The 54,695-nt window shown below is 68.2% G+C and carries 54 protein-coding genes and 2 pseudogenes (1 of these 56 cut by a window edge); 22 read left to right on the forward strand and 34 right to left on the reverse strand.

Annotation, left to right across the window (positions count from 1 at the left end; all coding sequences use genetic code 11):
* The first annotated feature begins 81 nt into the window (after positions 1-81).
* The 4 genes from fumC to AC1RR5_RS18735 are packed head-to-tail and all read left to right on the forward strand — an operon-like array spanning position 82 to position 3,025.
* Positions 82-1,473, forward strand: coding sequence for a class II fumarate hydratase (fumC, locus tag AC1RR5_RS18720; RefSeq protein ID WP_492923801.1), 1,392 nt, complete (start codon positions 82-84; stop codon positions 1,471-1,473).
* Positions 1,473-1,910, forward strand: a complete 438-nt coding sequence (locus AC1RR5_RS18725; RefSeq protein WP_492923803.1) for a GNAT family N-acetyltransferase — start codon at positions 1,473-1,475, stop codon at positions 1,908-1,910. The genes fumC and AC1RR5_RS18725 overlap by 1 nt, the downstream gene beginning before the upstream one ends.
* A 2-nt stretch (positions 1,911-1,912) precedes the next feature.
* The gene (locus AC1RR5_RS18730; protein ID WP_492923805.1) at positions 1,913-2,590 is read left to right on the forward strand and encodes a phytanoyl-CoA dioxygenase family protein; all 678 of its coding nucleotides are present in this window, start codon (positions 1,913-1,915) and stop codon (positions 2,588-2,590) included.
* Positions 2,591-2,614: 24 nt separating this feature from the next.
* Complete coding sequence (locus AC1RR5_RS18735; protein ID WP_492923807.1) at positions 2,615-3,025, forward strand: DoxX family protein; 411 nt, start codon at positions 2,615-2,617, stop codon at positions 3,023-3,025.
* Between the two features lie 143 nt (positions 3,026-3,168).
* On the opposite strand, the gene AC1RR5_RS18740 is transcribed toward AC1RR5_RS18735, so the two are convergent.
* From AC1RR5_RS18740 to AC1RR5_RS18750, 3 genes are all read right to left on the reverse strand, one after another.
* On the reverse strand, positions 3,169-3,555 hold the full coding sequence (locus tag AC1RR5_RS18740; protein ID WP_492923809.1) for a YccF domain-containing protein: 387 nt from the start codon (positions 3,553-3,555) through the stop codon (positions 3,169-3,171).
* Between the two features lie 129 nt (positions 3,556-3,684).
* The gene (locus tag AC1RR5_RS18745; protein ID WP_492923811.1) at positions 3,685-4,275 is read right to left on the reverse strand and encodes a hypothetical protein; all 591 of its coding nucleotides are present in this window, start codon (positions 4,273-4,275) and stop codon (positions 3,685-3,687) included.
* Positions 4,276-4,277: 2 nt separating this feature from the next.
* Complete coding sequence (locus AC1RR5_RS18750) at positions 4,278-5,288, reverse strand: polyprenyl synthetase family protein (protein WP_492923813.1); 1,011 nt, start codon at positions 5,286-5,288, stop codon at positions 4,278-4,280.
* Positions 5,289-5,386: 98 nt separating this feature from the next.
* Here AC1RR5_RS18750 and AC1RR5_RS18755 point away from each other — a divergent pair, with 98 nt between their 5' ends.
* The 3 genes from AC1RR5_RS18755 to AC1RR5_RS18765 all read left to right on the forward strand — a co-directional run bounded on the left by AC1RR5_RS18755 (position 5,387) and on the right by AC1RR5_RS18765 (position 9,108).
* Positions 5,387-6,130, forward strand: coding sequence for a tRNA1(Val) (adenine(37)-N6)-methyltransferase (locus AC1RR5_RS18755; RefSeq protein WP_492923815.1), 744 nt, complete (start codon positions 5,387-5,389; stop codon positions 6,128-6,130).
* Between the two features lie 123 nt (positions 6,131-6,253).
* On the forward strand, positions 6,254-7,153 hold the full coding sequence (locus tag AC1RR5_RS18760) for a hypothetical protein (RefSeq protein ID WP_492923817.1): 900 nt from the start codon (positions 6,254-6,256) through the stop codon (positions 7,151-7,153).
* Positions 7,150-9,108, forward strand: coding sequence for an ATP-binding protein (locus tag AC1RR5_RS18765; protein ID WP_492923819.1), 1,959 nt, complete (start codon positions 7,150-7,152; stop codon positions 9,106-9,108). The genes AC1RR5_RS18760 and AC1RR5_RS18765 overlap by 4 nt, the downstream gene beginning before the upstream one ends.
* On the opposite strand, the gene AC1RR5_RS18770 is transcribed toward AC1RR5_RS18765, so the two are convergent.
* Positions 9,096-9,656: a nucleoside 2-deoxyribosyltransferase gene (locus AC1RR5_RS18770; protein WP_492923821.1), complete on the reverse strand. Its 561-nt coding sequence runs from the start codon at positions 9,654-9,656 to the stop codon at positions 9,096-9,098. The two genes, AC1RR5_RS18765 and AC1RR5_RS18770, sit on opposite strands and share 13 nt — an antisense overlap.
* Before the next feature lie 53 nt (positions 9,657-9,709).
* Here AC1RR5_RS18770 and AC1RR5_RS18775 point away from each other — a divergent pair, with 53 nt between their 5' ends.
* Complete coding sequence (locus tag AC1RR5_RS18775) at positions 9,710-10,507, forward strand: CAP domain-containing protein (protein WP_492923823.1); 798 nt, start codon at positions 9,710-9,712, stop codon at positions 10,505-10,507.
* On the opposite strand, the gene AC1RR5_RS18780 is transcribed toward AC1RR5_RS18775, so the two are convergent.
* The 3 genes from AC1RR5_RS18780 to ilvC all read right to left on the reverse strand — a co-directional run bounded on the left by AC1RR5_RS18780 (position 10,504) and on the right by ilvC (position 12,890).
* Positions 10,504-11,091: a hypothetical protein gene (locus AC1RR5_RS18780; RefSeq protein ID WP_492923825.1), complete on the reverse strand. Its 588-nt coding sequence runs from the start codon at positions 11,089-11,091 to the stop codon at positions 10,504-10,506. The two genes, AC1RR5_RS18775 and AC1RR5_RS18780, sit on opposite strands and share 4 nt — an antisense overlap.
* Positions 11,092-11,146: 55 nt before the next feature.
* Positions 11,147-11,728 (reverse strand): YceI family protein, encoded by a 582-nt coding sequence (locus AC1RR5_RS18785; protein ID WP_492923827.1) that lies wholly within the window; start codon positions 11,726-11,728, stop codon positions 11,147-11,149.
* 142 nt (positions 11,729-11,870) lie between these two features.
* The gene (ilvC, locus tag AC1RR5_RS18790; RefSeq protein ID WP_492923829.1) at positions 11,871-12,890 is read right to left on the reverse strand and encodes a ketol-acid reductoisomerase; all 1,020 of its coding nucleotides are present in this window, start codon (positions 12,888-12,890) and stop codon (positions 11,871-11,873) included.
* A gap of 167 nt (positions 12,891-13,057) precedes the next feature.
* Here ilvC and AC1RR5_RS18795 point away from each other — a divergent pair, with 167 nt between their 5' ends.
* On the forward strand, positions 13,058-13,993 hold the full coding sequence (locus AC1RR5_RS18795; RefSeq protein ID WP_492923831.1) for a flavodoxin family protein: 936 nt from the start codon (positions 13,058-13,060) through the stop codon (positions 13,991-13,993).
* Here the strand turns inward: AC1RR5_RS18795 and AC1RR5_RS18800 are convergent.
* The 3 genes from AC1RR5_RS18800 to AC1RR5_RS18810 all read right to left on the reverse strand — a co-directional run bounded on the left by AC1RR5_RS18800 (position 13,990) and on the right by AC1RR5_RS18810 (position 15,912).
* The gene (locus AC1RR5_RS18800; protein WP_492923833.1) at positions 13,990-14,382 is read right to left on the reverse strand and encodes a VOC family protein; all 393 of its coding nucleotides are present in this window, start codon (positions 14,380-14,382) and stop codon (positions 13,990-13,992) included. The two genes, AC1RR5_RS18795 and AC1RR5_RS18800, sit on opposite strands and share 4 nt — an antisense overlap.
* Positions 14,383-14,418: 36 nt before the next feature.
* Complete coding sequence (locus AC1RR5_RS18805; protein ID WP_492923835.1) at positions 14,419-14,808, reverse strand: DoxX family protein; 390 nt, start codon at positions 14,806-14,808, stop codon at positions 14,419-14,421.
* A gap of 156 nt (positions 14,809-14,964) precedes the next feature.
* Positions 14,965-15,912, reverse strand: coding sequence for an RcnB family protein (locus AC1RR5_RS18810; protein ID WP_492923837.1), 948 nt, complete (start codon positions 15,910-15,912; stop codon positions 14,965-14,967).
* Between the two features lie 105 nt (positions 15,913-16,017).
* On the opposite strand from AC1RR5_RS18810, the gene AC1RR5_RS18815 reads away from it, so the two are divergent.
* The 4 genes from AC1RR5_RS18815 (at position 16,018) to AC1RR5_RS18830 (ending at position 19,052) form a co-directional block, all read left to right on the forward strand.
* The gene (locus AC1RR5_RS18815) at positions 16,018-16,578 is read left to right on the forward strand and encodes a DUF924 family protein (protein WP_492923839.1); all 561 of its coding nucleotides are present in this window, start codon (positions 16,018-16,020) and stop codon (positions 16,576-16,578) included.
* A gap of 79 nt (positions 16,579-16,657) precedes the next feature.
* Positions 16,658-17,608: a CsgG/HfaB family protein gene (locus AC1RR5_RS18820; RefSeq protein ID WP_492923841.1), complete on the forward strand. Its 951-nt coding sequence runs from the start codon at positions 16,658-16,660 to the stop codon at positions 17,606-17,608.
* A 101-nt stretch (positions 17,609-17,709) separates the two neighbouring features.
* Positions 17,710-18,546 carry a thymidylate synthase gene (locus AC1RR5_RS18825; RefSeq protein WP_492923843.1) on the forward strand — a complete coding sequence of 279 codons (837 nt, stop codon included), beginning with the start codon at positions 17,710-17,712 and terminating at the stop codon, positions 18,544-18,546.
* Complete coding sequence (locus tag AC1RR5_RS18830) at positions 18,543-19,052, forward strand: dihydrofolate reductase (protein ID WP_492923845.1); 510 nt, start codon at positions 18,543-18,545, stop codon at positions 19,050-19,052. Before AC1RR5_RS18825 ends, AC1RR5_RS18830 begins: the two co-directional genes overlap by 4 nt.
* A 25-nt stretch (positions 19,053-19,077) precedes the next feature.
* On the opposite strand, the gene AC1RR5_RS18835 is transcribed toward AC1RR5_RS18830, so the two are convergent.
* Positions 19,078-19,572 (reverse strand): hypothetical protein, encoded by a 495-nt coding sequence (locus AC1RR5_RS18835; RefSeq protein ID WP_492923847.1) that lies wholly within the window; start codon positions 19,570-19,572, stop codon positions 19,078-19,080.
* A 154-nt stretch (positions 19,573-19,726) separates the two neighbouring features.
* Here AC1RR5_RS18835 and AC1RR5_RS18840 point away from each other — a divergent pair, with 154 nt between their 5' ends.
* Positions 19,727-21,808 carry a hybrid sensor histidine kinase/response regulator gene (locus tag AC1RR5_RS18840; protein ID WP_492923849.1) on the forward strand — a complete coding sequence of 694 codons (2,082 nt, stop codon included), beginning with the start codon at positions 19,727-19,729 and terminating at the stop codon, positions 21,806-21,808.
* On the opposite strand, the gene AC1RR5_RS18845 is transcribed toward AC1RR5_RS18840, so the two are convergent.
* A complete protein-coding gene (locus AC1RR5_RS18845) occupies positions 21,790-22,809 on the reverse strand; it encodes a hypothetical protein (protein ID WP_492923851.1) in 1,020 nt (339 codons plus the stop codon). The genes AC1RR5_RS18840 and AC1RR5_RS18845 overlap by 19 nt on opposite strands.
* Before the next feature lie 351 nt (positions 22,810-23,160).
* Here AC1RR5_RS18845 and AC1RR5_RS18850 point away from each other — a divergent pair, with 351 nt between their 5' ends.
* Together AC1RR5_RS18850 and AC1RR5_RS18855 are read left to right on the forward strand one after the other, a co-directional pair.
* Entirely contained in the window at positions 23,161-24,072 is a 912-nt protein-coding gene (locus AC1RR5_RS18850; protein WP_492923853.1) for an SMP-30/gluconolactonase/LRE family protein, read from the forward strand.
* Positions 24,073-24,170: 98 nt separating this feature from the next.
* Entirely contained in the window at positions 24,171-24,962 is a 792-nt protein-coding gene (locus AC1RR5_RS18855; RefSeq protein ID WP_492923855.1) for an SDR family NAD(P)-dependent oxidoreductase, read from the forward strand.
* Positions 24,963-25,142: 180 nt separating this feature from the next.
* Here AC1RR5_RS18855 and AC1RR5_RS18860 read toward each other — a convergent pair whose 3' ends face one another.
* From AC1RR5_RS18860 to AC1RR5_RS18880, 5 genes are all read right to left on the reverse strand, one after another.
* Positions 25,143-26,234, reverse strand: a complete 1,092-nt coding sequence (locus tag AC1RR5_RS18860; RefSeq protein ID WP_492923857.1) for an NADH:flavin oxidoreductase — start codon at positions 26,232-26,234, stop codon at positions 25,143-25,145.
* A 79-nt stretch (positions 26,235-26,313) separates the two neighbouring features.
* The gene (locus tag AC1RR5_RS18865; RefSeq protein WP_492923859.1) at positions 26,314-27,525 is read right to left on the reverse strand and encodes an acyl-CoA dehydrogenase family protein; all 1,212 of its coding nucleotides are present in this window, start codon (positions 27,523-27,525) and stop codon (positions 26,314-26,316) included.
* A gap of 6 nt (positions 27,526-27,531) precedes the next feature.
* A complete protein-coding gene (locus tag AC1RR5_RS18870; RefSeq protein ID WP_492923861.1) occupies positions 27,532-27,822 on the reverse strand; it encodes a putative quinol monooxygenase in 291 nt (96 codons plus the stop codon).
* A gap of 248 nt (positions 27,823-28,070) precedes the next feature.
* Positions 28,071-28,343, reverse strand: a complete 273-nt coding sequence (locus tag AC1RR5_RS18875; RefSeq protein WP_492923863.1) for a hypothetical protein — start codon at positions 28,341-28,343, stop codon at positions 28,071-28,073.
* Between the two features lie 138 nt (positions 28,344-28,481).
* Positions 28,482-29,177, reverse strand: a complete 696-nt coding sequence (locus AC1RR5_RS18880) for a TerB family tellurite resistance protein (protein WP_492923865.1) — start codon at positions 29,175-29,177, stop codon at positions 28,482-28,484.
* A gap of 268 nt (positions 29,178-29,445) precedes the next feature.
* On the opposite strand from AC1RR5_RS18880, the gene AC1RR5_RS18885 reads away from it, so the two are divergent.
* On the forward strand, positions 29,446-30,270 hold the full coding sequence (locus AC1RR5_RS18885) for a hypothetical protein (RefSeq protein WP_492923867.1): 825 nt from the start codon (positions 29,446-29,448) through the stop codon (positions 30,268-30,270).
* 2 nt (positions 30,271-30,272) lie between these two features.
* On the opposite strand, the gene AC1RR5_RS18890 is transcribed toward AC1RR5_RS18885, so the two are convergent.
* From AC1RR5_RS18890 to AC1RR5_RS18940, 11 genes are all read right to left on the reverse strand, one after another.
* Positions 30,273-31,718 (reverse strand): GH1 family beta-glucosidase, encoded by a 1,446-nt coding sequence (locus AC1RR5_RS18890; protein WP_492923869.1) that lies wholly within the window; start codon positions 31,716-31,718, stop codon positions 30,273-30,275.
* A gap of 72 nt (positions 31,719-31,790) precedes the next feature.
* On the reverse strand, positions 31,791-33,950 hold the full coding sequence (locus AC1RR5_RS18895) for a bifunctional diguanylate cyclase/phosphodiesterase (RefSeq protein ID WP_492923871.1): 2,160 nt from the start codon (positions 33,948-33,950) through the stop codon (positions 31,791-31,793).
* A 77-nt stretch (positions 33,951-34,027) separates the two neighbouring features.
* Positions 34,028-35,128 (reverse strand): M48 family metallopeptidase, encoded by a 1,101-nt coding sequence (locus tag AC1RR5_RS18900; RefSeq protein ID WP_492923873.1) that lies wholly within the window; start codon positions 35,126-35,128, stop codon positions 34,028-34,030.
* Positions 35,129-35,135: 7 nt separating this feature from the next.
* Positions 35,136-36,218: a YjgN family protein gene (locus AC1RR5_RS18905; protein ID WP_492923875.1), complete on the reverse strand. Its 1,083-nt coding sequence runs from the start codon at positions 36,216-36,218 to the stop codon at positions 35,136-35,138.
* A 95-nt stretch (positions 36,219-36,313) separates the two neighbouring features.
* A complete protein-coding gene (gene metH, locus AC1RR5_RS18910) occupies positions 36,314-38,983 on the reverse strand; it encodes a methionine synthase (protein WP_492923877.1) in 2,670 nt (889 codons plus the stop codon).
* 6 nt (positions 38,984-38,989) lie between these two features.
* A complete protein-coding gene (locus AC1RR5_RS18915; RefSeq protein ID WP_492923879.1) occupies positions 38,990-40,066 on the reverse strand; it encodes a homocysteine S-methyltransferase family protein in 1,077 nt (358 codons plus the stop codon).
* Positions 40,063-40,941, reverse strand: coding sequence for a CAU/MBL1b family subclass B3 metallo-beta-lactamase (gene blaCAU / locus AC1RR5_RS18920; RefSeq protein ID WP_492923881.1), 879 nt, complete (start codon positions 40,939-40,941; stop codon positions 40,063-40,065). The genes AC1RR5_RS18915 and blaCAU overlap by 4 nt, the downstream gene beginning before the upstream one ends.
* Positions 40,938-41,882, reverse strand: coding sequence for a methylenetetrahydrofolate reductase [NAD(P)H] (gene metF / locus AC1RR5_RS18925; protein ID WP_492923883.1), 945 nt, complete (start codon positions 41,880-41,882; stop codon positions 40,938-40,940). Before metF ends, blaCAU begins: the two co-directional genes overlap by 4 nt.
* Entirely contained in the window at positions 41,879-42,856 is a 978-nt protein-coding gene (locus AC1RR5_RS18930) for an ArsR/SmtB family transcription factor (protein ID WP_492923885.1), read from the reverse strand. The genes metF and AC1RR5_RS18930 overlap by 4 nt, the downstream gene beginning before the upstream one ends.
* Positions 42,857-42,899: 43 nt before the next feature.
* The gene (locus AC1RR5_RS18935; RefSeq protein ID WP_492923887.1) at positions 42,900-43,274 is read right to left on the reverse strand and encodes a VOC family protein; all 375 of its coding nucleotides are present in this window, start codon (positions 43,272-43,274) and stop codon (positions 42,900-42,902) included.
* A 32-nt stretch (positions 43,275-43,306) separates the two neighbouring features.
* Positions 43,307-44,179 (reverse strand): LysR family transcriptional regulator, encoded by an 873-nt coding sequence (locus AC1RR5_RS18940; RefSeq protein WP_492923889.1) that lies wholly within the window; start codon positions 44,177-44,179, stop codon positions 43,307-43,309.
* Positions 44,180-44,251: 72 nt separating this feature from the next.
* Here AC1RR5_RS18940 and AC1RR5_RS18945 point away from each other — a divergent pair, with 72 nt between their 5' ends.
* Complete coding sequence (locus AC1RR5_RS18945) at positions 44,252-44,686, forward strand: nuclear transport factor 2 family protein (RefSeq protein WP_492923891.1); 435 nt, start codon at positions 44,252-44,254, stop codon at positions 44,684-44,686.
* On the opposite strand, the gene AC1RR5_RS18950 is transcribed toward AC1RR5_RS18945, so the two are convergent.
* Entirely contained in the window at positions 44,668-44,991 is a 324-nt protein-coding gene (locus AC1RR5_RS18950) for a winged helix-turn-helix transcriptional regulator (RefSeq protein WP_492923893.1), read from the reverse strand. The two genes, AC1RR5_RS18945 and AC1RR5_RS18950, sit on opposite strands and share 19 nt — an antisense overlap.
* Before the next feature lie 73 nt (positions 44,992-45,064).
* Between AC1RR5_RS18950 and AC1RR5_RS18955 the strand changes: the two are divergent.
* Positions 45,065-45,349 (forward strand): annotated as a pseudogene (locus AC1RR5_RS18955) (carboxymuconolactone decarboxylase family protein); the annotation flags it as partial.
* A gap of 31 nt (positions 45,350-45,380) precedes the next feature.
* A pseudogene (locus tag AC1RR5_RS18960) lies at positions 45,381-45,607 on the forward strand (carboxymuconolactone decarboxylase family protein).
* Here AC1RR5_RS18960 and AC1RR5_RS18965 read toward each other — a convergent pair.
* Genes AC1RR5_RS18965 through AC1RR5_RS18975 form a run of 3 tightly spaced genes read right to left on the reverse strand, consistent with a single transcriptional unit; the run spans position 45,604 to position 47,226 of the window.
* On the reverse strand, positions 45,604-46,122 hold the full coding sequence (locus tag AC1RR5_RS18965; protein WP_492923895.1) for a hypothetical protein: 519 nt from the start codon (positions 46,120-46,122) through the stop codon (positions 45,604-45,606). The pseudogene AC1RR5_RS18960 and the gene AC1RR5_RS18965 sit on opposite strands and share 4 nt — an antisense overlap.
* On the reverse strand, positions 46,119-46,262 hold the full coding sequence (locus AC1RR5_RS18970) for a hypothetical protein (protein WP_492923897.1): 144 nt from the start codon (positions 46,260-46,262) through the stop codon (positions 46,119-46,121). The genes AC1RR5_RS18965 and AC1RR5_RS18970 overlap by 4 nt, the downstream gene beginning before the upstream one ends.
* A gap of 4 nt (positions 46,263-46,266) precedes the next feature.
* Positions 46,267-47,226, reverse strand: a complete 960-nt coding sequence (locus AC1RR5_RS18975) for a 2-hydroxyacid dehydrogenase (protein ID WP_492923899.1) — start codon at positions 47,224-47,226, stop codon at positions 46,267-46,269.
* Between the two features lie 239 nt (positions 47,227-47,465).
* Between AC1RR5_RS18975 and AC1RR5_RS18980 the strand changes: the two genes are divergently transcribed.
* Positions 47,466-47,885 (forward strand): hypothetical protein, encoded by a 420-nt coding sequence (locus tag AC1RR5_RS18980; protein ID WP_492923901.1) that lies wholly within the window; start codon positions 47,466-47,468, stop codon positions 47,883-47,885.
* Between the two features lie 48 nt (positions 47,886-47,933).
* On the opposite strand, the gene AC1RR5_RS18985 is transcribed toward AC1RR5_RS18980, so the two are convergent.
* Together AC1RR5_RS18985 and ettA are read right to left on the reverse strand one after the other, a co-directional pair.
* Entirely contained in the window at positions 47,934-52,418 is a 4,485-nt protein-coding gene (locus AC1RR5_RS18985) for a hypothetical protein (RefSeq protein WP_492923903.1), read from the reverse strand.
* 151 nt (positions 52,419-52,569) lie between these two features.
* The gene (ettA, locus tag AC1RR5_RS18990) at positions 52,570-54,237 is read right to left on the reverse strand and encodes an energy-dependent translational throttle protein EttA (protein WP_492923905.1); all 1,668 of its coding nucleotides are present in this window, start codon (positions 54,235-54,237) and stop codon (positions 52,570-52,572) included.
* A gap of 241 nt (positions 54,238-54,478) precedes the next feature.
* Between ettA and AC1RR5_RS18995 the strand changes: the two genes are divergently transcribed.
* Positions 54,479-54,695, forward strand: the start of a protein-coding gene (locus AC1RR5_RS18995; RefSeq protein ID WP_492923907.1) for a TonB-dependent receptor. It continues 2,090 nt past the right edge of the window; the window shows 217 of its 2,307 coding nt (coding positions 1-217); its start codon is at positions 54,479-54,481; its stop codon lies off the right edge, out of view.

Genomic DNA, 54,695 nt, shown 5'->3' on the forward strand with positions numbered 1-54,695 from the left:
GTCTCCTTCGCGCTTGCGAACATTGCCCTTCGCGCCCTCAAGGTCTAGACCGCGCTCGACCGTTTTTCCGGAGATCTCCGCATGACCGCCACGCGCATCGAGACCGACACCTTTGGCCCGATCGAAGTCGCCGCCGACCGCTACTGGGGCGCGCAAGCTCAGCGCAGCCTGGGCAACTTCAAGATCGGCTGGGAGAAGCAGCCCTTGCCGGTCGTCCGCGCCCTGGGCATCGTCAAGCGCGCCGCCGCCGAGACCAACTTCAAGCTGGGCAAGCTGGACGCGGGCCTGAAGGACGCCATCGTCCAGGCCGCCAACGAAGTCATCGACGGCAAGCTGAACGACCACTTCCCGCTGGTCGTCTGGCAGACCGGCTCGGGCACCCAGTCGAACATGAACGCCAACGAGGTGATCTCGAACCGCGCGATCGAGATCCTGGGCGGCGAGATGGGCACCAAGAAGCCTGTCCACCCCAACGACCACGTCAATATGAGCCAGTCGTCGAACGACACCTATCCGACGGCCATGCACGTGGCCTGCGCCGAACAGATCGTCCACGACCTGCTGCCGGCCCTGAAGCACCTGCACGCCGCGCTCGAAGCCAAGACGGCGGCCTGGGCCGACATCATCAAGATCGGCCGCACCCACACCCAGGACGCCACGCCCCTGACCTTGGGCCAGGAGTTCGGCGGCTACACCCAGCAGGTCGCCAACGGCATCGAGCGTATCGAGAGCACCCTGCCCAAGCTGATGCAGCTGGCCCAGGGCGGCACCGCCGTCGGCACCGGCCTGAACGCTCCGATCGGCTTTGCCGAGGGCGTGGCCGAGGCCATCGCCGCGATCACCGGCCTGGACTTCACCACCGCCCCGAACAAGTTCGAGGCCCTGGCCGCCCACGACGCCATGGTCTTCAGCCACGGCGCCATCAACACGGTCGCCGCCAGCCTGTTCAAGATCGCCAACGACATCCGCTTCCTGGGCTCTGGTCCGCGCGCGGGTCTGGGCGAACTGTCACTGCCGGAAAACGAGCCGGGCTCGTCGATCATGCCGGGCAAGGTCAACCCGACCCAGTGCGAGGCCCTCACCCAGGTCTGCGTGCAGGTGTTCGGCAACCACGCCGCCCTGACCTTCGCCGGCAGCCAAGGTCACTTCGAGCTGAACGTCTTCAACCCGGTGATGGCCTACAACTTCCTGCAGTCGGTTCGCCTGCTGGCCGACGCGGCGATCAGCTTCACCGACAACTGCGTGGTCGGCATCGAGCCGCGGATCGACAACATCCGCAAGGGCGTCGAAAATAGCCTGATGCTGGTCACGGCCCTGAACGGCCGCCTCGGCTACGACATCTGCGCCAAGATCGCCAAGACGGCCCACAAGAACGGCACCACCCTGCGCGAAGAAGCCGTCGGCGGCGGCTACCTGTCGAACGAAGAGTTCGACCAGTACGTCCGCCCGGAAAAGATGGTCTCGCCGGGCTGATGCTCCAACTGGTTCGTCTGTTCGACGAACTGCCGGACGGCTTCGACGACTTGCTCGCCGAGGCCTCCGGCGAAGGCGTGCGCAACATGGCCCTGCTGGCTGAGGGCTGGGCGACTGGCGCACGCTTCCAGGACGACGGCGAGGCGATCCTCGCCGCGTACCTGGTCGGACAACTGGCGGGGATCGGCGCGCTCAGCGTCGAACCCGCTGCTTCCGAGCCCGCGCGCCGCCTGCGCCGCTTCTACATCCGCCCGACGATGCGCCGCCGAGGCGTGGCCACCGCCCTTGCTTCAGCGCTGGTCCACGAGGGCTTCGACAGCGTGGGGCTGCTGACGGCCAATGCGCAGGCCTCGGAGGCTGCAGGGCCGTTCTGGGAGGCGCAGGGGTTCGTCCCGGATACGTCGGGTCCGTGGACCCACGCGCTCCGGAAGGCTTGACCGTGCGCGAGACGCTGGACCGCGACGGCGCGGTCCTCGTGCCGGCTCTGCTCTCGAAAGCCCAGATCGAAGCCCTCCGCCTGCTCGCGGACGAAACCGTCGGCGCCCGTCCTGGCGTTCGGCTGCGGGGCGACGAGGCGTTGGCGGACGTCCTTTCGCCCGCCGGTCCGGTCGGCGCCCTCGCCGCACGCTTGACCTCGGACACCGCCCGCCCCGTGCGCGCGGTGATGTTCGACAAGACGCCGGAGGCCAACTGGATCGTCGCCTGGCACCAGGATCGCGTGATCCCCGTCCGCGAACGTCACGAGATCGAGGGATTCGGCCCCTGGTCGACCAAGGACGGCGTCCTGCATGTCGCGCCGCCGTTCGCGGTGTTGGAGCGGATGCTGACCGTCCGCGTCCACCTCGACCCCGTCGACGCCAACAACGCACCTCTGCGCGTGGCGTTAGGCTCACACCGCCTGGGCCGCGTTTCCGCCGAAGCCGCCACTCGAGAGGCCGAGGCGCTGGAGCAGCGTATCTGCCTGGCCGACACCGGCGATGTCTGGGCCTATGCCACGCCCATCCTGCACGCCTCCGACCGCGCCGATCCGCCGAGGCGGCGGCGCGTGCTGCAAGTCGACTATGCCGACTTCGATCTGCCCGGCGGGCTGGAATGGCTGGGCGTGGCCCTATCGTGAAGCCGTCTGGCGCGTTCCCATGGCATGCCCAACGCCCGTAGCCTCGTCCGCCTGCTGCTCGCCGTGATCTACGTACCGTTCGGCGTGGTGCACGTCGTCGCGCCGCACGGCTTCCTGGCGATCATGCCGCCGGGCGTGCCGTTCCCGCGCGAGGTAGTGATCTTCACCGGGCTCTGCGAGATCGCCGGGGCGATCGGGCTGCTCGTGCCGAGTGCCCGGCGATTGGCCGGCATCATGCTGGCGCTCTACGCCGTGTGCGTCTGGCCCGCGAACATCTGGCACGCCTTCAGCGGCGTCTCTGTACCACCCCTGCCCAGTTCGTGGTGGTACCACGGCCCGCGCCTGCTGATCCTGCAGCCGCTGTTCATCTGGGCTCCGCTATGGGCGGCGGGGGTGATCGACTGGCCTTTCGGCGCACGATTCGGGTTGAGGTAAATCGACGCACACTCCTATAAGTTGATTTCCTTCATACTCCCATGAGAACAATGGCCCATCCGGAACTGCTGGCTCAGGCTGAGGCAGTCTGGCCGAGCACGAAGACGCATCCGCCGCGCGCTCGACCGGCTGTCCACCGGGTTCTAGTCGACCCGCCGCACGTCGCGACCGATCGGGGCCAGGGCGATGTAGGCCAGTTGCAGGTCCTTGATGGCGAACGGGATGCCGATGATGGTCACGGCCTCGGCGACGGCGACCATGATGTGGCCGATGGCCAGCCACCAGCCGGCCAGGACGAACCAGATAACGTTGAGCACCAGGCCCAGCGGACCGCTGGCCAGGCCCTCCTCGCGGTGGACGATCTCCTTGCCGAACGGCCAGAAGGCAAAGCCCGCGATGCGGAACGCCGCGCCCGCATAGGGCAGGCCCACGATGGTGATGGCCAGGATCACACCAGCCAGCAGCCAGCCGAGGCCCGTGAGCAGGCCGCCGAAGAGGAACCACAGAACGTTCAGAATAAAGCGGATCATGTCTTGCCCCTAAAGTCAGGACCTAGACGTGGCCCCGCCCTGCCCCAGTGTGAAGGGCATTACACCGAATTCACGGCCACCCTCTTAGTCAGCCTTCTTGTCCGAGCCGATACTCGGATCGGGAAGGCTTCACTTGATCAGTTGCCAGCGCTTGGCCCAGCGGCTCTTGCCGACGGGCGCCAGGGCCAGGAGATAGATCCCGGCATAGATCACCGTGCCCAGGCCGATCAGCGTCCAGGACCAGGGACCGGGCATGTGCAGCGCCGGGGCCGTGGTGATCCAGTCATGACGCGGCGAGGTGAACTCCAGCCACAGGCCGCCGACCCAGATCAGGGCGAACAGGGCCACGACCGGATAGCGCAGGATCGGGCTGCGCTGGACCAGCAGGACAGTCTGGACGAAGGCCGCGCCGCCGCCGGCGAGAAGGCCGACCAGCCACGTCCACCAGGGTCCCGGCACGAAGCGTGCGGCCCGCAGGCCCGCCCACAGCGGCGCCCACAGGATCGGGCCCAGCATTAGAATGACCAGTAGCCCGCCGACCAGCACGCCGACACCGCCGCCGATCACCTTGCCGGCGGCTTCACCGGCCTCGTGCGGGCGGATGTTCGGATCGCCGCTGGGGTTCTCGGGCGAGGTGGCGATGATGGTCTGCAGCCGCGGCAGGGGCTCGCCCGGCTTGGCGGGGGGAAGTCCACCGAAAGAAGACTTCCGCTTGAACATCCTTAAGCCCTGCGGCTCACGGCGAAGTCGGCCAGATCTTCCAGAGCTTCGCGCCAGTCGTTGGCCAGGAACACCGCCAGCGCCGCCTTGGCCTTGTCGGCATAGTCGGCGGCCAGGTCCAGGGTGGCGTCCAGGGCGCCGGTGCCGATGATCAGCTCGCGGGCGCGACGGAAGTCGGCTTCGGTCTGCTCGCGGCGACCGATGGCGCGCTCCCAGAACTCGGCCTCGCGCGGGCCCGAGCGGGCGATGGCCAGCAGCAGCGGCAGGGTGGCCTTGCCTTCGCGGAAGTCGTCGCCGGCGTTCTTGCCCAGGGTCTCGGTCGCGCCGCCGTAGTCGAGGGCGTCGTCGGCCAGCTGGAACGCGAGGCCCAGGTTCAGGCCATAGGCCTTGAGCGCTTCGGTCTTGTCGGCGTCGACGCCGGCCGAGACCGCGCCGGCCTCCGAGGCCGCGGCGAACAGCTCGGCGGTCTTGGCCTGAATGATTTCCAGATAGACGGCCTGCGACAGGTTGAGGTCGTGGCTGCGCATCAGCTGCAGCACCTCGCCCTCGGCGATGACGCGGCTGGCCCGGGCCAGGATCTCCAGCGCCTTCATCGAGTTGGTCTCGACCATCAGCTCGAAGGCGCGGGCGAACAGGAAGTCGCCGACCAGCACGCTTTGGGCCGCGCCCCAGATCAGGTGCGCCGCAACCTTGCCACGACGCAGCTGGCTGCCGTCGACCACGTCGTCGTGCAGCAGGGTGGCGGTGTGGATGAACTCGACGGCCGAAGCCAGCTTCAGGCAGTGGTCATTGTCCGAGCCGGCCAAACGGGCGGCGGCCACGGTCAGCAGCGGGCGCAGGCGCTTGCCGCCGGCGGCGATCAGGTGCTCGGCCAGGGCCGGGATGATCGGCACGTCGCTCTGCATGCGATCGGTGATCAGGGCGTTGACGCCCTTCATGTCGGCCTCGGCGAGGCGCACGAGACGATCCACCGAGCCCGACTTCCGGGGGAGGGTCGCTGTCGCTGCGTCCAAAACCTTCGTCTCCTTTGGCCGGCCCCCCACGAACCATTGCGAGGGACAATGGTGGCGGGATAGGTCACGGTCAAGGCGAGCACAAGGCCTAGAGAGCATTGGACGATACGGGCGTTACCGAGGATCGGGTTCTGGGCGGTCGCGTGCGACTGCGCCAAAGGCCCGACGGCTACAGGGCTGGCATGGACGCAGCCCTGCTGGCGGCCGCTTGCGACGCCCTGCCCGGCCAGCGAGTGATCGAACCCGGATGCGGGGTCGGCGGCGCCCTGCTGGCCGCCGCGACTCGCCGGCCGGGCGCGATCTTCCAGGGTGTGGAGCGTGATTCCGTCGCCGCGGCCCTGGCGGGCGAGAACGCGGCGCTGAACGCACTCGCGGACCGAGTCGCCGTCACGCAGGGCGATGTCGAGGCCGGTTTCCGCGCCCTGGCCCTGCCCGTCTTCGACGCGGTGATGACCAATCCGCCGTTCTTCGACGACCCGAACGCCCTGCGCGCCCCGGCGCCGGCCAAGAGCGGCGCCTGGATGGCCGACGGAGGCCTCTCCGCCTGGACCGACTTCTGCCTGAAGGCCGTGCGCGAGGGCGGGACGATCACCATGATCCATCGCGCCGACCGCCTGGCCGACATCCTCGGCGCGCTGGCGCCCAAGGCCGGCTCGTTCAAGATTCGCCCGATCGCGCCCTTCGCCGACGCCCCGGCCAAGCGGGTGATCGTGCGGGCGATCAAGACCGGCAAGGCGCCGCTGTTCCTGCTGCCGCCGCTGGTCCTGCACGACCGCGAGGGCGGCAAGCACTCGGCGCAGGCCGAAGCGATTCTGCGCGGCGAGGCCGACCTGCCCTGGTGAAGCTGAACAACGCTCGATGAGCGCCGGTGCGCCAACACGCCGCAGGAGGAGACCTGCGATTTTCACCCCGGATTAAGCGACCAGACCGTCTCTATGCGGCCAGTTGTTTGGGGAGGGGACCGGATGTGGCGGCGTATCGCCCGTCCCGCGTTGGCGGCCTTGGCCGTCGCGCTGACGTTCGCGTCGGCCGCGCACGCACGCGCGCCATCCCCGTCCTTGGCGCCGAACCCTCGCGTCATCTACTACAACCAAGGCAATGGTCTGCGGACCGAAAAGACCTTCGGTTTCAGGGTCTTGCTGCTGGCGCTTCGCAAGAGCGGGGCGACCTACGAGCTACGCCCCTCGCCACTCGGCCGCACCACCGAACCGCGCGCCATCGAGGCGATCAGCGCCGGCGACAACATGGACCTGGCCCTGCTGGGCACCAGCGCCGATGCGGACGCCAAGTTGACGGCCGTCCGCATACCGATCGATCGCGGCCTGCTGGGCTATCGCATCTTCCTGATCGACGGCGCGCGCCAGCCGCTGTTCGACGACGTCCGCACCCGCGCCGACCTGACCCGCATCTCGACCCTGCAGGGCAAGGGCTGGCCGGACGTGCGGGTCCTGCGCAACGCCGGCGTCACCGTCTGGACAGGCGACTACGAGCGCCTGTTCCCCATGATCGTGGCCGGCCGCGCCGACGCCTATCCGCGCGGCGTGCTGGAGGCCTATGGCGAACGCGAGAAGTGGGGCGTCGAGCTGCCGACCCTGGCGGTCGAGAAGACCATCGCCCTGCACTACCGCTTCACCAGCTTCTTCTACGTGGCCAAGACCAACACCACGCTGCGCGACGACCTCTATCGCGGCATGGAGCGCGCCTTCGCCGACGGGTCGTACGAGCGGCTGTTCAACAGCGATCCGACCATTCGCCAGGCCCTGGCCAAGGCCGACCTGCGCAACCGCCGGATCATCGAGATGGACAACCCGTTCATCTCACCCGAGACCCGCGCCATCCCCGACCACTACTGGTGGCGGCCATGATCGGGGCCGCGCTGATCCGCCCGGTGCGCGGGCGCTCGATCCTGTTCCAGGTGCTGGCCCCCAGCCTGATCCTGGTGGTGCTGAGCTTCCTGGCCATGGCCGGGGTCACCGCCTGGTCACGAGCCTCGGGCGCGTCCGAGATGTTCCACCGCAAGGTCGAGCTCTCGGCCAACCTGTCGCGCGAGAACGTCACCGCCGGCGTCTGGATGCTGGACGAGGCCGCCGTGAAGGCCGCCCTGGCGCCGATCCTGGACGATCCCGACTCGCGCCTGGTGATGATCCTGGACCCGCAGCGCAAGGCGCTGCTGGAGACCGGCGACGCCGCCCTGCGCGACCAGGCCTTGCAGGCCCTGAGCCGCGTCCCGGACGGCTCGCCCGCCGAGCATCTGCGCCAGTCGCACTACCTGGTCTCGGTCGTGCCGCTGATCCACGAGGAGAACGACGAGGCCCGGGCTCTCGGCCACATGGTCATCGTCTACGACACCGCCTCGGTGGCGGCCGCCGCCTGGTCGACGGCCCTGTGGGTCGGCGGCGTGGCCATCGTCGCCACCGCCCTGATCGTGGCCCTGCTGGTCGCCTTGATGCGCCGCATCGCCAAGCCGCTGGACAGCCTGTCGGACGCCATGGGCGCCCTGGCCGTGGGCCGGCTGGACACGCCCTTGTCGGGCCTCCAGCGCGACGACGAGATCGGCGACATGGCCCGCGCCGTCCAGGTCTTCAAGGACAACGCGCTGCGCCTGCGCCAGGCCGAACACGAAAGCGCCCGCCTGGAGGAGGAGCGCGCCCGCGCCGACGCCGCCAACCATGCCAAGGGCGAGTTCCTGGCCCATATGAGTCACGAGCTGCGCACGCCGCTGAACGGCGTGCTGACCATGGCTCAACTTATGGCCAAGAGCGACCTTGGCCCCGAGCAGCGCGCCAAGCTGGACGTCATCCTGATGTCGGGCCAGGACCTGCTGCATGTGATCAACGACGTGCTCGACTTCTCGAAGATCGAGGCGGGCATGCTGGAGATCGACGACCTGGAATTCGACGCCGCCGAGGTGCTGGAGAGCGTGGTCGCCAGCTTCGCCGCCGTGGCCGAGCGCAAGGGCGTCCACCTGAACCTGCACGTCTCGCCGTTCGCGCAGGGCCTGCGACGCGGCGATCCGGCCCGCCTGCGCCAGATCGTCGGCAACTATGTCGGCAACGCCCTGAAGTTCACGCTGGAAGGCGGCGTCGACATCCATGCCGAGGGCCTGGGCCCCGACGGCCGCGAGGGCCTGCAGATCTCGGTGCTGGACAGCGGCATCGGCATCGAGCCCGAGAGCATGGCGCGCCTGTTCCAGCGCTTCAGCCAGGTCGACGCCTCGACCACCCGCAAGTTCGGGGGCACGGGCCTGGGCCTGGCCATCTGCCGCGAGCTAGCCCTGCATATGGGCGGCGAGGCCTGGGCCGACAGCACGCCCGGCGTCGGCTCGGCCTTCCATGTCGAACTGCCGATGGCGATCGTCGAGGCCGGGCATGCGAACCAGGACACGGCATCGATCGCCACCGCGCCCGTCGACCGCAACCTGCGGGTCCTGGCGGCCGAGGACAATCCGACCAACCAGATGGTGCTGCGGGCGGTCATGGACGCGTTCGGCGCCGACCTGACCCTGACCGCCACCGGCGTCGAGGCCGTCGAGGCCTGGCGGCGCGCCGACTTCGACGTGATCCTGATGGACGTGCACATGCCCGACATGGACGGCATCCAGGCCACGCGTGAGATCCGGACCGCCGAGGCCAAGGCCGGCCTGCCGCCCACGCCGATCATCGCCCTGACGGCCAACGCCTTCCACCACCAGGTGGCCGAGTACGTGGCCGCCGGCATGGACGATCACGTCTCCAAGCCGATCGACGTCCAGGCGCTGAGCCTGGCCATCGCCCGCGTGCTGCAGCCGACATCGATCGAGGCGGCCGCCTACTCGGCGTAGAGCGCCAGGGCCTGCAGGCACAGCTCCAGGCCAGTCAGGTCGCGCAGCGGGTCCTGGGTGACGATCACGAACAGCCGCCGCGCCTCGCCCCACAGCATGACCGTCTCGGGCAGGCCGTTGTCCTCGATCACGCAGCCGTCGCCGTCGCGCCAGACACCGGTCTCGTCCAGGGTCGCGCCCAGGATCGAGTCGACGCGGGCGACGTATTCGGCGTGGATCTCGCTGGTGACGTTCAGATAGGCGAAGGTCGGCCGCCCCAGGCCGGCCAGCACCCCGGCCTCGAACACCGTGGCGGTGTCGGCCGTGGGGCCGCGGAACGGCGTCAGGTTGATCACCGCCGCGTCGGCCTGGCGCAATTGCGCCATGCGGCCGGCGTAGAACTGTCGGGCCTCCAGCTCGTCGCCGCCTTCGCCCGGCGCCAGGCGGGTCGGGATCAAGGGCTCGAGGCCGGCGTCCAGGCACAGGGCCCGCTGACGGGCCGCCTGGGCTTCGGAATCTGGGAGCCAGGCCTCGGGGCCGGCCAGCCATAGGGAACGGACAGGACGCATGCGCCTTAGGTCTGGTTCCCGCGTTCCTATGTCAATGCGTACTCGGAGATGGAATGACGTCGATCGCGCGAAGAACCTTGTTGGCCGGCGGCCTCGCTCTCGCCGCGACGCCCGTTCTGGCCGCCCCGCCTCAGCCCTGGGTGGCCTATGAGCGACGCCTGCGCGGCCTTCTGGACGATCCGCCCGGCGGCGACTTCGATCCGGACTTCGAAGAGACGCTGCGGGATCTCAACAACCTCATCCGCCGTCGCGATGGTCTGCCGCCGCTGGCTTTCGACGCCGGCCTGACCCGCGCCGCCCGCGCCCACGCCGCCGACATGGCCGTCACCGACGTCTTCGACCACGTGACGCGCGAGGGTTATTCCGCCGCCGGCCGAGTCGGCCTGCTGGCCCGCGACCTGGTGGGCGCGCCGGGCGAGAACATCGCCATGCGCCGCAACGCCGCCGGCGCGGTGCGGCCCGACCAGATCATGAACCAGTGGCGCACCAGCCCCGGCCACCGCGCCAACCTGCTGGCGCCGGGCTTCACCCATGTCGGCTACGGCGTCCTGCGCCAGGGTCCGCGAGTCATCGCCGTCGGCGCCTATGCCGAGGTCGCCGCCCGCCTGCTCGGCCCCGCGCCACTACGCGTCAGCTCGGCCGACGAGATCGCCCGCGCCCTCACGAACGCCACCCCGACGATCCGCCAGTTCTCGGTCTCCGAGCCCGGCGGCGAGGTGCTGACCACCACATACGTCGAAGGCCGCCCGCCCAGCGTCCTCCAGCCCGGCGCCTGGCAGCTGCGCCCGCACCTGTCCTCGGGCGAGCACCGCTACCAGGTGGCCTGGGGGCCGGTGTTCGTGCTGGGCTAGTGCGCTGCGCGCAGCCGCTTGTTGATCGCGCGTACGGCGGCCGGCCTGACGCTCTCCCAGTCGGGCGGCAGCGCCGGCAGCGCCCTGATCACGCTCAGCGACGCCTCGTCGCCGTAATAGCGCATGGCGCACAGCACCAGCCCCGCCTTCTCGGGGCAGGATAGCGAAAGCAGCCGGTTCAGGAACTGGGCGACCGCCGGCGGCTCGAGCCCCGAGCCTGTCGCGCCACCTATGCCGAGAAGGTTCAAGGTCGAGGCGACCCCGCGGGCAAACACCATGTCATCGGGGAGCAATGGCGCGAGCTCAGCGGCCAGGTCGAACACGATGTCGACGCTGGGCGGGTCGGCCAGAGCTTCGAGCAGCGCCAGGGCAAAGACGCGCGCCTCGGCCTCCCGGACCGCATCTCGCAGCGCCGGGTGGCCGCCGAGGCAGTAGCGCGACACCACCTCGGCCCAGTTGCGGTACGGGACCTCGGGCAGGCAGGGCGCCCTTCGCCAATCCAGCTCGTCGGCCAAGGCGTCCAGCGTCTCGGCCAAGGCCGGCGAAGGCGCGCGCGCGGCGGCGAGAATGTGCTCGACCTCCATCGTCCCGCGCCTGGCCCGTCGGCTGAGAGCCTCCGGAGTCAGCGGTTTCAACGGCTTATTGCGCCACCGCCAGAGTCTCGATGCGGATGTTGACCGCGTCGCCGATCACGCCGGCCGCGCCGGCGCTGCCGAAGGCCTTGCGGCTGATCTGGCCGGTGATGGTGAAGCCAGCCTGTTTCTTCTGGTTGTTGGGCGCGGTGCCGATCTTGTTCAGCTTGACGTCCAGGACGGCCGGCTGGGTCACGCCCATGATCGTCAGGTCGCCGGTGACCTTGGCGGTCGTGTCGCCGGTCTTTTCGACCTTGGTCGACTTGAAGGTCATGGTCGGGCTCTTGGCGGCGTTCAGCCAGCGCTCGCCCTTGATGTGCTCGTCGCGGGTCGGGTTGGCGGTGAGCAGGCTGTCGACGGTCACCGTAGCCTCGACGCGCGACTTCTCGGGCGCGGCCTCGTCCAGCCAGATGGTGCCTTCCGAGGCGGCGAAGATGCCGACGATCGAGGTGAAGCCGAAGCGGTCGATCGTGAAGGTGGTCTCGGTGTGGGCCGCGTCCAGCTTGTAGGCGACCTCGGCGGCGAAGGCGGGCGCGGCGGTCGTCGCGACGGCGGCGGTGGCGATCAGGGCGGCGAGCAGGCGTTTCATGGAGGCGTCTCCCACGTCCCCGAGCGGGACCGGCGCGAACTCTTCCGTGCGGAGGGAAACGACGCAAGCCACAAACGAAAAGCCCCCGATCGCTTTCGCGATCGAGGGCCTCCGTGGGATTTCAGCTTTGGGAAACTGAAGTTTAGTTCTTGGCCTGGTCGACCAGCTTGTTCTTGGCGATCCAGGGCATCATGTCGCGCAGGCGGCCGCCGACTTCCTCGATCTGGTGCTCGGCCGCGCGGCGACGCGTGGCCTTGAACGAGGGCTGGCCCACAGCGTTCTCGAGCATGAAGTCACGGACGAACTTGCCCGACTGGATGTCTTCCAGCACGCGCTTCATCTCGGCCTTGGTTTCCGGCGTGATGATGCGCGGACCGGTGACGTACTCGCCGTACTCGGCGGTGTTCGAGATCGAGTAGTTCATGTTGGCGATGCCGCCTTCGTACATGAGGTCGACGATCAGCTTCAGCTCGTGCAGGCACTCGAAGTAAGCCATTTCCGGCGCGTAGCCGGCTTCCACCAGCACTTCGAAGCCGGCGCGAACCAGCTCGACCGTGCCGCCGCACAGGACGGCCTGTTCGCCGAACAGGTCGGTCTCGCACTCTTCGCGGAAGTTGGTCTCGATGATGCCCGAGCGGCCGCCGCCGATGGCCGAGGCGTAGGCCAGGCCGAGGTCCAGCGCGTTGCCGGTGGCGTTGTGGTGCACCGCGATCAGGCAGGGCACGCCGCCGCCCTTTTGATACTCGCCGCGCACGGTGTGACCTGGGCCCTTCGGCGCGACCATCAGGACGTCGATGGTGTCCTTCGGCTCGATCAGGCCGAAGTGGACGTTCAGACCGTGGGCGAACAGCAGGGCCGCGCCGTCACGGATGTTGGGGGCGATGTCGTTCTTGTAGATCGCGGCCTGATGCTCGTCCGGCGCCAGGATCATGATCAGGTCGGCCCAGGCGGCGGCTTCAGCCACCGTCATGACCTTCAGGCCTTCGCCTTCGGCCTTCTTGGCGGTCGGCGAACCGGCGCGCAGCGCGACGGCGACGTTCTTGGCGCCCGAGTCACGAAGGTTGAGGGCGTGGGCGTGGCCTTGCGAGCCGTAGCCTACAATAGCGATCTTCCGGTCCAGGATGCGGGCGATGTCGGCGTCGCGGTCGTAGTAGACGCGCATGATTTCTTCTCCAGGACTGGTCAATCAAGGTCGCCCGCGCAACGGCTGAGCGACAAAGGCCGGGCGTTTGAGCGTTTTTTTGCCGTTTCGTCAAGGCGAAGCCGACAGAACGCCGAAATGCGAACAGCCTTCCGGCCACGTTTTAAGCGCTCGTGCGTTCGTACGCCATGCCGACACCCGAAAAGGACGGCCACGAGCCGCCCAAAGCCGCCATTCACCCGACCGAACAGCGTCCGCTGCGGGTCCTGATCGTCGCGGGCTCGCAACGCCGCCACAACAGTTGCCCGGGCCTGGATTCGAAGGCCCGCGCCCTGATGCTGCGGATGGCCGCGCGCATGCCGCCGGGCTGGCAGGTCGACACCGAGGACCTGGGCAACCAGCACGGCAAACCCAAGATCCAGGCCTGCAACGCCTGCGTCAGCTCGTCGATGGCGCTCTGCGTCTACCCCTGCAACTGCTACGGCCCGCGCTCGACCAGCCAGCCGGACCTGATGTGGGACCTGGACCTCTACGGCCGCCTGGCCCGCGCCGACGCCTGGGCGCTGATCGGGCCGACCAACTGGTACGGGCCGACGACCAACTTCAAGCTGATGTTCGATCGCCTGGTCTGCGCGGCCGGCGGCAATCCCCGCCCCGATCTGATCGACAAGAAGGACACCCTGAAGGCCCAGGCCCTGGAGCGCTCGCCCGAGTGGCGGCAGATAACGAAGAACCACCTGGAAGGCCGCTCGGCCGGCTTCTTCACCTATTGCGACGGCGGGGCCAACGAGCTGGGCAAGGACGGCCGGCCCAAGCTGGTGCGCGACAAGGAGTGGTTCGATCCGGCTGAGGAGCCCTACCCCGACGAGCGCCTGTCCTACCAAGGGCTGGTCTGGCAGTGCCGCTACAGCGGGATCGAAGTCCCTGACGAGCTATGGGTGGCCGGCGCGTTCGGCGAGGGCGTGCCCTATGCCGACGACCAGATCGAGGACGCCATGGCCGACGCCAAGGCCCTGAAGCCCTTCGACGCCTGGGCCAGCGCCTTCATCCGCCATGTGGAGAAGAAGGGCGTGGTGGCGACCAAGGACGACGAACGGGCGGCGCTGTCGACGACCAATATCTAGCCGCGCAGCTCCAGCCCGTTGCCGTCGGGATCCTTCAGGTAGATCGACACTGACAGGCCCGATGCGCCGAAGCGGTCGCCCTCATCGCCCAGCGCCACGCCTTTGGCGACCAGCTCGGCTTTGACCGTCTCAAGGTCGAAGCCTTCGATGGCGATGCAGAAGTGGTCCAGGTTGCGGCCTTCGACGCCCGGCGCGGCGCCGCCCTGCTTGCCCAGCACGCCGTCGATCTCGACCAGGTCGATCAGCGAGGATCCGGCCCGCAGCTGGGTCATGCCGATCCTGTCCTGCCGGCGCTCCAACGCGCAGCCGATGACGTCCCTGTAGAAGGCCTCGGCGACGGCGCGGTCGCGCACCCGCAGCACCACGTGATCGATCCCGGCCGGCTTCATCGGCGTGCTCCCTCTTTCGCTCGGATATAGGCGCGGTCAGGCGCGGCGGAAGGGAAACTGGGCGCGCAGGGCCGGGTCGCGCAGCCACAGGCCGCCCCACATGAACAGGCCCAGATAGAGCGAGAACAGTTCGTGGCTGAACAGCGGGCTCTCGACCCGCACCTGGGTGGCCATGGCCCCGCCCAGCAGGCCCGTCATCAGCACCGCGCCCAGAACAGCCGTGCGCGGGAAGAGATAGAGCGCCAGGAAGGCCAGCTCCATCAGGCCGATCATCAGGACGTAGTCGGCCTTCCAGCCCAGCGACACCAGGGTCTCGGCGGCCACGGGCATGCCCAGCAGCTTAGGCGCGATCGACGCGCCCAGCATGAAGAGGGCGAAAAGGCCGGTCAGGACGCGACCGGTCCACACCATGGGGGAAGCTTTCATCGGATCTCTCTCCATTCGGCGGGATGTCCGCCTTTGGACCGAGGACGGCCGAGCTTCGCCCGGTCCGACATCGCAGGGAAAGAAATTCGACGAACGCCACGAGAGGGTCCTCCAAAAGAGAACGGGCGGGCCTCCTTAAGAGACCCGCCCGCGGCATTACCAGAAGAGGTCGTAGTAAACGCTCAGGACCTGGCCGCTCCAGATGTCGACCAGGATGGCGTTGTCGCCGACCCGGACCCATTCGCAGCCGATCGGAGGCTGCGGCAGGCCGTACTGCCAGGCGTCCAGATAGTACGAGCTGCCGTACCAGCCGCCCGGCAGATAGTCGCCGAACGACCAGCTGCGGACGTACCAGCCGCGCGGATAGCGGTAGGCCGGGGCGCGATAGCGCTGAGCCGACCGGAAGCTCGGGCGGTAGTGGTTACGGTCGTACTGCGGACGATTGCGGTCGCGATCGCGATACTGGCCCTGGCCCGGGCGACGGTCGTTCCGGTCCCAGCCGCCGCGATTGTCGTTGCGGTCGTTGCGGTCCCAGCCGCCCGGACGGTTGTCGTTGCCACGGTTGTCGTTGCGATCCGGACCGCGATTGTCGTTGCCGCGATCCGGACCCCGGTTGTCGTTGCCGCGACCGGGGCCACGGTTGTCGTCACGGTTCCAGCCGCCCGGGCGGTTGTCGTTGCGGTTCCAGCCGCTGCCGCCGTTGTTCTGCGGCTGCTGCTGGGGTTGAGGCTGAGCCTGGGGCTGCTGCGGTTGCGGGCGCTCGCCGCCACGGTTCCAGTCCGGCCGGCCGCCGCGATCGCCGCCCCGATCGCCTCGGTTCCAGCCGCCGCCGTTGTTCTGCTGCGGTTGGGCTTGAGGCTGAGGTTGAGGCTGGGCCTGCGGACGTTCGCCGCCGCCACGGTTCCAGCCGCCGCCGCCGCCGCGATCACCGCGCTCGACACGATCGCCGCCACGGTCTCCACCGCGATCTCCGCGCGGGCCGCCGTCGCGCTGTTCGCGCTGCGCCTGCTGTTGTTGAGCGACCACCGCCCCGGCGGCGCCGGCCTCGGCAGCCGCACCGCCCAGCAACGAAAGCAGCATGGCGGTCGTGATCAGACGTTTCATTTCTTGCTCCGAAGGGCCTTGAAGCAAGGCCCGGGCTTGTCCCTTGATAGCACTCTCGGACTCACCGGATGAACCGGGCTTGAACGGACTTCACGAGGGCCTTCGATGAGCGCGCACCCCAACGACGTCGTCAGTTTCTGGCGCAAGGCCGGCCCGAAGAAATGGTTCGCCAAGGACCATGCCTTCGACGCCGCCATCGCCCTGAAGTTCGAACAGACCCACTACCGCGCCTCGATGCGCCGCTACGACGCCTGGATGGAGACCCCCATCGGCGCGATGGCCCTGATGATCCTGCTCGATCAGTTCCCGCGCAACATGTACCGCAACACGCCGCACGCCTTCGCCACCGACCCGCTGGCCCGGATGTTCGCCCGCCAGGCCATCGCCGCCGGCCACGACACCGACGCGGCCATCGAGGCCGACCTGCGGCCGTTCTTCTACCTGCCGTTCGAGCACTCGGAATCGCTGGTCGACCAGGAGTTCAGCGTCGAGCTGTTCGCCGCGCTGCAGGCCGACACCGGCGACGAGGAGTCGATGAAGTACGCGATCATCCACCGCGACATCATCGCCCGGTTTGGTCGCTTCCCCCATCGAAACGAGGGTCTTGGTCGCATAACCACCGACGCCGAGCGCGAATTCCTCGACGAAGGCGGTTTCGCTGGTTAACCACGCCTCAATCTTGGCGCGACCCAGGCTCGCCTGTAGGGTGAAGCGCAGGTCGGGGATTATTCGGGGAATACGAGTTATGAAAGCTTTCCGTAGCGCGCTGGCCGTTGGCTTGGCGCTTACCGCGCTGACGCCGTCAACGACCTTCGCCCAGGCCAAGGCCAGCAAGGGCCAGACGATGCAGACCCAGGCTTCGGGCGAGGTGCCGCGCTGCTCGCGCAAGCTGGGCACGCTGTCGATCGTCGATGGTGACGATTCCAGCGGCTGGACCCAGTACAACCTGGCTTCGCCGCAGAAGGTGCTGCGCGCCATCGTCCAGAAGTCGGGCTGCTTCAATCTGGTCGACCGCGGCGCGGGCCTCGGCGCGGCGCAGAAGGAGCGTGAGATCGGCGGCGGTCTTGGCCTGCAGCGCGGCTCCAATGTCGGCCAGGGTCAGGTCAAGGCGGCCGACTACGTGCTGGTCGCCGAGGTCCAGGGCAGCAACAGCAATGTCGGCGGCGGCGCGGTGGCCGGCGCCATCGGCGGCCTGATCGGCGGTCGCGTCGGCGGCCTGGTCGGCGGCATCAAGACCAAGAAATTGGAAGCCAACACCGTCCTGTCGCTGACCAACGTCCGCACCACCGAGACCACGTCGGTCGCCGAGGGCTATGCGGTGAAGAACGACATCGGCTGGGGCGCAGGCGGCGGCTACGGCTTCGCCGGCGCGGTCGGCGGCGGCTACGAAGACACCGACATCGGTCGCATCGTCACCCTGTCGTTCATCAACGCCTATTCGAAGATGATCGGCGACCTGGGCCTGCTGTCGGACGGCGTTCCGGCCGCCCAAGCCGCGCCGGCCAAGACCTTCGCCGCCCAGCGCCCCGTCGCCATGCGCGCCACCCCGGTCGCCGGCGGCAAACTGATCCGCACCCTGCCCGCTGGCGCCATCGTCTATCCGACCGGCAAGCAGCAGGAGCTGTGGTGGGAAGTCGCCGACGAGAACGACAACGTCGGTTGGGTCCTGAACACTGGCCTGGCGCCATCGAAGTAAGGCCAAGCTCCCAAAAAACGGGGAGAAATGGCTGTCGATTGTGGACGCCCGCCAGGCTCGTACTGGCGGGCGTTTCGATTCGGCGGCACTCTAGGGCCATCATGAGCACCGCCGTCCTCGCCCCCGCCAAAGCCGCCGATCACCCCGAGCGGCAGTATCTGGCCCTTCTCGCCGACATCCTTGAGAACGGCGTGCAGCGTGGCGACCGTACGGGCACCGGCACGCTGGGCGTGTTCGGCCGGCAGATCCGCTTTGACCTCGCCAAGGGCTTCCCGGTCCTGACGACCAAGAAGCTGCACCTGCGCTCGATCTTCATCGAGCTGCTGTGGTTCCTGAAGGGCGACACCAACATCGCCTATCTCAAGGACAACGGCGTGCGTATCTGGGACGAGTGGGCCGACGAGAACGGTGACCTGGGCCCCGTCTACGGCAAGCAGTGGCGCTCGTGGGCGACGCCGGACGGCCGGGTGATCGACCAGATCGCCAACCTCGTCGAGAACCTGAAGACCAATCCCAACAGCCGCCGCCACATCGTCACGGCCTGGAACCCGGCCGATGTCGACGACATGGCCTTGCCGCCTTGCCACTGCCTGTTCCAGTTCTTCGTCGCGGATGGGAAGCTGAGCTGCCAGCTCTACCAGCGCAGCGCCGACGTCTTCCTGGGCGTGCCGTTCAACATCGCCAGCTATGCCCTGCTGACCGTGATGGTCGCCAAGGTCGTCGGCTTGGAGCCGGGCGAGTTCGTCCACACCTTCGGCGACGCCCACCTCTATCTGAACCACCTGGACCAGGCCCGCGAGCAGCTGGCCCGCGAGCCCTTCGACTTCCCAACCCTGAAGATCGCCGACAAGCGCGACCTGTTCGCCTTCGAGTACGAGGACTTCACGCTGGAAGGCTACCAGGCTCACCCGCACATCAAGGCCGAGGTCTCGGTTTGATCCGTCTGGCCATCGTCGTCGCCCGCGCGGCCAACGGCGTGATCGGTCGCGACGGCGACCTGCCCTGGCGGCTGAAGTCGGATCTGGCGCTGTTCAAGGCCAACACCCTGGGCAAGCCCATCATCATGGGCCGCAAGACCTGGGACAGCCTGCCCCGCAAGCCCCTGCCCGGCCGCACCAACATCGTGTTGTCGCGCGACCAGAGCTTCGAGCCCCAGAACGCGGTGGCCTGCGAGACCTGGATGGAGGCCGTCGAGATCGCCAAGGAGCAGGCCTCCGACGACGGGGCCGAAGAGGTCTGCGTGATCGGCGGCCACGCGCTGTTCGAGCTGGCCCTGCCCAAGGCCAAGCGCCTGTACCTGACCGACGTCGCCGCCGAGGTCGAGGGCGACGTCCACTTCCCCGAGTTCGACGAGAGCGCCTGGACCGAGGTGCGCCGCGAGGAACACCCCGCCGGTGAAGGCGACGATCACGCCTTCACCTTCCGGGTGCTGGAGCGCCGCTGAGGCCCTCGGCTTCAGTCCCGCCCGATTACGACTTCCAAGGCCATTTGAAGCCACGCTTCCGCGGGGTTGGGCGCTCCTGGAGCGTAGGTGCGGCTTCGGCGGCCGCATCCGCCAGCGTCTGTGGCTTGCGCTCCAGGTTGGCCAACTTTCGCGTCTTCAAGGGCTTGCCGGTGCAGGCCTGGAAGATGGCCTCGACCTGGCCGCCTTTGCCGACTTCGGGCATGGCGTATTTGGCCGGGCCGATCCGGTGGGCGGTGATCACGGTGTCGCCCTTGTCGGTCTTGCTCCAGCCGAGACGCGAGTGGACCGCGGTGTCGCCGAAGCGCTTCTGGAGATCGCGATCGAAGGCCTTGTGGATCGCCGCGTCGACGACCGGGCTCCACTGTTCGTTCTTCATCGCCGGGCAGCTGGCCCGCGTCGGCATCGCCGCTGGAGACTTCGACCAAGGCGTGGAGGGCAAGGTCCCGCAGCCCGTCAGCATCAACCCCGCCGCAGCGACCGCCATCACAGATACCCGCATAGCCCAGAATCCCTTGTCCGTACTTCGCCCCACGCTCACCGCGAAATCGTGGCGGGCGCAAGGCCTAGCCGCGCCAATTTGACGCTGCCGCGATTAACCGGCGGCAGGCGCCTGGGCGCGCATTCTGGTCATCCCAGTATGGGTGGACCAGACGTTGACGCGTAGCACCGAGCGCCTTTCCCAGGACGGCCAGAACCTCAGGATCGCGGGGCTGCTCGCGGCCTTCGTGGGATCGATGGCCTATAGCCTGTTCCTGGCCGGCGCGACCAAAAACCTGCCGTCGATCTGGACCGCCAACGCCGTGATCATCGCCGGCCTGCTGACCCTGACGGGCCGGGCCCGCTGGATCCTGCTGGGCTTGGCCGCCGTGGCCGACGTCGCCGTCGAGCTGGTGGCCGGCGTCGACCTGGGCTTCATCCTCGTCGTCGCGCCGCAGGATATGCTGCAGGTGGCCATCACCGCCTGGGGCCTGCAACGCCTGCGCCTGACCAGCCATATGCGCAGCCCCTGGGGCCTGGCCCGCATCACCGGCGTGGCCACGATCTTCATCGTCGCCTCGTCACTGGTGACGACCGCGACCCTGGCCATTTCGCAAGGACGCCCGCCCCTGGACGGCTGGGCGGACTGGATCATGCCCAACGTGCTGGGCCTGATCCTGGCCATGCCGACCACGATCATCCTGATGGACCGCCGCCACAAGCCGCTGTTCGCGGCCTCGGCCTGGCAGCTGACGGTGCTGACCCTGCTGGTGGCCCTGAGCGCGGCGGCGATCTTCACCTGGGAGCCGGCGCTGCAGGCCCTGCTGTTCGCCCCCGCCATGCTGGCCGTGTTTCTGGGCGGGCCGCGCGCGGTGGCCATCGTGGTCATCGCCTCGCTGGCGGCCTCGATCCCGGCCGTGCTGCGGCGGACCGGCGTCGATCCCGAGGTCGCCCTCTCGCCGCTGCGCCACACCCTGGTGTTCCATGCCATGCTGTTCGCCGTCTGCCTGATGGCGGCGATGATCCTGGAACGGCAGAAGCGCCTGCAGGCCCTGATGGCGCGGGGCCGCGACGCCGCGCGCGCCGCCCAGGCCAGCGCCCAGGCCGCCAACCAGGCCAAGTCCGAGTTCCTGGCCACGATCAGCCACGAGATCCGCACCCCGTTGAACAGCATCCTGGGCTTCGCCGATCTGGTGGCCGACGATCCGGGCCTGTCGGGCGAGAGCCGTCGCCGCGTCGACCTGATCGGTCGCTCTGGCCGCTCGCTGGTCGAGATCATCAACGACCTGCTGGACTTCTCGAAGCTGGAAGCCGGCCGCATGGAGCTGGATCCTGAACCGCTGGCTCCGGCCCTGGTGTTGCGCGACGCCGTGGCCATCGCCGCTCCGGCCGCCGAGGCTAAGGGCCTGGATCTGCGGGTCGAGGTGGTCGGCGGCGACGAGGACGCCCTGTTCGCCCTGGACGACACCCGCCTGCGCCAGATTCTGCTGAACCTGGTCTCCAACGCCATCAAGTTCACCCGCGACGGCGCGGTGACCGCGCGCCTGGACCTGTCGGCCGCGCCTGGGCGCCTGCGGTTCGAGGTTTCCGACACCGGCATCGGCATCGCGCCCGAGGTGCAGGCCCGTCTCTTCCAGCGCTTCACCCAGGCCGACAGTTCGATCAGCCGCGGCTTTGGCGGCACCGGCCTGGGCCTGGCCATCAGCAAGGCCCTGGTCACCCGCATGGGCGGCGAGATCGGCGTCGAGAGCGCGCCGGGCCGGGGCTCGTGCTTCTGGGTCGACCTACCGGTCGAGACGGCGCAGCCGGTGGCGGCTCCGGCCGTCGCCCTGCCCGAGGCCAGCAACACGCGCGGCGCCCGGGTGCTGCTGGTCGACGACCACCCGGTCAATCGCGAGCTGGGCCATGCCCTGCTGGTTCTGGGCGGCCACGAGGTGGTTACCGCCGAGGGCGGGGCCGAGGCTCTGGCCCTGGTGCGCGACGAGGCCTTCGACCTGATCCTGATGGACGTCCACATGCCCGACATGGACGGCCTGGCCGCCACTCGCGCCATCCGGGCCATGGGCGGCCACCGGGGCGCGACCCCGATCCTGGCGCTCAGCGCCGACGCCATGCCCGAGCAGGTCGCCCGCTGCCTGGCCGCCGGCATGGACGGCCATGTGGCCAAGCCGATCGTCCGCGACACCCTGCTGGCGGCGGTCGCCCGCTTCACCGCCCCGTCGGTCGAGATCGTCGAAGCTCAGTCGTCGGTGAAGTAGTCGGCGATCGCAGCGTCGACGGTCTCCAGCTCGAACTTCGGCGAGGCGGCGCGCTCCAGGGCCCGGCGGATCTGCCAGGCGCTGCGGCCGACGTGGACGCCCATGCCGCGCAGCTCGGCGACGATCGCCTCGCGCGTGGCCTCGTCGACCGGCTGGTTGTTGCGCAGCCGCGCCTGGTCCAGTCGCCAGCCGAAGAAGGCGTCGGGCCGCAGCTCCACCACCGCGCCGGGCGCGGGCTGCCATTCGTAGATGGCGCTGCGCTGGTCGACGGCGCTGTCCAGATAGTCGACCAGGCAGTTGCGGTAGCGGCGGGCGGCGTCGCGGATGGCGGCGGCCGTTTCCAGCGGCCTCAGGCGCTCGGTTCCCGGATGGGGCGCGGGCGGCAGCTCGCGGCGGAAGTCCTCGACGACCAGAGTGAACAGCGCCTTGGGCGTGGGCGCCTGCCCCCAGGCCGCCACGCGTTCGCCCAGCACATCCGCAGGCAGAAGCTTGGCCAGGACGGCGTGCGTCTCGGCCAGCAGCGCCGCCTGGGCGGGCGTGACGCGCAGGGCCACGCCGCCGACCTCACGCAACTCCTTGGGCAAGGCCGTCAGCGCGCGAACAAGATCAGGCGTGATGGCCTCAGCGTGGCGCAGGGTCTTGGCCGGCGCGGGGTCGACCAGCAGGTGGACCAGGGCGCGATAGTCCTCGGGCGCCCAGGCGATCTCGCCCAGGTGTTCGAGAGCCCGGCGCAGGCCTTCAGGCGCGACGTCCTCCAGCGCCAGGCGAATGGCCTTGCGCATCGGCAGGTCCATCAGGCGGGTGACATCGATCGGCGGGCCACCGAGGGGTTCGGCGGCCAGCATCAGGCAGATCAGGTGACGGCGCGCGGCCGTGGCGGTGACGAACGACGCGTGCGGCGCGGGCCACAGGGCGGCCAGCACGTCGGCATAGGGCGGCGCGATCAGGCGTAGCAGGGGCGAGGCGACCAGGGTCGAACTCGCGAGAGACTGGACGGTCATCTAAGAGCTCCGGCGGCGGCCGGAGCGGCCGCGGCTAGCGGTAGGTGCGCAGGGGGCGGGAGGCGGATCGGCGGCAGCGCGAATTCGACGGCGCGCGCCAACCCGCCATCGGCGGTGCGTTGGTCTGTGCGGCGGCGAGGGTCATGCGGCGGATCGGCTCCTGGAGCGGTGATGAGGGCGTGCTGATCCCACGACTCTCCGCATGAGAGCAAGCCCCGAGAACGCCGTTCTCGCACGCGACTGGTGGCTGTTGCGCGCGCGACACGGTTGGCCGAACGGAACCCTCGCCAGGTTCAAACGGGTGTTTATAGTCGTCTCCAGCGCCCAGCAGAGGCGCCAGGGAGAGACGCGATGGACATCCAGCTGGTGGCCGACGGCCTGCAGTTCCCCGAAGGTCCCGTGGCCATGGCCGACGGCTCGGTGATCCTCACCGAGATCCAGGGCCAACGCCTGACGCGGGTCTGGCCCGACGGTCGCAAGGAGACGGTGGCCGACACCGGCGGCGGCCCCAACGGCGCGGCGATCGGTCCGGACGGCGCGATCTATGTCACCAACAACGGCGGCAGCTTCCAGTTCTTCGAGGCCAATGGCCTGAACATCCCCGGCCCTACCCCGCCGAGCCACGAGGGTGGTTCCATCCAGCGGGTCGACCTGAAGACCGGCGCGATCACCACGCTCTACACCGAGTGCGACGGCAAGAAGCTGGTCGGTCCCAACGATCTCGTCTTCGACAAGCAGGGTGGGTTCTGGTTCACCGACCACGGCTGCTCGACGCCCGACGGCAAGAAGTACGGCGCGCTGTACTACGCCCTGCCCGACGGCTCGAAGATCACGCGCTGGCGCGACCACTTCGTCTCGCCTAACGGCGTGGGCCTCTCGCCCGACGAGAAGACGGTCTACATGGCCGACACCATGCTGGGGCGGCTGTGGTCGTTCGAGGTCACGGCGCCGGGCGTGCTGGTCGATCCGCATCCGCTGATGCCGGGCAATGTGGTCTGCAACCTGCCGGGCTATCAGCTGCTGGACAGCCTGGCCGTCGAGGCCGGCGGTAAGGTCTGCGTGGCGACCATCATCAACGGCGGCATCACCGCTTTCGACCCGGACGGCAGCACCGAGCACTACGCCTTCCCGGACGTGATCGTGACCAACATCTGCTTTGGCGGCGACGACATGCGCGACGCCTGGATCACCGCCTCGGGCACCGGCAAACTCTACAAGGCGCGCTGGCCGCGTCCGGGCCTGAAGCTGAACTTCAACGCCTGAAATGATGACTTGAATTCACAAGTCCTGGTCCCGGCCACGGCGTAGTCTGGCGTCGTGGCGGGCCCATCTTTGGCTTCGTCAAACAACGGAGCCCAGCGATGGACCTGAAACTGAACGACAAGACCGCGCTGGTGACCGGCTCGACCGCCGGCATTGGCCTCGAGATCGCCCGCACCCTGGCCGTCGAAGGCGCCAAGGTGTTCGTCACCGGCCGCACCCAGGACAAGCTGGACGAGGCGCTGGCCAGCATCCGCGCCTCGGGCGGGGCCAAGGTCGAGGGCGTGCTCGCCGACGCGGCCACGGCCGACGGTGCGGCCGCCATCCTCAAGGCCGTCCCCTCGGTCGACATTCTCGTCAACAACCTCGGCATCTACGAGATGAAGGCCTTCGCCGACATCCCGGACGAGGACTGGCTGAAGCTGTTCGAGGTCAACGTCATGAGCGGCGTGCGCCTGTCGCGCGGCTACTTCCCCGGCATGCTGGAGCGCGACTGGGGCCGGGTGATCTTCATCTCGTCGGAGTCGGGCCTCGCGATCCCGGGCGAGATGGTCCACTACGGCATGACCAAGAGCGCCCAGCTGGCGGTCGCGCGCGGCATGGCCCAGCAGACCAAGGGCACCGGCGTCACCGTCAACTCGGTCCTGCCGGGTCCGACCCGCGCGGCGGGCATCTTCGAGTTCCTGAAGAGCGTCTCTGCCAATCCGGACGGCACGGCCGACGAGCACGAGGCCGAGTTCTTCGAGAAGCACCGCACGTCGTCGCTGCTGCAACGGATGATCGAACCGCAGGAGATCGCCAGCCTGGTGGCCTATGTCGCCAGCCCGCTGTCGGCGGCGACCAACGGCGCGTCGCTGAAGGCCGAAGGCGGCCTGGTCACGACGATCGCCTAGCTGTCTTCCCGCAGGAACGTCCCCGCGATCAGCAGGGCCATGGCCAGAAGCGCCAACAGGCCCGCGGTGTAGGGCATCCAGGTCATCGTCGCCTCCCTCAAAGATTGGAGGCGACGATGGTCCGGGACCGTCTTTTCCGACAGCCCCGGAACAGGGGGTATGGCTAGTACAGCGTGCCCCCTAGTAGAGCGTACCAAGCGCCGCGCGCTCGAAGTTCTGCAGTTCGCTCTCGCGGCCGTCGCGGATCTTCACGACCCACTCGGGGTCTTGCAGCAGGGCGCGGCCGACGCCGACCAGGTCGAACTCGCCGCGCTCCAGGCGCTCCAGCAGGCCGTCGATCGAGGCGGGCTCGCTGCCCTCCCCGCCGAACGCGGCGATGAACTCGCCCGACAGGCCCACCGAACCCACGGTGATGGTCGGGGCGCCGGTCAGCTTCTTGGCCCAGCCGGCGAAGTTCAGGTCTGACCCGTCAAACTCCGGCTCCCAGAAGCGGCGTTGCGAGCAGTGGAAGATGTCGGCCCCGGCGTCGGCCAGAGGCTGCAGCCAGGCTTCCAGCAGCTGCGGGGTCTCGGCGTTCTTGACCGCATAGTCCTGCTGCTTCCACTGCGACAGGCGGATGATCACCGGATAGTCGGGACCCACGGCGGCGCGGACGGCCTTCAGGATCTCGGCGGCGAACTTGCTGCGGTCGGCGATGGTTGCGCCGCCGAACAGGTCGTCGCGAACATTGGTGCCGTTCCAGAAGAACTGGTCGATCAGATAGCCATGGGCGCCGTGCAGCTCGATGGCGTCGAAGCCCAGGCGCTTGGCGTCGGCGGCGGCCGTGGCGAAGGCGGCGATCGTGTCGGCGACGTCCTCGTCGGTCATCGGCTCGGTGAACTGACCACCGCCAGCCTTGGACAGACCCGAGGGGCTGTCGACCTTGCCCAACTGCGCCGGGCCCTTGGCCGAGCCCACGTGCCACAGCTGCGGGGCGATCAGGCCGCCGGCGGCGTGGACTTCCTCGACCACCTTCTTCCAGGCGGCCAGTTCGGCGTCGCCATGGAAGCGCGGCACGTTGGCGTCGTTCAGCGAGGCGGGACGGGCCACGCCCGTGCCCTCGGTGACGATCAGGCCCACCTGGCCTTCCGCGCGGCGGCGGTAATAGGCGGCGACATCGTCGGTGGCCACGCCGCCCGGCGAGAACGACCGCGTCATCGGCGCCATCACCGTCCGGTTGGGCAGCTTCAGCGACTTGAATTCGAACGGCTTGAACAGGGCGTCGAGCGACATGGGGTGTTCCGGAACAGAATGTGTTGCGCGCGATCCAAACACTTGTTCGGAGGTCGCGCCACTCAGAAAAACTGGGGCGCTAAAGCCCCAGCACCATCTTGGCCATGATGTTGCGCTGGATCTCATTGGACCCCGCGTAGATCGAGGCCTTGCGGTAGTTGAAATAGGCCGGCGCCGCCGGCGCCGCGTAGTCCGGCCCCGCCCGGCCCTCGTTGCTCTGGCTCCAGGGATCCTCGAAGAACGGCGCGGCATAGGTCCCGACCGCCTCGAGGGTCAGCTCGGTGATCGCCTGCTGATACTCCGACCCCACGCATTTCAGCATCGACGACGCAGGCCCGATCGCCTTGCCGGCGGTGCGGCCGGAGAAGATCCGCAGCTCGGTCGCGTTCAGGGCCGCGACCTGGATCTCCAGATTGGCGATCTTCTCGCGGAAGTCCCGATCGTCGATCAGCCGCCCGCCGTCGTCGGCCAGCTCCAGCGCCGCGATGCGCTTGACCTTCTTGATGGCGTTCATCAGGCCGGGCGCATAGGCGTTGCCGCGTTCGAACTCGAGCAGGTACTTGGCATAGGTCCAGCCCTTGTTCTCTTCGCCGATGCGGTTGGCGACCGGCACACGGACATTGTCGAAGAAGACCTGGTTGATCTCCTGCTCGCCGTCGGGCGGACCGTCGAGCGTCGGCAGCGACTTGATCTGGATGCCCGGCGTGTCCATCCGCAGCAGCAGGAACGAGATGCCCTCCTGCGGCTTGCCCTCGGACGAGGTGCGGACCAGACAGAACATCCAGTCGGCCCACTGGGCGTGGGTGGTCCAGATCTTCGAGCCGTTCAGGACATAGTCGTCGCCGTCTCGCTCGGCCTTCATCTGCAGGCTGGCGAGATCCGAGCCTGAACCCGGCTCCGAATAGCCCTGGCACCACCAGATGTCGGACGTCAGGATCGGCGGCAGGTGCTGGGCCTTCTGGGCGTCGGAGCCGAACGCCATGATCACCGGCGCGACCATCTTCAGCCCCATCGGCGAGGACGTCGGCACGCCGGCCAGGCTCATCTCCATGTTGAAGATGTAGCGCTGCGAGGGCGAGAACCCCGCCCCGCCCAGCTCGACCGGCCAGTCAGGAGCCGCCCAGCCGCGATCAGCCAGCGTCTTCTGCCAGGCCACCTGGCCGGCCTTGTTCAGATAGCCGTTCTTGGACTGGCTGAGCTGCTTTTTCAGGCCGTCGTCATAGGCGGTCGCGATCCAGTCGCGGACCTCCTGCTGGAACGCCAGGTCTTCGGGCGAGAAGGCCAGATCCATCGGCCTCTACTCCACCGCGTCGAGATACTCGATGTCCGGGCGACCCGCCATGAACGGCCCCATCGCCGCGCCGGCGGCCTTGAAATAGTCGGTGCCGCCGTGGTGCTTCAGCGCGTCCTCGGAGGCGTAGAGCTCCAGCACCTTGTAGATCCCGGCTTCGGTCTTGGATTTGGTCAGCTGGTAGACGAGGCAGCCCGGCTCGTTGGCCTTGACCCGGTTCTGCAGGTCCAGGAACACCTTTTCGAAATCCGCCGATTTCTCCGGCTGGACCTTCAAGGTCGCGACGACACCGATCATGCTTGCCTCCCAACGTTTGTTTGAAAGGCAGGATGGGGCGGTTGCGGGCGCGGGGCAAGCCCCCACAAGCGCCCGCTCCCCTCACGTGCCTTCCTAGGCCTTGTGCCTAGGATCCAGGGTTCAGCTGCCTCTGAGCCTCAGGGCGCGCTTGGCCTTAGCCCACGCGAAACCGTCCTGCTCAACACAGGCCGCCAGCATGGGTCCTAGGCACAAGGCGTAGGAAGGCAGTGTTTTTAGTTTGAAGAGCCCTAGGGCCGCTCGTTCCAGCCGTAGGCCACCCACGAGTGGCCGCCGACGTTGCGGGCTTCGATGAGGCCGTCCTCGGCCTTTGGCTTGGCCTTGCGGCCGCGCAGGGCGAAAGCAGCCAGGCCGAACAGGGCGCTGCCGATGAAGCCCACCACCACCACGGTCGCCGCGAAGACCACCGCCAGGACCGCTCCGACCACCACCGCGACCGACGTCGCCAGGGCGCCGGCGATCCAGGCCAGGTTCCTCAGGGGCGAAGCAGCAGCGGTGCTCATCGGTATCCTTTCGTACGCACGCTCATGGTCAACGAAGTTGGTTCACAAGCGCTGAAGAACAACTGAACACCCGCCGGGGCCGGATGAAAAGCCTTTTCCCGTCCTTAGGGACGTGAGGCCCCGAGACAGATCGTCTCGTCAACCCGCGGTAGCCAACCCCAGTTCCCGGCGCTCGCGCATCACGGTCGTGAAGGCGGCGTTGATCGAGGCGGCCTTGGATTCGGCCAGGGCGATGAAGTCGGCCGGCAGGCCCCGGGCGCGGGCGCGGTCGGGGTGGGCGTTGGACAGCGCGATCTTCCAGGCCTTGCGCACGGCGGCGTCGTCGGCGTCGGGCAGCACTTCCAGGATGGCGTAGGGATCGTCCTTGCCGACGCCCAGGTGGGTGGCGCGCAGGCGGCGGAACGACAGCGGCGACATGCCGAACAGGTTCGCCACGCGCTCCAGATAGTCGAGTTCGTCCTGGGTCACCACGCCGTCGGACTTGGCGATGTGGAACAGGCCGTCGACCACGTCTTCCAACAGCTGCGGGCAGCTGGAATAGCGCTTGGCCAGCCGCTTGGCGTAGCTCTCGAAGCCGTGGGTGGTCTGGCGGGCTAGGTCGTACAAGCGGTGGATGTTGGGCTCCGACGCCGGGTCGGGCTGGAACACCTCGGTAAAGGCCTGGAACTCGCTGCCGTCGGCGCGGCCGTCGACCTTGGCCAGCTTGGCGCCCAGCGCGGTGACCGCGGTCGAGAATGCCGGGTCCTCGCCCGGCAGACCGCCCGGACATTCCGTGCAATCGGCCAGATCCAGACGACGGGCGGCGATGCTCGCGATATTGCGCCAGAAGCTCATGAAGCGCCTCGAATCCAGCGGCGGATGGAAGAATTACGCGTGAAGCGGCGAACCGGATCACCTCGTCACCGTGCTTCTAGCACAATGAGAATGATCGTTCACATGACTTTCCCGCAATGCGGCGAAACGCCTGAGCCCTTAAGGTGGAGCCATTGGCGGACTCGCTCGTTATGGCTCCGCTCGGCGGGAAACGGCCACGCTACGGTCCCAATCGGGCCGGAAATGCTCTAGTGACTCGCTACGTTATCCTGAAAGGACCTCCGCCCGCATGGCGAACGCCCTCTTCCTTGCTCTCGCGCTTCTGGCCCAGGACGGCCAACCCGCCGCCCAAGGCCCCAATTCTCCGCCGGCCGACGAGTACGGCTATGTCGCCTGGTGCTACGGCGCCCTGGGTGGCTACGCCAATCTCTATGACCGCGTGATGCCGGAGGTGACGCGGATCGAGAAGGCGTTTCCGGGTCCCGACGGCGTCGCCGCGTCGCTGAAGACCTATCCGGAACTGCGCAGCCAAGCCCAGAAGGATCTGAAGACCTTCTCCTCGGCGATCACCGCGGCCGAGAAGGCCAGCCCGCGTCCGATCTCGGAATATGGCGGCGCTCAAGTCAAGCGCGGCGCGGCCATCTGGCAGGGCGCCGACACCGTCGACAAGGCGCGCCTGGCCCAGATGTGGATGAGCTGGAGCCCGCCCGGCGACTGCGAGAAGCGCGCCAAGACGCTCGAGATGAAGTCGAGCATCCTGGGCAAGGCCCTGAACTATAACGCCGCCCCGACCAAGACGCCGACGCCACAGCCCGCGCCGGAAGCCCCCGCGGCTCAGCCGGTCGCCGAAGCGGCTCCGCCGCCGCCCGCGCCGGAACCGGTCGCCCAAAAGCCCGTCGCTACGCCGAAGCCCGCCGTTGCCAAGCCGGCCCCGGCGAAGGCCGCTCCGGTCAAGACCGCGGCCAAACCCGCTCCCGCTCCGGCAGCCAAGAAGCTGACCCCGATCGGCGGCAACGAGGTCATCGTCGACCCGGTCAACCCCGTCCCCTGCGCCGGCAGCCTGGTCCCCGCCAAGCGCGGCGGCCGCGACGTGCTGATCTGCAAGGCGGACTAGGCCTATGTGGCCGGCAGCAGCCCGCTGCCGGCCAACGCCTTGAACCACGCATAAGACGCCTTTGGCGTCCGCACACCCGTCGCCCGGTCCATCGCCACCAGGCCGAACTTCGAGGTGTAGCCCAGGTCCCACTCGAAGTTGTCGATCAGGGTCCACTCGAAATAGCCGCGCACGTCGCAGCCGGCCTCGCGAGCGGCCAACACCGCCTGCAGGTGGCGGCGCAGATAGGCGATGCGGAAGTCGTCCTTCAGGATCCCCGGCCCGTTGCCGAACGGATCCGAGCAGCCGTTCTCCGTCACCATCATCTTGGGCGCGCCGTATTCGCGGCGCACACGGTCCAGCACCTCGAACAGGCCCGACGGATCGATGTGGCGGCCAAAGGCGTCCAGCTCCGCGCCCTTGGGCGGATTGGCCGGCGCGATCTTGCTGGGCGAGTTGAGGTCCAGGCGCACATAGGCCGGCGCGTAGTAGTTCACCCCCAGGAAATCGAGCGGCTGCTGGATGGTCTTCAGGTCGCCGTCCTGCACGACGCCCTTCAGCAGATCGTCCATGTCCTTCGGATAGGTCCCGCGAAACACCGGATCCAGCCAGGCCTTGTTCCACAGCGCGTCCAGGCCGTCCGAGGCCAGGCGGTTCCAGACCGCCCAAGGTCCGCCCGCCGGCCGGCAAGGCTGCAAGGCCATGGTGGTGCCGACATTGAGACCGGTCGCTCCCGCCCGCAGCGCCTGGATGGCCAGGCCCTGCCCCAGGTTCATGTGGTGGACGACCTTGCCCAGCAGGTTGATGTCCTTCAGCCCCGGCGCGTGCTCGCCCAGCACGTGGCCGAAGACGGCGTGCACGGCGGCTTCGTTGAGGATGATGTAGTTCTTCAGCCGGTCGCCCAGCTTGTCGACCACCGCATGGGCGTAGTCGGCGAAGCGCAGCGCCGTGTCGCGCGCCGCCCAGCCGCCCTTGGCCTGCAGGCCTTGCGGCAGGTCCCAGTGGAACAGGGTCGCATAGGGCGTGATGCCCTTGGCCAGCAGAGCGTCGACCAGCTTCGAATAGTGGTCGAGCCCGGCGGCATTCACCGCCCCCTCGCCGCTCGGCATGATCCGAGACCAGCTCAGTGAGAACCGATAGGCGCCCAGGCCCGCCCCGGCGATCAGATCTACGTCGTCCTGGAAGCGACGATAGCTGTCGGTGGCCACGGTCGCGTCCGTACCGTCTTTCACATGGCCCGGGACCTCCTCGAAGACGTCCCAGACGCTGGGCCCGCGCCCGTCGGCGGTCTGCGAGCCCTCTGTCTGAAAGGCGGCGGTGGCCACGCCCCAGACGAAATCCTTGGGAAACTGCCGGCTTTTCGGCTTCAGGTCGGTCTCGCCCGGCCCCTCGCAACCCGATAGCCCCACGGCCGCGCCGCCGAGTGCGAGCGCACCCAGAGCCCGGCGGCTGACGCCTGACCGTTCCATCGTCCCCTCCCTTATGTCGTTGAGAGGAGGATGCGTCCGGGTTGCAGCCTTGGCTAGTTCACGTTGCGGAAGCTAGCGCACCGTCTCGCGCACGCCGGCGATCGCGTCGGCCGGCATCGGGCGGCCCAGCAGGAAGCCCTGGAACTCCGTGACACCCAGCTTGATCAGGGCCTCGAACTGGCCCTCGGTCTCGACGCCCTCGGCCGTCGTCTTCAGGCCCAGCGAGCGGGCTAGGCTGACGATGGCCGAGGCGACGGCCAGGCTCTCGCTGTTGCCCGGCAGGCTGGAGACGAACGAGCGGTCGATCTTCAGCTTGTCGATCGGATGACGGCGCAGATAGGCCAGCGAGGCGTAGCCGGTGCCGAAGTCGTCCAGAGCCAGGCGGAAGCCCAGGCGCTTGAGGCGGCGCAGGGCCTCGTGGACACCGTCGCTGTCCTTCAGTAGGGCCGTCTCGGTGATCTCCAGCATGAAGACGTCGGCGCGGGCGCCGGTCTCGGCCAGGGTGGCGACCATCTCGTCGACAAAGCCGGCGCTGGACAGCTGGATGGCCGAGACGTTGACCGAAACCTCCAGCCCCGACCAGCGCAGGCTGTCATAGCAGGCGCGGCGGAACACGGCGGCGCCGATCTGGCCGATCAGGCCGCAGGCCTCGGCCAGGGGGATGAAGATGGCCGGCGAGATGTCGCCGCGCTCGGGATGGTTCCAACGGGCCAGGGCCTCGACCCCAACCATGCCGCCGCGTGCGTCGGTCAGGGGCTGATAGGCCACGGTCAGGGCTTCGTTCTCGATCGCCGTGCGCAGGTCGCGCTCCAGGCCCTTCCGCAGGCGCAGAGCCGAGTCCATCTCGGGCTCGAAGAAGCAGAAGCGGCCGCGACCGCTGTCCTTGGCGCGATAGAGGGCGACATCGGCCTGGCGCAGGATTTCGGCCTGGCCCTGGTCGCCGTCCGAGACCACCGCCACGCCCACCGAGCAGGACAGTTCGGCGCGGCCGATCGTGAGGTCGACCTCGCCCGACAAGCCGTCGACCACGCGCTGGGCCAGGGTGGCCACGCCGGCGGGATTGGTGTCGGGCTGGATGATGGCGAACTCGTCGCCGCCCAGGCGGCAGATGGTGTCGGTCTCGCGGCAGATCTGCTTCAGCCGGCGGGCCACCTCGCGAATCAGCTGGTCGCCAGCGTCGTGACCGTAGTTGTCGTTGACCTCCTTGAACCGGTCGAGGTCGATGCACAGCACGCCCAGGTGGCCGGGCTTGCGGCGCAGCAGGGCGTGGGCGTGGACTAGGCGGTCGGTGAACAGGGTGCGATTGGCCAGGCCCGTCAGCGGATCGTGCAGCGACAGGTGCTTGGCCTCGGCCTCGCTGAGCAGCAGCTTCTTGGCCGCGCGGCGGGTGATGCGGAACAGCAGCAGCGAGCCGATCACGGCCGCGAGAATGGCGGTGACCAGCATGGGCGTCGCCGACTTCAGCAGCTCCTCGCCCGGCTGGCGCGGGGTCCAGCGCAGGGTGATGCGGCGGCCGTCGGCGGCCTTACCCAGGATGGCCTGGGCGCTTCGGGTCTGGACCTTGTTGGGCTGGACCACCTCGATATGGGCGTCGTGCAGCAGGAAGCGATCGGAGAAGGTCTTGATGACGCTGTTGGCCACCGGGATGCCGGTCACGATCAGCGGCGCCTGCGCGCCCCGGGTCTTGGCCTTCAGGTCCGGGCGGACCAGCGAGACGGTGATCAGCACCGGCTCGTCGCCGATCAGCTCCACGCGGCTTTTGTGCACGGCGCGCAGCTCGGCGACCTTCTTGGGATCGGCCTCCAGCTTGCGGATCGCGGCGACCAGCGGCGCGGTGGGGACGGCGTAGCGGGCGTAGGTGTCGGGCGTGACGTCCTTGCCGTTGACGTGGCCGTACAGCGGCTGGTCGGCCGCATCCAGCACGTAGACGATCTTGTAGCCCAGGGCCCCGCCCAGCGAGGCGCCGATGTTCTGGCTGGCCCAGGCCTGATCGAACTGGTTGTCCAGCTTGATGATCGCCTCGTCCCAGATCACGTAGGGATTGAGGGCGGTCTGGATCTCCTTGCCGCGCTGGCGCAGGCCGTTGCCGACCAGGGTCTGCTCGTATTGGCGCTCGCGCAGATCGGCGTGGCGGGTGGCGACGGTCAGGGCGATACCGGCAAGCAGGATCATACCCGCCGCCATGCCGGCGATCAGGCCAAAGATCTTGAGCTCGATGTTCCTGCGGTCCATCCCACTCCCCTGAAGGAAGCGGCATCGTCCATGGGAACGGTTGCGGAAATCCTTACCCGCACTGTCCTGCGGACAATTTATCGCACACCGTTACGCGATTTGGGTTTTGGCGCGTCATCGACCCGACACACGCGGTCCAGAACGGCCCAGTCGCGGTCGGACATCGAAGGCTGGCCGGGCCGGATCGCCCGCTTGGCCTTCTCCGCGCGGCCGGCCGTATCGGGGTGAGTCTGGAACCACTCGGCGGCTTGGCGCAGGCGCGGATCGTCGCCGCGATTGGCCAGGCGGTCGAAGAAATCGGCCATGCCTTGCGTCGAGATGTTCTGGGCGTGCAGGATCTCTATCGCCCGGTCATCAGCCTCGGCCTCCAGCGTGCGGCTGAAGCGATGGTCGGCGAAACCACCGGCCAGCACCACCAGCTGCTGTCCCGCCCCGCTGCCGCCGCCGACCACGGCGTCCAGCAACAGGCCCGCGCCCATCGAGCGCCAGGCGGCCTGCATGACGTGGCGGCGCTCGACGTGGGCGATCTCGTGGGCCAGCACGGCGGCCAGCTCGTCAGGCCCCCTCGCCTCCTCGATCAGCCGGCCGGTGACCAGGATCGTGCCGCCCGGCAGGGCGAAGGCGTTGACGAACGGCGCGCGCACGGCCCGCACCTTGATCGGGAACGGCGAGTCCGCCGCCTTGCCCAGCCGCTCGCCCAGGTCGCGCAGAAGCGCGGCTGACTCCGTGTCGGTCTTGCAGGGCCGGAACGGCACGGTCAGCTGCTTTTCCATGCTGGCGCCGAAGCGGGCCTCCAGCGCCGGCGGCGTGTGCCGCGCCAGCGGTCCCGCGGCCAGCGGCACGCCGACGAAGACCACCGCCGCCACCGTCAGTCCGGCCCCTACCAGGCCACCGACCAGGGCCCATTCGCGGCCTCGGCCACGCCTGTGGATGTCGGCATGGGTGCGGCCGGCCAAGGCCCGCCAGGCCTGGGCCTCGACGATCAGCCGGGCGTCCTCGTCACCGCGCGAGAGGCTGTAGCGGCCGTCCGAGCGCAGGGTCTCGCGCACTTGGTCCAGCGGCCAGTCCAGGCCGACAGACGTATCGTCGACCGCCCGGACGACGATACGTCCGCCCTCTAGCGCGATCGTGACCCGCCAAGGCCGTGCCGTGCGGCCGTCATACAGCTGCCCCTCCACGCCCGCCTCAGAAGGGCGAGACGTCGAAGGCGTCGGCCAGGCCCTCGCCCGTCTTGGGTCCGCGCGGCGCCTGGTGGGCGTCGGAAAGCGGGGCCAAACCGGCGCTGAACAGACGCTCGATCAGGAACTTGGCCGAGCGCGCCATGGCGACGGGCTGCAGGAAGCCCAGGCTGAGCACGATGATCAGCAGGTTGGTGACGGTCAGGCCCAGCAGCGCCCCGGCCTTGACGTCCAGGGCCAGCTGCGCGTCGCCGATGCGGATCGAGTCCGCGATCTCGCGCAGCACCGCGGCGTGGTAGGCGGCCGAGGCCAGCACCACGAGCAGGGCGTAGACGATGGCCATGGCATAGACCTGCAGGATGAAGGTGACGCCGGGCTCGCCTTCCTGCATGCGCGTCGAGACCATCGCGACGACCACGCCGACCATGACGAAATAGCCGACCATGCCGACGATCCAGGCGATGGCGAACGGGCCGTACAGGTTCTGGCTGTTGGCGCGCTTCCAGGTGAAGGGCTGGTCGCCATAACTCATGCCGCCCCAGATCCGCGCTGACAGCCGCATGGTCATGGCCGGACTGAACCAGCCCAGGGTGACGCCGTTCAGCAGCGCATAGCCCAGATAGGTCCAGCCGTAGTTGCTGGCCTTGCCGCTCAGGTGGAAGCGCACGCCGCGCCAGGTCGTGCGGCTGGCCATGTAGCGCCAGGTCATGAAGATCGCCATGCCGACCAGTACGATGGCGGCGATGTAGACCGGGATCATCAGCAGGGTGAACAGCGGGCTGACGAACTGGATCGCCAGCACCAGGGCCAGGTACGGCACGCCGATCAGCAGCGTGGCCAGCAGGAAGCCCAGGAACAGCTCCTTGCCCTTGCCGGTATATTCGAAGGGCTCGCCGTTCAGGGTGATGTGCGACCACACCCGACGACGGACCTCGGTCTTACCCCAGAAGCGGTACAGCGTCAGCGTGACGATGTTGAGGAGGCCGTTCTTCAGGCTCAGGCCGATGAAGGCCTTAGGCTCGATCGTCTGGCCGAAGGTCAGTGTCTCGCCGGCGGCCGGCGTCGACACGGGCGTAGCTGCACCGTCCATGAAACTCCTCGAAGGCCCCTCGCCCGCCAAGCTAGCGGACGAGGGCGAGCCTCGTGGGATTTCACGGCACGGTCAACCTTAGATGGATGACGTGGTTAAGCCGCTGCATCGCGCGCCCGGGCGGCCGGGTCGTAGTTGAGGATCGGCGACAGCCACTTCTCGGCATAGGCCATGTCCCAGCCCTTGCGGCGGGCATAGTCCTCGACCTGGTCGGCGTCGACCTTGCCCACGCCGAAATAGTGCGACTGCGGATGGCTGAAATACAGGCCCGAGACCGCCGCGCCAGGGGTCATGGCGTAGCTCTCGGTCAGCTTCAGGCCGGTGGCCGCCTCGGCGTCCAGCAGCTTGAACAGCGTGCCCTTCTCGGTGTGGTCGGGCTGGGCCGGATAGCCGGGCGCGGGGCGGATGCCCTGGTACTTCTCGGCGATCATCACGTCGGTGTCGGCCGCCTCTTCAGGCGCGTAGCCCCACAGCTCGACGCGGGCCTTGTAGTGCAGCCACTCGGCGAAGGCTTCGGCCAGGCGGTCGGCCAGGGCCGAGGCCATGATGGCGCTGTAGTCGTCGCCGGCGTCCTTGAACTTTTTGACGATCTCGTCCTCACCATGGCCGGCGGTGACGGCAAAGCCGCCGACATAGTCGCCGCCCTGGCCGATCGGCGCGACGAAGTCCGACAGCGCCACGTTCTGCTTGCCCTCACCCTTGTCCATCTGCTGGCGCAGGGTGAACAGGCGCGACAGCTCGGTCGTGCGGGTCTCGTCCGTATAGAGCACGATGTCGTCGCCGTCGGCCTGGGCCGGCCAGAAGCCGATCACGCCCTTGGCCCCGAACCACTTCTCGGCCAACACCTTGTCGAGCATTTCGCGGGCTTCGCGATAGAGGTCTGTGGCGGCCTCGCCGACCACGTCGTCTTCCAGGATCTGCGGGAAGCGGCCGATCAGCTCCCAGCTGGCGAAGAACGGCGACCAGTCGATGAACGGAACCAGCTCGTCGAGCGTGGGCTCGAACGTGCGCGCGCCAATGAAGGCCGGCTTGGGCGGGACATAGCCGTCCCAGTCGATGGCGAACTTCTTCTTGCGGGCGTCGGCGATCTTGGTGCGCGCCTTGGCCGTCTGGCCACGGGCATATTGCTCGCGGATACGGACATATTCGGTGCGCGTCTCGGCCTGCAGGCGGTCGCGCTCGGTGGCCGACAAGAGACCTGAGACCACGCCCACCGCCCGGCTGGCGTCCAGCACATAGGTGGTCGAGCCCTTGTGATAGGCCGGCTCGATCTTGACCGCCGTGTGGGTGCGGCTGGTGGTGGCGCCGCCGATCAGCAGCGGGATGGTGAAGCCCTGGCGCTCCATCTCGGCGGCCACGAACACCATCTCGTCCAGCGAGGGGGTGATCAGGCCCGACAGGCCGATCATGTCGACGTTGTGCTTCTTGGCTTCGTCCAGGATGCGGTCGGCCGGGACCATGACGCCCAGGTCGATGACCTCGTAGTTGTTACACTGCAGCACGACGCCGACGATGTTCTTGCCGATGTCGTGGACGTCGCCCTTGACGGTCGCCATCAGGATGCGGCCCGCCTGCTCGCGCGGCTTGCCGGCCTTCTCGGCCTCCATGAAGGGTTCGAGCCAGGCCACGGCCTGCTTCATGACGCGGGCCGACTTCACGACCTGGGGCAGGAACATCTTGCCCGAGCCGAACAGGTCGCCGACCACGTTCATGCCGTCCATCAGGTGGCCTTCGATGACGTGCAGCGGCCGCTCGACCGACAGGCGCGCTTCCTCGGTGTCCTCGTTGATGAACTCGGTGATGCCGTGGACCAGGGCGTGGGTGATGCGCTCGTTCACCGTGCCTTCGCGCCAGGCCAGGTTGGCGGTCTGGACCTGGCCCTTCTCGCCCTTGTAGCGCGGGGCCATGTCGACCAGGCGCTCGGTGTTGGAGACATTGGTCCGCTGCGGGCGGTTGAGGATCACGTCCTCGACGGCCTCGCGCAGTTCGGGGTCCAGGGCGTCATAGACCGGCAGGTCGCCGGCGTTGACGATGCCCATGTCCATGCCGGCGTTGATGGCGTGGTACAGGAACACCGAGTGGATCGCCCGGCGCACCGGCTCGTTGCCGCGGAAGCTGAACGAGACGTTCGACACCCCGCCCGAGATGCGGGCGTAGGGGCAGCGCTTCTTGATCTCGCGCGTGCCCTCGATGAAGTCGACGGCGTAGTTGTCGTGCTCCTCGATCCCCGTCGCCACGGCGAAGATGTTGGGGTCGAAGATGATGTCTTCCGGCGGGAAGCCCACCTTGTCGACCAGGATGTTGTAGGCCTTCTCGCAGATCTCGATCTTGCGGGCGGCGGTGTCGGCCTGGCCGACCTCGTCGAAGGCCATCACCACCACGGCCGCGCCGTAGCGCAGGCACAGCTTGGCCTGCTCGATGAACTTCTCTTCGCCTTCCTTCATCGAGATCGAATTGACGATCGCCTTGCCCTGGACGCACTTCAGGCCCGCCTCGATCACCTCCCACTTGGAGCTGTCGATCATCACCGGCACGCGGGCGATGTCCGGCTCGGCGGCCATCAGGTTCAGGTAGGTGATCATCGCCTGCTTGGAGTCGAGCAGGCCCTCGTCCATGTTGACGTCGATGACCTGGGCGCCGGCCTCGACCTGCTGACGCGCGACCGACAGCGCCTCGGGGTAGTTCCCCTCCACGATCAGCTTCTTGAACTTGGCCGAGCCGGTGACGTTGGTGCGCTCACCGATGTTGACGAAGACGGGTCTCATAGTCGCTTAGGCCAATTCAAACGGTTCGAGGCCCGCCAGGCGCATGGCCTTGGGACGCTCGGGGATCTGACGAGGGGTCACGCCGCGCACTTCATCGGCGACGTGACGGATGTGGTCCGGCGTGGTGCCGCAGCAGCCGCCCAGGATGTTGACGAGGCCGTCCTTGGCCCATTCGTGCAGGGCGTGGCCGGTCTCGTGCGGCTCCTCGTCGTACTGGCCCATGGCGTTGGGCAGGCCGGCGTTGGGATAGGCCGCGACCAGGGTGTCGGCGATGCAGGCCATCTCGGCGATGTGCGGGCGCATCAGGTCCGCGCCCAGAGCGCAGTTGAAGCCCACCGCGAACGGCTTGCAGTGCTTGACCGAATTCCAGAATGCCTCGGCCGTCTGGCCGGATAGGGTGCGGCCCGAGCGGTCGGTGATGGTGCCGCTGATCCAGATCGGCAGTTCCTCATGGCCCTCGTCGCGCAGGTCGAGGATGGCCTTGATGGCAGCCTTGCAGTTCAGGGTGTCGGTGATCGTCTCGATCAGGAAGAGGTCGACACCGCCCTTGTACAGCGCATCCACCTGCTGGCGGTACGCCTCATAGACCTGGTCGAAGGTCACCTTGCGCGCGCCGGGATCGTTCACGTCCGACGACATCGACAGCATGACGTTCAGCGGGCCGATCGAGCCGGCGATAAACTTCGGCGAGGCCGGGTTCTCGGCGTTCCAGCGGTCGGCCACCGAGCGGCCGATCTTGGCGCCTTCGAAATTGATGTCCCAGACGTCCTGTTCGCCCAGGTGATAGTCGGCCTGGGCGATGGTGGTGCCCGAGAAGGTGTTGGTCTCGGAGATGTCGGCGCCGGCGGCGAAATACGCATCATGAAGCTCGGCGACGAGATCCGGCCGGGTCAGGCACAGAATGTCGTTGTTGCCCTTCATCTGGCCGTTGTAGTCGGCGAAGCGATCGGCGCGGTAGTCGGCCTCGTTCAAGCCCTTCTTCTGGAACATCACGCCCCAGGAGCCATCCAGGATCAGAATCTTCTGCTTGGCGGCGGCCTTGAGGGCGGCGACGCGATTAGCGCGGATGGAGAGTTCGGTCATCGTTTGGCTCCCGGATTGGCCGCCTGCTGGCGCGCCAGTTCCTGGTTGAACCGGGTCTCATAGCCGTCGACGAAGCGGCCCAGTTCGGTGGGGTCGATAAAAGCGTTCGGGTCGCCGCGCAGCAGCTTCTGGCGCTTGGTCAGCAGGTCGCCCTGCTCCTCGTGGCTGGGCAGCACGACGTCTGTCGGGATGGCCCGCATGGCCGCGAAGCTGGCGCGATAGTCGGCGACGATGCTGCGGTGGGTCTTGTTGCCGACCAGGTGGTTGCCGGCCACCGACAGCGAGCACGGGAAGGTCACGTTCAGCGGCCGGCCCTTCTCGGTCACCTGGGTGGTCCAGGTGGTGCAGCCGATGGTGTGGCCCGGCGTCAGGTGGGCGACCAGGGTGGTCTCGCCGACCTTCAGCCTCGTCCCGTCGCCGAAACCCTTGTCGACCTTGACCGCCGGAAAGGGCGTCAGGCCGTTGTCGTTGTCGCCGAAGTGCTGGCCCTTCTCCAGGGCCGGCTCGTCCAGGCGCGAGGCCCAGACCTTGGCGGTCGGGATGTCGGCCTTCAGCTGGGCGATGCCGCCGGCGTGGTCGAAGTGGGCGTGGCTGTTGATCAGCACCTTCACGTCCGCCAGCTGGAAGCCCAGCTGCTGGATGCTGCGCTCGATCAGCTTGCCGCCCTCGGCCGAGGGGCCGCCGTCCAGCAGGACGTGGCCTTCCGAAGAGGTGATCAGCCAGGCCGACAGGCCTTCGGAGCCAACGTAATAGATATTGCCGACCACGCGGTACGGCTTGATCGGCTTGACCCAGTTGCTGTTGTCGTCAGCCTGGGCCGACGGAGCCGCCATCGCCGCCAGGGCGAAGGCCAGGGAGATCAGGACGCGCTTCATGCCGCAGCCTCCGCCGGAGCCGGGGCTGTCTCGCGCACGCCCAGCACACGGCAGATGGCGTAGACCAGATCGGCCCGGTTCAGGGTGTAGAAGTGGAAGTCCTCGAAGCCCTGCTCCTGCAGCTTGGCGCACATCTCGGTGGCGACCGAGCAGGCGATCAGGCGGCGGGTCTCGGCGTCGTCGTCCAGGCCTTCGAACAGGTTGGCCAGCCAGCCCGGGATCGCCGTGCCGCAGGCGGCCGACATCTTCTTCAGGCCGTTGAAGTTGGTCACCGGCATGATCCCCGGCACGATCGGGATGGTGATCCCGGCGGCGCGGACCTTGTCGACGTAGCGCAGGAAGGCGTCCAGATCGAAGAAGAACTGGCTAATGCCCAGCGTCGCGCCAGCGTCGACCTTCTGCTTGAGCACGTCGATGTCGTGCTCGATCGACGGGCTTTCCGGATGCTTCTCGGGATAGACGCCGACCAGCACCTCGAACGGCGCGACGCCCCGGATGGCCTTGGTCAGCTCGGTGGCGTTGGCGTAGCCGTCGGCGCGCGGCACATAGACCCCGCCGATGCCGCCCTCGGTCGGCGGCGGATCGCCCCGCAGCGAGACGATGTGGCGGACACCGGTTTCCCAGTACTCACGGATGACCTCGTCCACTTCCTCGCGGCTGGCGCCGACGCAGGTCAGGTGGGCGGCGGGCTTCAGGCTCGTCTCGTCCAGGATGCGCTTGACCGTGCGGTGCGTGCGCTCGCGGGTCGAGCCGCCGGCGCCGTAGGTCACCGAAACGAAGGCCGGATCCAGCGGCGCCAGGCGGGTGATCGCCTGCCACAGGTTCTCTTCCATCTGTGGCGTCTTGGGCGGGAAGAACTCGAACGACACGCGCGGACGCCCGGTGCGTTCACCGGCGCGGGCGACGGGACCGATCACGCGGCGGGTGGGCGGAAGGGTCATGCGGCGTTCCTCGAAGCGGTAGCCAGACCGGGACGGCGCGCCGTCCAGATCTTCACGGTCAGGCCCTCGGCCGTGGCCGGCGGCAGGGCGATATTGCTTTCCAGCTGCAGGCCGGCGGCCTGCAGCCAGGTGACGATCTCGACGTCGTCGAAGCCCAGGCGGCGATGCTGGTGCACCTCGCGCAGGAATTCGTGGTCGTGCGGCGCGAAGTCGGCGATCAGCAGCAGGCCGCCCGGCGTCACCAGCCGCGCGGCCTCGGCCACGGCGTTGGCGGGATCCGACAGGTAGTGCAGCACCTGGTGCACGGTCACCAGGTCGGCGCAGCCGCCCGGCAGGCCGGTGCGGAAGATGTCGCCGTGGCGCAGCTCGCAGCTGACCAGGCCGGCCTTGGTGACCTCGTCGCGGGCGATGTTCAGCATCTGCTGCGACAGGTCCAGGCCCAGGGCGTTGCTGGCCCGCTTGCCAAGCAGGGTCAGCATGCGGCCCGCGCCCGCGCCCAGGTCGACCAGTTCCTCGAATGGACCCTCGCCGGTCGCGCGCAGGATCGCGGTCTCGACCTCGGCCTCGTCGACATACAGCGAGCGGATCTCGTTCCAGCGCGCGGCGTTGCGGGCGAAATAGGCCTGGGCGTCGGTCGAGCGCTCGGCGCGCACGGCCGACAGCTTGTCGGCGTCCAGGCGCACGATGGGATCGGTGTCGTCGATCAGGTCCAAGGCCTGTTCGACCAGGAAACGACCCGGCGACTTGGCGGCCAGGCGGTAGAACACCCAGGCCCCGTCCGGGAAGCGCTCGACCAGACCCGCCTCGGCCAGCAGCTTCAGGTGCCGTGAGACGCGCGGCTGGCTCTGGTCGAGGATGCGGCACAGCTCCAGCACCGACAGCTCCTCGGCCGCCAGCAGGGCCAGCAGTCGCAGGCGCGTGGACTCGCCGGCGGCGCGCAGCACCTCGACGACCTGTTCGGCGGATAGCTTCATGGGGACATAAAGATATCTTTATGTCCGATTTGGCAAGAGGATATTATGCCCCAGGTTCAGCCTTGGCAGGCTGCCAGAGCTCAATCTTGACCCCTGCAGGATCCAGAAGCCAGGCGAAACGGCCCATGCCGCCTTCATCCTGTTGACCCAACGCCTCGACGCCCTCGGCGGCGGCCTTGGCCAGCACGCCGTCGATATCATCGACTATGAAATTGATCATGAACGGCGCGGCCGACGGCGCGAAATACTGGGTGTCGGCGGCGAACGCCGACCAGTTGGTGGTGGTCTTGGGCTGCTTGAACATCGCCCCGCCCCACGAATGGATGTCGAAACCCAGCACCCGCGCGTACCAGTCGCGCACGGCTTGCGGATCCTCGGCCTTGAAGAAGATCCCGCCCAAACCCAGCACCTTGGCCATCGCCTGCTCCCTTAGTCCCGACGCACTCTACCTCAGCGGACGACGGCTTCCACCTGTTCGCGCAGCCAGGCCGAAGCGGCGTCCGCGTCCAGCTGCGGCGGGTGCATGATCCACTGCTGGTCGGGCTCCTGCGACATGGGAAGCTCGACGCCGCGCACGCCCAGCGGCGCGCCCAGGGCCGCGATCATTCGCGAGGGCAGCACCGCCACGTGGCCGCCGCGCGCCACCAGTTGCAACGCCAGCAGATAGTGCGGCACCACGACGGCGATGCGACGTTCGCGCCCCTCCCCGGCCAGCCAGCGGTCGACCGGATCCTGCGTCGCCCCCGCCGCGATCACCGCCACATGGTTCAGGGCCAGCAGGTCGCCCGACGGCGGCTCGCCCGCGAAGGCCAGGATGTCGTGGTCTTGGTAGAGCGGCCGCATCCGGTAGTCGGGAAAGGCGTCGATCTCGGTAGTGATCACCAGATCCAGGTCGCGCGGCTGCTCGGCCTGGCGCCGCCACGGCAGCAGATCCAGCCGGCAGCCCGGCGCGTCTTTGGCCAGGCGCGCCAGCAGCTCGGGCAGGATCACCGCCGCCACGACGTCCGGGATCACCGCCCGGAACACCCGGTCAGCCGTCGCCGGATCGAAACCAGCCGGGGCGTAGAGGCCCTCGGCCATCCGCAGCAGGGCCGCCAGCGGCGCACGCAGAGCCTCGGCGCGCGGCGTCGGTCGCATGCGGGCGCCCACCCGCACCAGCAGCGGATCGTCAAATGCCTCGCGCAGCCGCCCCAGCGTGCGGCTCACCGCCGGCTGCGACAGGCCCAGCCGCTCACCGGCCACGGTCAGGTTTTCGGTGTCGAGGATGACGTCGGCGGCGACCAGCAGGTCGAGCTTGCCACGAAGATCATGCGCATCACGCATCATTAATATCTACCCTATGCAGTTCACGCATAGATTAGCCGACCGCATCCTGGCGCTCAAAGGAGATCCGCCATGAGCGCCCATGACAACAAGGAAACCATCCGCCGCATCTACGCCGCCCTCGAGACGGGCGACCGCAGCGTGTTCAGCGACAGCGTCCATCCAGACTATGTCTGGCGCTTCCCGGGCCATTCGGACTGGTCGCGCCGCTTCGAGGGCCAGGAGACAATCCGCCGCGACCTGCTGGCGCCGCTGTTCAACCTGTTCGCCGACACTTACACCGCCCGCGCCATCAACCTGATCGCCGAGGGCGACCAAGTCGTCGCCGAGGTGCGCGGCAGCGTGCTGACCAAGGCCGGCCAGCGCTACGACAACGAGTACTGCTTCATCTTCCGCTTCCGTGACGGCAAGATCGCCGAGGTGGTCGAGTACTGCGACACCGACCTGGAGGTGCGGGCTCTGGGGTCCTACGACGCCGCCGTAGCGGCCTATCGCTCCAAGGCCTGAGCCCAGGCCTCGGACCAGGCCATCAGCGGCCATAAGGCAGCGATCAACTCGCTTCCGCGCGAGCTCAGCCGATAGCCGCCGTCGGCCGCCACGATGTCGGCGGCGCGCAGTTCGGACAGACGCGTGTTCAGCGTCCCCGGCGGCAGCTCGGCCGCCGCCTGCAGGGCGCGGAAGGTCAGAACCCGGCCCTCGCGCAGCTCCCAGACGATGCGCAGCGCCCCGCGCCGGCCCAGCAGATCCAGCGCCGCCATGATCGGCTTGCCGGTTTCCGAGCCCCTTACGGCGCGCCCCGGCAATGGAGTCACTCGGGTCGCTTCATTTTTTGTAGCGTCGTCGGAATTTTCCATGTTACAAATTTTGTAGCACGGAGGAGCGCCCATGTCGCCGAGGATCGAACCCGCAGAGGCCCCCTACCCGCCTGGCGTCGCTCGTACGCTGGAGCAGCTGAAGACCCCCGGCGACCAGCCGCTGTCGCTGTTCCGCGCCCTGGCTCGCGACGAGCGGCTGTTCGGTCGCTTCACTGGCGGCGGCCTGCTCGACCCAGGTCACCTGACCCTGCGAGAGCGCGAGATCGTCATCCACCGCACCTGCGCCCTCAACGGCTGCGGCTACGAGTGGGGCGTGCACGCGGCGATCTTCGCGGGCGCCGCCGGCCTCGACGCCGAACAGCTGGCCGCCACCGTCACACCAGGCATTGCGGACTGCTGGGCCCCGCGCGAGGCACTGCTGATCGCCTTCAGCGACGCGGTCCACGTCCGCGCTGATATCGACGACGCCCTGTGGGCGCGCCTGACGCAGGCCTTCAGCGAAGAGGCCCGGATCGAACTGATGATGCTGACCGGCTTCTACCGAACCGTCAGTCTACTGGCGAATGGCCTGCGGCTGGAGCCGGAGGCGTTCGCCGCGCCGTTCCCAGCCTAGCCGCAGCGATCGGAGACCTTGGTCCAGGTCTCGCGGGTCACCACCGTCGTGTCGTTGCCCGAGGCCCCGCCGCCCAGGCTGGCCTTCAGTGCGGCCAGTTGCTGCCTGGCGGCTTCCCGTTCGGCGGGCGGGCCCGAGCGGATCTGTTCTTCGATCTGGGCGATGACCGGGGCCATGGCCGCGTTCGTGCGCGGATCGACCGGCGCGGCCGAGGGGATCACGCGGTCGGCCTGGAAGGTCCGCTCCCAGCGGCCGTCGGCCAGCTTGCGGAAGCTGTCGGAGATCACTTGGCCGCCGCCGCAGACGGCCTGCTGGCTCATGCCGCCGCCGGGCAAGCTCGTGACCGAACGGTTGGCGCAGGCGATCGCGCCGGGCGGCGGAGCGCCGGGGCCCTTCACGCACCAGGGGTTGGGACCCTGGCCGGGATAGGCCTGGCGGGCTGTCGAGCCGTCAGGCGCGGTCTGCTCAACCGTCGTCGCGCCCGTCGCGCCGTCGACGTGTTGCACCGAAGTCATGACCATCGGCCGGCGTGGCTGGTCGTGGTCGTCTCGGCGTCGATGCGGTAGTCGCCCGGCGGCGGCGTCATCTGGCCGGCCGCCAGCACGGCGGCGGCCGACGCGAAGGCGACCGCGCCGCCCAGGATCAACGCCCGCATGGCCTCAGGCCGCGACGGGGGTGGCCAGGGGTTCGCCGTGGAAGTAGCGGCGCAGGTTCTCCAGGGTCAGGCTGACCATGGCCGGAATGCTGTCCAGCGTCGCGCCGGCGGTGTGCGGCGTCAGCACGGTGTGGGGCACACCCACCCAGCGCGCGGCCGGCGTCGGCTCCTGGGCGTAGACATCCAGCGCGGCCATGCCGAGCGTTCCGGTCTTCAGCGCCTCGATCAGGGCGTCCTCGTCGATCAGCGCGCCGCGCGCGACATTGACGATCAGGCCCTGCGGCCCCACCGCCTCGATGACGGCCTTGTTGATCAGGTGATGGTTCGAGGCGTCCGAGCGCGAGCAGACCACCAGCACGTCGCTGTCGCGGGCCAGGGCCAGCAGGCTGTCGGCGCGATGATACTCGGTGTCCTTGGGGCGCGGTCCCCACCAGGCCACCTTCATCTCGAAGGCGCGCAGGCGGGTAGCCACCGCCTCGCCGATATAGCCCAGGCCGACGATGCCGACCTTGCGGCCGCGCAGGCCGTGGCGCGGAGCCATGCGCTCGGCATGGGTCCAGTGGCCCGAGCGCAGGCGATGGTCGCCCTCGACGATGCCGCGCCAGGCGGCCAGGACGAGGCCCACCGCATGGTCGGCCACGTCGGCGGCGTTGAGGCCGGTCGAGTGGGTCACGGCGACGCCATGCGCCTTGCACCACGGCACGTCGACGCCGTCATAGCCGACGCTGACACAGGCGATCAGGCCCAGCTGGTTCATCTCCGACAGCATGTCGCGCGACAGGGCGAACTCGCCAGCGTGGACGATGGCCCGCACCCGTCGCCCCGGCCCTTCCAGGAAGGCCATGGGATCCGGATAGTCCCACAGCCGGTGCACCTGGTAGGCGCTCTCCAGCAGCGGCTGCAGCGGCAGCAGCATCTCGTGCGAAAGCAGGATGTGGGGCTTGTCGGCGAGCGTTTGCGGCATGCGTGTCTCCTTGGCGGGACAATCGTCTTTGCGGACCAAGCTACTCCTCTGGGAGCGCTTAGCCAGACCTAAGCAGGGGAACGGCGGATCGCCAGCCCCTCCCGTGAAGCATCCCGCCAAGAACCCGGCCATAGCGTGGCGGTTCCCGGGCCGACACGGTCTAGCTGTGAACAACCTTCGCTCCGGCGGGTTTTGCTAAGCAGCGCCACAACGGCGCATCCAGGCCTGGAGAAACCCCTATGTTGACCAAGACGCTAGCCGCCGCGGCGGCGCTTTCGCTGCTGGTCGCCGGCGGCGAGGCCCTCGCCGCTCAGAAGAAGATGTCGGCGCCCGTGGCCGGCCCCAAGCAGCCGCTCCCCTACTCGCAGCTCGACGCCTATACGAAGGCCTCGGCCAAGACGCGGGCCAGCAAGGATTGGTGGGCCGGCTCGGCCTCGACCGGCATGTCGACGGACACCGCCGCGACCGCTCCGGCCACGGCCAGCGATCCGGCGACCACGATGCCCATGCCGGACACGGCCGTGAACCCCGCGCCCACCGCCGCGCCGCCCAGCTTGCCGGTGACGCCGCCGATCAATGCGACGCCGCAGACGGGCGATCCGACCTTGCCAAACCAGCCGGTGCCAGGCGATCCGGCCGCACCGCCGGCCCCGAAGTAGGTCCGAAGTAGGTTTGTGGACCCGGGACGGCCTGGCCGTCCCGGTCCCTCAGCCGCCGCCGAAGATGAAGTCGGCCTTGTAGTAGCCCTTGGCCGGATCGAGGATGTCGATCGCGAACGGCGCCGAGCCGTCCGCCAGGTCGGTCAACCAGGCGTCGTTGGATCGCACCATGACGCCCAGGTCGGCCTTCTGCGCCTCGGCCAACAGCCAGCCGACCATCGCCGCCTTGGTCCCGATGCCGCTCACGCCGTCGCCGCCATAGGCCGCGAAGTAGTCGACGCGCGTGTCGATCATGGCGTGGATCTTGGCGTCGGTCGGGGCCGCGCCGAAGATGGTCTTGTAGGCCTCGCGGGTGGCGTCGACGAACGACAGCGACCCGTACTTGGCCAGGAAGGCGTCCTTGCCCTCGCCCAGCTTGCCCAGATTGACCGCGAAGTTGATGTAGCGGTTCTCAAGATTGAACGACTGGTAGTAGGCGCTGTTGAGGTTGTTGGCGTTGGGACCGGTCGGCGAGACCAGATAGTCGACACCCGTCTGGGCCGGGATCTTTCCGGTGAAGAACTCATAGGCCAGCGTCGCCACCGAGGTGGTGGCGCCGGCCGCCTTGACGATCTCGGCGGTGACCTGGCTGGCCGACAGCTGTCCGGCGTCCCAGCGCTTGAACAGATCGTCGGCGATCGCGGTCAGGGAGGCGTTGCCCGAGGCGGACTGGCGCAGGATGGCGTTTATCTCGTTGCCGACCTCGCTGGTCGACGGCGCCAGGGCGAAGACGAGGTTCTCGACACTGACCAGACGGTCGACGCCATCCGGCGACCCGGCGCGCAGGTCGGTGACCGTCACCGTTCCGTCAGCCGCCGTGACCACCGAATATTTCGACATCGGTCCGGAATAGATGACCGTGTCATCGCCCGCGCCGCCGTCTATCTGGTCGTTGCCCGCCCCGCCGACCAGGGTGTCGTCGCCGGCGCCGCCCGACAGGGTGTCGTCGCCCGCGCCGCCTTCCAGCCGGTTGGCGGCGTTGTCGCCGATCAGGGTGTCGGCATAGGCCGAGCCTTTCAGCCCTTCGATGCCGTCCAGCAAGTCGACGCCGGCGCCCCGCGTGTTCTGCAGCGTGCCCGCCTTGGTCAGGTCGACCGTGACGGCGCTGGTGGCGTTTTCGTACGAGGCGAAGTCGAAGCCCTCGTTGCCGTAGAGGCTGTCGTCGCCGTCATCGCCCCGCAGGATGTCGTCGCCGCCGCCGCCCATCAGCGTGTCGGCGCCGCCGCCGCCGCGGAGGATGTCGTTGCCCGCGCCGCCGGTGAGCTGGTTGGCGTTGGCGTCGCCGACCAGCGTGTCGCTGAACGCCGAACCGAACACGTTCTCGATGCTGATCAGGGTGTCGATACCGCCGCCCTTGGTGTCCTGCGCATAGGGCGCGCCCAGGCCGACGACGACGCCCGCGGTCGCATCGCGATAGTCGGCCCAGTCGCTGCCGTCGCCGCCGTCGATGCGGTCATTGCCCGAGCCGCCCGCCAGGACGTCGTTGCCGCCGTCGCCGTACAGGCTGTCGTCGCCCGCCCCGGCCGAGAGGGTGTCGTCGCCGTTAAAGCCCTGCAGGCGATCGGCGTTGGCGGTTCCGGTCAGGATGTCGGCGTTGTCGGTGCCGCCGTCGGCCTTGATCGTGGAGAGGTTGACCGAGACGACATTGGCGTCGCCGCTGATCAGCAGGCGGGTTCCGTCGGCGCTGATCAGCACCCGGTTGCCGTATCCGGCCGAATAGTAGCCCGTCGGGCTGAGCCCGATGTCGACGCCCAGCGAATAGACCTGCTCCAGCGCCCAACCGCCCACGGTGGAAGCGGTGGAATACTGGAAGACCCGGTCCGCCGCGGAGTCGGCGACATACAGGTGCTTGCCGTCCGGGCTGAAGACCATGCCCAAGACGCTCTGCGCGGTCAGCTCCGGGTGCGCCTTGGTCAGATCGCCGATGAACTTCAGCGCACCGTCATAGACGTAGAGGCTGCCGGAGAGCTGCGCGACGAAGCGACCGTCAGCCGCGATCGAAACGACCGGGACGCCATAGCCCTGAACGCCGTCGGCGTACATGCCGTGGAAGGCGGTCTGCGCGCCGTTCTGATAGGTGTAGAGCGGCGCGTCGGAACCACTTCCGCTGAAGAGCGCCTTGCCGTGATCGACGGTCGTGACAATGCTGCCGTAGTACTGAGCGCCGTTTTGCTCGCTGGCGAAAACGCCGGTGGCGAGATCCAACAGCAGCGGCGCGGCCGTGCCCCAGCCGCTGGACTGGCCATAGAGCACCTTGTTGTCGTTGGTGAAGACGACATCATAGAAGCCCGCCGAATTGCTGCCGGTGCGGGCGTAGTCCTTCACCTGGCCGGTCAACAGGTCCAGGACGTGGATCTTGATCGTGGCGGTGGAGCCAGACGAACCGTACGTCACGTTCTCCAGGGCCCGGTCGGCGACGACGATGTAGCGACCGTCCGAGGACAGGTCCATGCCGGCCAGCTCCGTGCCGACCTTCCAGCGGCCCAGGACCTCGCCGGTCGCCGTGTTGAGCGCCGTGATGTAGCCTTCGGTGTTCGAGACATAGGCCGTACGCCCGTCCGACGAGAGCAGAGCGTCGACGATCTGGCCGGTCGCCAGCGTCTCGGCCTGCGTCACCGGCAGGACGTCATTGAGCGTCACCCCCGCATCCGACGAGGACAGCGTCACCGTCTTGTCCGTGAACTGCAGCAGCTCGACGTTCAGCAGCGTGTCGACGCCCTCGCCGCCCGTGGCGCGCAGGTCGCGCACCGTCCAGGTCCCATTGGCGTTGCGGGTCCAGCTGTAGTTGCTGGAGGCCGCGCCGTAGATCGCCGTGTCCTGGCCGCCGCCGCCATCGATGACGTCGTCTCCGCCACGCCCCTCGAAACGTTCATCGGCCGCCGAGCCCTGGAAGACGTCGGCGAAGGCCGAGCCCTTCACCCCCTCGATCCCGCTCAGGCGATCCAGACCTTCGCCGCGCGTGTTCTGCAGCAGGCCGCTCTTGGTCAGGTCGATACGGACACCGGCCGTGGCGTTCTCATAGGACGCGATGTCGACGCCGCTGCCGCCGTCGAGCGTGTCGTCGCCGCTGCCGCCGGCCAGCACGTCATTGCCCGCGCCGCCATTCAGCGTGTCGCTGCCCTCCATCCCCTTCAGGAGGTCGTCGCCCGCCCCGCCGTCCAGGCGGTTGGCGTAAGCGTTGCCGCTCAAGGTGTCGGCGAAGGCGCTGCCGACGACGTCCTCGATCCCGGTCAGGGTGTCGCGGCCGGCCCCGACGGTGTCCTGGCTGTAGGGCGAGACAAGGCTGATCGTGACCGCGGCCGTCGCCGTGCTGTAGTCGGCCGCGTCGACGCCCGCCCCGCCATCCAGGGTGTCGTCGCCCGCGCCGCCGATCAGCCGGTCATCGCCATTGCCGCCGTAAAGGCTGTCATTGCCGGCCGCGCCGTCCAGCACGTCGTTGCCGCCATAGCCTTTCAGGATGTTGGCCGAAGCGTCGCCGGTCAGGGTGTCGGCGCCATCGGAACCGCCGGCCGGAATGGCGGTCGCCACGTTGACGGCGTTGAGCTGCTTGTCGGACAGCACCAGCAGATAGGCGCCGTCGGCCGACAGGCTCAGTCGATCGCCATAGGCGACGCTGGAGAACGGCGACGTATAGGGATCGGTCTTCACGCCGGGGTCGAAGGCCCGCAGGATCGACCAGTCCTTGGTCGAGATCTGCAGGACCAGGCCGTCGCTGTTGTTCAGGACGAAGATGCTGGAGCCGTCGGCGCTGAAGACCGCGCCGATCGGCTGGATCTGTTCCTTCTGGAGCGTGGACAGCGACCCCTTCAGGTTCAGGGCGCTGTCGTACAGGGCCCCGCTCCGGAAGATCAGCTTGCCGTCCTGCGAGACGGCCTGGGCGCCATAGCCGTTGAGCCCGTCATAGGAGGCGTCGCGCGATACGGTGACCCCCGCCCCCGGCTTGTAGACTTGAAGGGGCAACGAAGAGATGCCGTTCTGGGCGTGGACGACCAGCGTTCCGTCGCCCGAGGCGGTCAGGATGCCGTCCTGGTAGTAGCCCTGCGTGCCGAAGGTGAACGTCCCGGAGACCGGATCCAGAACCGTGAGCGGCTCCCAGCCCGAGCCACTATAGCTCTGCGACAGCACGATCTTGCCGTCGGCGGTGTAGACCGCGTCGAAGAACGGTCCATCGCCGCTTCCCTGGACGGCGGTCGTGTAGTCGCGAACCTGGCCGGTGAGCAGGTCCAGGACATGGACCGTCACGACGGCCCTGAGGTCGAAGCCGGAGCCGGTCGTGGTAGAGGCGCGCTCGGTCGCGACCAGGTGCCGGCCGTCCTGCGATACGTCCATGCCGGCCAGGGTGGTTCCGACTTTCCAGCGCCCGACGAAGTCGCCGGTGGCCACATTGAAGGCGTTGACCACGCCCTCGCTGTTCGAGACGTAAGCGGTCTTGCCGTCGCTGCTGAGGACAACGTCCTTCAGATCGCCCGAAGCGATCGTCTGAAAAGTACTCACGAAAACCCACCCGACTACGAACTGAACGGCGCGCCGCAATACACTATGTCAAGTTGAGTTCGGCAACCTCATAATCCGAAACGGTCGCCACGAAAAAGGCGACGGCCGAAGCCGTCGCCTTTCCAGATCATCCAATCCGGGAAGCCCGCGTTTAGCGCGCGAACTTCTGGAACTTGATGCGCTTGGGGATCAGGCTGTCGGCGCCCAGACGGCGCTTCTTGTCTTCCTCGTACATCTCGAAGTTCCCCTCGAACCATTCGACGTGGCTGTCGCCTTCGAAGGCCAGGATGTGGGTCGCCAGGCGGTCCAGGAACCAGCGATCGTGGCTGATGACCACGGCGCAGCCGGCGAACTCTTCCAGCGCCTCTTCCAAGGCCTGCAAGGTTTCGATGTCCAGGTCGTTGGTCGGTTCGTCGAGCAGCAGCAGGTTGCCGCCGGTGGCCAGGGTCTTGGCCAGGTGGACGCGGTTGCGCTCACCGCCCGACAGCAGGCCGACCTTCTTCTGCTGGTCGCCGCCCTTGAAGTTGAACGAGCCCACGTAAGCGCGGCTGTTGATCTCGCGCTTGCCGACGATCATCACGTCGGTGCCGCCGCTGATCTCCTGCCAGATGGTCTTGTTCGGATCCAGCGCGTCACGCGACTGGTCGACATACGAGAGCTTGACGGTCTCGCCGACCTTGACCGTGCCGTTGTCGGGCTGTTCGCGGCCGGTGATCAGCTTGAACAGGGTCGACTTGCCGGCGCCGTTCGGGCCGATGACGCCGACGATGCCGTTCGGCGGCAGGCGGAACGACAGGTCCTTGAACAGCACCTTGTCGCCGTATTCCTTCTCCAGGCCGGTGACTTCCAGCACCAGGCTGCCCAGGCGCGGGCCCGGCGGGATCTGGATGTGAGCCTGGGTCTGGGCGGCGCGGGCGTTCTCCTGCGCGGCGACCATTTCATCGTAGCTCGCCAGACGAGCCTTCGACTTGGACTGACGAGCCTTGGGCGAGCTGCGGACCCATTCCAGTTCGCGGGTCAGGGCCCGTTGGCGGGATTCGGACTCCGACTGCTCCTGGACGACGCGCTTCTGCTTCTGCTCCAGCCAGCCGGAGTAGTTGCCCTCGTAGGGCACGCCCTTGCCGCGGTCGAGTTCCAGGGTCCACTTGGTGACCTGATCCAGGAAGTAGCGATCGTGGGTCACCAGGATGACGCAGCCCGGGAACTCTTCCAGGTGATGCTGCAGCCAAGCCACCGACTCGGCATCCAGGTGGTTGGTCGGTTCGTCGAGCAGCAGCATGTCCGGCTTGCTGAGCAGCAGACGGGCCAGCGCGATGCGGCGCTTTTCACCGCCCGACAGGCTTTCGATGTTGCTGTCATTGGGCGGGCAGCGCAGGGCGTCGATGGCCATCTCGACCTTGGAGTCGATGTCCCACAGGTCGCGGGCGTCGATGATCTCCTGGAGCTTGGTCATCTCCTCCATCAGCTCGTCGGTGTATTCCTCACCGAGCTGAGCCGCGAGGGCGTTGTACTTGTCGAAGATCTGCTTGTCTTCGCAGTCGGCGATGACGTTGCCCCAGACGTCCAGGGTCGGGTCCAGCACCGGCTCCTGCGGCAGGTAGCCACGACGGATGCCGTCGGCGGCCTTGGCCTCGCCCGAGAACTCCTGGTCCAGGCCGGCCATCACCTTCAGCAGGGTCGACTTACCCGAACCGTTGACGCCGACGACGCCGATCTTGGCGTCGGAGTAGAACGACAGCCAGATGTTCTCGAAGACCTTCTTGCCGCCGGGATAGGCCTTGGTCAGGCCCTGCATCTGGAAAATGTATTGCTGAGCCATAGGGCGCGCGTGCTCGCTGGACGAGGGTTTCGGGGATTGGGCGCTGAAATAGCCGTCCGGACGGCTTCGCGCAATCGTGGCCGGGCTCGACGGCCCCCTTCGGCGTTAGCGCTATCGTCATGGTATAGTCGCGCGACTGTCGGACAGCCGACACGCATCCGTCGCCGCGCCGTCGTCGACCACTGTTAGCCGAGCTCCCCAGGTCGACGCCTCCCCGCGTCGGCAAGGGGAATAAAAGCTTATGAAAAACCACCTGATGCTGGGCGCCGCCGTCAGCGCGCTCCTGTTCGCCGGTCACGCCTTCGCTGCCGAGACCCCGGCCACTGTTGACGCCGCCGCCGCCGCGCCCGCCGACAACGCCGAAGTCGACGCCGTCATCGTCATCGGCCAAGGCCAGAGCCGCCAGGTCCAGACCCTGAAGGACGACGCCATCGGCCTGGAAGCCGCCGGCGCCAGCG

Source organism: Caulobacter sp. GW821-FHT11E11, from assembly GCF_058808315.1.

Coding starts and splice junctions, on each gene's coding strand:
- blaCAU (WP_492923881.1), bottom strand. CDS start 40,941: ATGAAGCGCGTCCTGATCTCCCTGGCCTTCGCCCTGGCGGCGATGGCG.
- AC1RR5_RS18860 (WP_492923857.1), bottom strand. CDS start 26,234: ATGTCGCTCGACGCCCTGTTCAAGCCGTTCGAATTCAAGTCGCTGAAG.
- AC1RR5_RS18865 (WP_492923859.1), bottom strand. CDS start 27,525: ATGGATCTGGCCTTCTCGCCCGAAGACCTGGCGTTCCAGCAGGAGGTC.
- fumC (WP_492923801.1), top strand. CDS start 82: ATGACCGCCACGCGCATCGAGACCGACACCTTTGGCCCGATCGAAGTC.
- AC1RR5_RS18930 (WP_492923885.1), bottom strand. CDS start 42,856: ATGAAGCTATCCGCCGAACAGGTCGTCGAGGTGCTGCGCGCCGCCGGC.
- AC1RR5_RS18845 (WP_492923851.1), bottom strand. CDS start 22,809: ATGACCGTCCAGTCTCTCGCGAGTTCGACCCTGGTCGCCTCGCCCCTG.
- AC1RR5_RS18765 (WP_492923819.1), top strand. CDS start 7,150: ATGATCGGGGCCGCGCTGATCCGCCCGGTGCGCGGGCGCTCGATCCTG.
- AC1RR5_RS18795 (WP_492923831.1), top strand. CDS start 13,058: ATGCCGACACCCGAAAAGGACGGCCACGAGCCGCCCAAAGCCGCCATT.
- AC1RR5_RS18825 (WP_492923843.1), top strand. CDS start 17,710: ATGAGCACCGCCGTCCTCGCCCCCGCCAAAGCCGCCGATCACCCCGAG.
- ilvC (WP_492923829.1), bottom strand. CDS start 12,890: ATGCGCGTCTACTACGACCGCGACGCCGACATCGCCCGCATCCTGGAC.
- AC1RR5_RS18870 (WP_492923861.1), bottom strand. CDS start 27,822: ATGATCGGTGTCGTCGCGACCTTGAAGGTCCAGCCGGAGAAATCGGCG.
- AC1RR5_RS18945 (WP_492923891.1), top strand. CDS start 44,252: ATGAGCGCCCATGACAACAAGGAAACCATCCGCCGCATCTACGCCGCC.
- ettA (WP_492923905.1), bottom strand. CDS start 54,237: ATGGCTCAGCAATACATTTTCCAGATGCAGGGCCTGACCAAGGCCTAT.
- AC1RR5_RS18975 (WP_492923899.1), bottom strand. CDS start 47,226: ATGCCGCAAACGCTCGCCGACAAGCCCCACATCCTGCTTTCGCACGAG.
- AC1RR5_RS18725 (WP_492923803.1), top strand. CDS start 1,473: ATGCTCCAACTGGTTCGTCTGTTCGACGAACTGCCGGACGGCTTCGAC.
- AC1RR5_RS18820 (WP_492923841.1), top strand. CDS start 16,658: ATGAAAGCTTTCCGTAGCGCGCTGGCCGTTGGCTTGGCGCTTACCGCG.
- AC1RR5_RS18980 (WP_492923901.1), top strand. CDS start 47,466: ATGTTGACCAAGACGCTAGCCGCCGCGGCGGCGCTTTCGCTGCTGGTC.
- AC1RR5_RS18760 (WP_492923817.1), top strand. CDS start 6,254: ATGTGGCGGCGTATCGCCCGTCCCGCGTTGGCGGCCTTGGCCGTCGCG.
- AC1RR5_RS18940 (WP_492923889.1), bottom strand. CDS start 44,179: ATGCGTGATGCGCATGATCTTCGTGGCAAGCTCGACCTGCTGGTCGCC.
- AC1RR5_RS18775 (WP_492923823.1), top strand. CDS start 9,710: ATGACGTCGATCGCGCGAAGAACCTTGTTGGCCGGCGGCCTCGCTCTC.
- metF (WP_492923883.1), bottom strand. CDS start 41,882: ATGACCCTTCCGCCCACCCGCCGCGTGATCGGTCCCGTCGCCCGCGCC.
- AC1RR5_RS18785 (WP_492923827.1), bottom strand. CDS start 11,728: ATGAAACGCCTGCTCGCCGCCCTGATCGCCACCGCCGCCGTCGCGACG.
- AC1RR5_RS18770 (WP_492923821.1), bottom strand. CDS start 9,656: ATGCGTCCTGTCCGTTCCCTATGGCTGGCCGGCCCCGAGGCCTGGCTC.
- AC1RR5_RS18780 (WP_492923825.1), bottom strand. CDS start 11,091: ATGGAGGTCGAGCACATTCTCGCCGCCGCGCGCGCGCCTTCGCCGGCC.
- AC1RR5_RS18880 (WP_492923865.1), bottom strand. CDS start 29,177: ATGAGCTTCTGGCGCAATATCGCGAGCATCGCCGCCCGTCGTCTGGAT.
- AC1RR5_RS18805 (WP_492923835.1), bottom strand. CDS start 14,808: ATGAAAGCTTCCCCCATGGTGTGGACCGGTCGCGTCCTGACCGGCCTT.
- AC1RR5_RS18915 (WP_492923879.1), bottom strand. CDS start 40,066: ATGACCGAACTCTCCATCCGCGCTAATCGCGTCGCCGCCCTCAAGGCC.
- AC1RR5_RS18735 (WP_492923807.1), top strand. CDS start 2,615: ATGCCCAACGCCCGTAGCCTCGTCCGCCTGCTGCTCGCCGTGATCTAC.
- AC1RR5_RS18970 (WP_492923897.1), bottom strand. CDS start 46,262: ATGCGGGCGTTGATCCTGGGCGGCGCGGTCGCCTTCGCGTCGGCCGCC.
- AC1RR5_RS18965 (WP_492923895.1), bottom strand. CDS start 46,122: ATGACTTCGGTGCAACACGTCGACGGCGCGACGGGCGCGACGACGGTT.
- AC1RR5_RS18905 (WP_492923875.1), bottom strand. CDS start 36,218: ATGGACGGTGCAGCTACGCCCGTGTCGACGCCGGCCGCCGGCGAGACA.
- AC1RR5_RS18850 (WP_492923853.1), top strand. CDS start 23,161: ATGGACATCCAGCTGGTGGCCGACGGCCTGCAGTTCCCCGAAGGTCCC.
- AC1RR5_RS18745 (WP_492923811.1), bottom strand. CDS start 4,275: ATGTTCAAGCGGAAGTCTTCTTTCGGTGGACTTCCCCCCGCCAAGCCG.
- AC1RR5_RS18810 (WP_492923837.1), bottom strand. CDS start 15,912: ATGAAACGTCTGATCACGACCGCCATGCTGCTTTCGTTGCTGGGCGGT.
- AC1RR5_RS18740 (WP_492923809.1), bottom strand. CDS start 3,555: ATGATCCGCTTTATTCTGAACGTTCTGTGGTTCCTCTTCGGCGGCCTG.
- AC1RR5_RS18855 (WP_492923855.1), top strand. CDS start 24,171: ATGGACCTGAAACTGAACGACAAGACCGCGCTGGTGACCGGCTCGACC.
- AC1RR5_RS18835 (WP_492923847.1), bottom strand. CDS start 19,572: ATGCGGGTATCTGTGATGGCGGTCGCTGCGGCGGGGTTGATGCTGACG.
- AC1RR5_RS18815 (WP_492923839.1), top strand. CDS start 16,018: ATGAGCGCGCACCCCAACGACGTCGTCAGTTTCTGGCGCAAGGCCGGC.
- AC1RR5_RS18885 (WP_492923867.1), top strand. CDS start 29,446: ATGGCGAACGCCCTCTTCCTTGCTCTCGCGCTTCTGGCCCAGGACGGC.
- AC1RR5_RS18800 (WP_492923833.1), bottom strand. CDS start 14,382: ATGAAGCCGGCCGGGATCGATCACGTGGTGCTGCGGGTGCGCGACCGC.
- AC1RR5_RS18890 (WP_492923869.1), bottom strand. CDS start 31,718: ATGGAACGGTCAGGCGTCAGCCGCCGGGCTCTGGGTGCGCTCGCACTC.
- AC1RR5_RS18875 (WP_492923863.1), bottom strand. CDS start 28,343: ATGAGCACCGCTGCTGCTTCGCCCCTGAGGAACCTGGCCTGGATCGCC.
- metH (WP_492923877.1), bottom strand. CDS start 38,983: ATGAGACCCGTCTTCGTCAACATCGGTGAGCGCACCAACGTCACCGGC.
- AC1RR5_RS18895 (WP_492923871.1), bottom strand. CDS start 33,950: ATGGACCGCAGGAACATCGAGCTCAAGATCTTTGGCCTGATCGCCGGC.
- AC1RR5_RS18935 (WP_492923887.1), bottom strand. CDS start 43,274: ATGGCCAAGGTGCTGGGTTTGGGCGGGATCTTCTTCAAGGCCGAGGAT.